Origin of the sequence: Kocuria sp. PD6, from assembly GCF_031844145.1 — a bacterium.
GTDB classification, from domain to species: domain Bacteria; phylum Actinomycetota; class Actinomycetes; order Actinomycetales; family Micrococcaceae; genus Kocuria; species Kocuria marina.
The window spans coordinates 1-56880 of the sequence record NZ_JAUZUS010000006.1; the positions used below are offsets into that span (position 1 = coordinate 1).

Genomic DNA, 56880 nt, shown 5'->3' on the forward strand with positions numbered 1-56880 from the left:
GTCGGAAGACACGAGAACCTCTCTATCGTCAGCTCCGTGTCACGGGATCCCCGGTGTCGGAGCGGTGTGTCAGGCGGCGGGTGCTCGGACAGGCCGATGCCGTCGTCCTTTCATCGTGTCACACGCGATGGCGTCACCGGCAGTGACCACACCGTTTCACGCGTCACACCGCCTGCGCCGGGCCGCCACGAGTGTGGAATGTGTCACAAGTCACCCGATTCGCCCCGCGGTTCGTGGTGTGGCTTGAACGCGGGGACAATCCAGTGTTGTCTTTATTACGCACCGTTGACATCCCCGTCGCGGTGAGGGTGAGGTCCGGCAGCGTCGTTGAGCCGACGGTCCGGCCCCGCGCGAGACAGCAGTGAAGGAGAGTTACGGTGAGCGAGGCGAAAGCCCCCGAGGAGAGCATTGCGGCGCAACTGAATCTGAAGGACGGCGACTACGTCCAGGAATTCGGTTACGACGACGATGTCGACGCGGATCTGCGCGAGCGGATCGAGGACGCGATCGGCTCGGAGCTCTTCGACGAGGACGCGCAAGAGGTCGTGGACGCCGTCGTGCTGTGGTGGCGTGACGGGGACGGCGATCTGGTTGACGAGCTCGTGGACGTCCAAACCACCCTCGACGACGGCGGTGTCGTGTGGTTGCTGACGCCCAAGGCCGGCCGCCAGGACCACGTCTCTCCCGCTGACATCCAGGAAGCGGCCTCGACCGCCGGTCTGCACGTCACGAGCGCGGCACGGGTCTCCCCGGACTGGTCCGTCTCCCGCCTGACCCCCAAACGAAACTTCTGAGCGCGCGCCGCGGCGCTCCCGCGCGGCAGGAAGGGCTCTCATGAGTGCCATCGGATCCACCGCGCCGGACTTCACCCTCCAGGACCGTCACGGCGAGTCCCGCTCCCTGGGCGACTACCGGGGTGCGCCGGTCGTGCTCGTGTTCTTCCCCTACGCGTTCTCGCCGATCTGCACGGACGAGCTGTGCCATCTGCAAGATCACGCGGACATGTTCGATGAGTTCGACGCCGTCGTGGTGTGCATTTCCACGGACAGCCACTTCGCATTGGACGCGTTCGCGCGGCAGGAGTCCTACGACTTCCAGATGCTCTCCGATCACTGGCCCCACGGGGACGTGGCCCGCCGCTACGGTGTCCTGGACGAGGACGCAGGGTGCGCCCAGCGCCACACCATCACCATCGACGCCCGCGGGATCATTCGTGACGTCAGCTCCGCCGACATCACCCAGGCCCGGGAATGGGATCGACTGCGGGGCGTCCTCGAGAACCTGCCCCGGTCCTGATGCCCCTGCGAGTACTGCGCGCCGGTTACGGCGCACCGGTGGACGAAAGCCTCTTCCCCGATCCCCATGCACTGAACGCCCGGGACGGTCTGCCGCGCGTTCTCGAGGTGCTGCGGGGCAAGCAGATCGCGGTGCTCACGGGCGCGGGGGTGAGCACCCCGTCCGGGATCCCCGACTACCGCGGCCCGGGCGCCAAACCTCGTTCCCCCATGACGTACCAGGAGTTCATGGGCAGTGTGGCGAGTCGCCGGCATTACTGGGCCCGTAACCAGTACGGCTGGCACTTCGTGGCCCGGGCACAACCGTCCGCCGCCCACGAGGCGCTGGCCCGGCTCGAGGCCGCCGGTCTGGTGGACGGGATCATCACCCAGAACATCGACCGGCTGCACCAGAAAGCCGGCTCCGTGGCCGTGGTGGACCTGCACGGCACCTACGCGTGGGTGTTGTGCACCTCGTGCTCGTCCCGGTTCCCCCGGGAACAGGTCTCGCGCTACCTGGACGAGTTGAACCCCGGGTTCTACGACGGCATGGCCTCGGCGGACGACATCGAATACGCCCCGGACGCGGACGCCACCGTGGAGCACACCGGCGGTTTCCGTGTGTGGGACTGCCCCGTGTGCCAGGGGGTGCTGAAACCGGATGTCGTGTTCTTCGGGGAGAACGCGCCGTCGCACCGCGTGGCCCTGGCGCGGCGCATGGTCGCGCGGTCCGAGGCGCTACTCGTGGCGGGATCGTCGTTGACCGTGAACTCCGGACGCCGGTTCGTGCGGCAAGCAGACCGAGAGGGGATCCCCGTGGTGATCGTCAACCACGGCGTCACCGGAGGGGACTCGATGGCCACCGTGAAAGTGGACGCTCCCGTGGGGGAATTCCTCACCGACCTGGGCGACCACCTGACGGCTTGATCCGAATGCGTTGAGTACTTAGACTCGCAATACGAGACCCCGAGGGTCCGCGGAGGGGAAGCCGCGGTCACCTTCGGGGTCTCACCCATTTCCGGGGCGGGTCGGTACCGTCCCGAGCGCGGAGGATCTCCACGGCCCGGGACGGGCGTCCGTCACTTCACGGGGTCGATGACCGGCTTGGCGGCCTGGGCGTCCCGGCACTGCTGGGCCCACAGCGCAGCACCCACGATGCCGGCGTTGTTGCGCAGCGCGGCGATCTCTACCGGTGTCCGCAGTTCGAGGTAGGGCAGGAACTTCTCCGAGTTCTTGGACACACCGCCCCCGATCACGAACAGGGACGGGGAGAACAGGAACTCCACGTGGGAGAAGTACCGCTGCAGCCGCTTCTTGGCCCACTTCTTCCAGGGCAGCTGCTCGCGTTCCCGGGCGGCGGCCGAGGCCTTGGTCTCGGCATCGAAGCCGTCGATCTCCAGGTGACCGAGCTCGGCGTTGGGGACCAGTTGGCCGTTGAGGATCATCGCGGAACCGATCCCTGTGCCCAGGGTGATCACCATGACCAGGCCTTCCTTGCCCTTGCCTGCGCCGTAGTGCGCTTCGGCGAGCCCGGCGCCGTCGGCGTCGTTGAGGGCCTCGACCTCACGGCCCAGCGTTTCGGTCATGAGGGCATCCACGTTCGTGTTGATCCACGACTTGTCCACGTTCGCCGCGGACAGCGCCACCCCGTTCTTGATGATGGCGGGGAAAACGATGCCCACGTGGCTGTCCGGGGCCGGAGCCTCGGGGCGGGACTGCAGTTCGTCCACGATCTGCTTGACGACGCCGGCCACGGCTTCCGGCGTGGCGGGCTGCGGCGTGGGGATGCGGAACCGTTCACCCACGAGTTGGCCGGTGGCGAGATCCACGATCCCACCCTTGGTGCCGGTACCACCAATGTCGATTCCGATGCCACACTGCGATACGACACCCTGCGGAGTACCTGAGCTCATGAACGGTCCCTTCGGTTCACGGTGGAAACTATGCGGAGGTGGACGCGACGCAGCCCGCCCCGTCGCTCGATCTTACGGGAGGGTGAGGATCTCCACGCCGTCATCAGTTACGACCATGGTGTGTTCGAACTGTGCAGTGCGCATCTTGTCATGGGTCGTGATGGTCCAGTCGTCGGACCACTGGTCCCACGTGATGGAGCCGAGGGTCAGCATGGGTTCGATCGTGAAGATCATTCCCGGGACCATCTCGGTGGCGTAGGACGGGGCGGCGTCGTAGTGCGGGACGATCAGACCCGTGTGGAACTCGCGCCCCACGCCGTGCCCGGTGAAGTCGCGCACGACCCCGTAGTCGAAACGCTTGGCGTACTTCTCGATGACGCGCCCGATCACGTTGATTTCACGCCCGGGACGCACGGCCTTGATCCCGCGGTTCATCGCCTCGTGCGTGCGTTCCACGAGCAGGCGGGAGTCCTCGTCCACGTCACCCACCAGGAACATGGCATTGGTGTCCCCGTGCATGCCGTTCTTGTATGCGGTGACGTCCAGGTTGATGATGTCCCCGTCCTCGAGCACGGTGGAATCGGGGATGCCGTGACAGATCACCTCGTTGAGTGACGTGCAGATGGACTTGGGGAACCCGCGATACTCGAGGCACGAGGGGTATGCCCCGTGATCACACATGTACTCGTGCGCGATCCGGTCCAGTTCATCCGTGGTCACGCCGGGCTTGGCCTCCGCGCCCGCGGCCTGCAGCGCACGGGCGGCGATCCGGCCGGCCTCGCGCACCAGCTCGATCTCTTCGGGGGTGTACACGTTGGAGGCGTGACCCTCGTTCGCGTCCCGGCGTCCCACGTACTCCGGCCGTTCGATCCCGCCCGGGACGTGGCGCCGCGGGGCGAGGCTCCCGGGGCGCAGCGCGCCGCGCGGTGCGGTGGATCCGGGTGCTGGTGCGAGATTGTGCGTGGTCACGATGGGTCATTGCCTCCTGCGGCGATCGCGGGCGTGTTCGTGCTGTGAGGCGTCAAGGCGCCCCGAACACCTGGTTCAGCAACTAGCCTAATCCTTGAGTCCCGGGCCCGTTCGGCCGGGAAGGTTCGCGACCCCGCCGCGGGGCGGGTGTACGGCACGGTGCCGCACAGGGAGGAAGATCATGGCCGAGTACTGGTACAACCTCTACACCAAGCAGGTCGAGGAAGGCCCCAAGGACGACTACCGCAAGCTCATGGGCCCCTACGCGACCCGCGAGGAGGCCTCGCGCGCCCTCGAGCGCGCCGCGGAGAACACCAAGCGCTGGGACGACGAGGACGCCGCGTTCAAGGGTGACTGACTCTGTAGGGCCGGGCGGCGACGTCGCCCGGTCCCATTCTCGTTCGGGGTGACCCGGGCGTCACCCCCGGTAGGAGTGCTCCTCGGCCGGGAACGCACCGGAGCGGACGTCGGCCACGTAGCCGCGCACGGCGTCGTCGGCGACCTGAGCGAGCTGCGCGTACTGCTTGACGAAACGCGGCATCTTCCCGGTGCGCAACCCCAGCATGTCCTGCCACACGAGCACCTGGCCGGTGGTCACATTCCCGGCGCCGATCCCCACCGTGGGGATCCGCAGCTCGTCCTCCACTCGTGCCGCGGCGTCCGCGGACACCATTTCCAGGACGACGGCGAAGCACCCGGCGTCCTGCACGGCACGGGCGTCGCGCAGTAGCTGCTCCCCGGCCTCGCCGCGGCCCTGGATCCGGAACCCGCCCAGCGCGTGCTCGGACTGCGGGGTGAATCCGACGTGACCCATGACAGGGATCCCAGCGCGCACCACGGCGGCCACGTGCTCCGCGAGCGCTTCCCCCGCCTCGATCTTCACGGCGTGCGCGCCGGACTCCTTCATGATCCGCACCGCGCTGCGCACGGCCTGATCCGGGGACTCCTCGTACGAGCCGAAGGGCAGGTCCACGACCACGAGGCTGCGCTGTACGCCGCGGACGACCGCCGCGGAGAACGTGATCATGTGCTCGAGCGTGACCGGCAGGGTGGACTCGTGTCCGAGCACCGTGTTGCCGAGCGAATCACCCACGAGCAGGACGTCCACGCCGGCTCGGTCGAAGATCCCCGCGGTGAGCGTGTCGTAGCTCGTGAGCATGGAGAACTTCTCCCCGGCGTCCTTGGCACGCTGCAGGTGCAGGGTCCGCACGCGGGCGATCTGGGCGAGGGATTTCTCGGCGGGGGAACCGGACGAAGGCTGCGTTTCGCTCATGGTGTCAGGGTACCGGCCGGTCGGGCCCAGGGGTTCCGGGCGGGGAGCGGCACTGGCTCGGCAACCCGATCGCCGTGCGGACCGGGGCGGGAACACGCGAGCGGACAGATGGGGGAGACGGGCGCGGGGAACGCTGCTGCGACCGATACAGTTGTGACGTGGCTCGTCCCGGGCATGGCCCCGGTACGTGAGCCCGCAGCCGCTGTGTCACACGCCCCAGGAATCCGAGGTGGACCCATGGACCGTCAGCAAGAATTCGTTCTGCGCACCATCGAGGACCGGGACGTCCGGTTCGTCCGGTTGTGGTTCACGGACGTCGTGGGGACCCTCAAGTCCATTGCGCTGGCACCCGCTGAGGTGGAGGCCGCGTTCGAGGAGGGCCTCGGGTTCGACGGCTCCTCGATCGAGGGGCTGTCGCGGATCTTCGAGTCCGACATGCTCCTGCAACCGGATCCCGCCACGTTTCAGTTGCTGCCGTGGCGCGGGGAGGACGAGCCGACCTCCCGGATGTTCTGCGACCTGAAGACCCCGGACGGTGAGCCTTCCGCGGCGGATCCCCGCGGGGTTCTGCGCCGCGTGCTCGCCAAGGCCTCGGACATGGGCTTCACGTGCTACACCGCTCCCGAGATCGAGTTCTACCTGTTGCGCTCGCCCGAGCTGGACCCGAGCACCGGCGAACCCGTACCGGTGGACTACGAGGGGTACTTCGATCACGTCCCGGGGGGAGTGGTCCAAGACTTCCGCCGCACCGCGGTGAACATGCTCGAATCGGTGGGCATCTCCGTGGAGTTCTCGCACCACGAGGCCGGACCGGGTCAGAACGAGATCGACCTGCGCTACGCGGACGCGCTGCAGACCGCGGACAACATCATGACGTTCCGCACCGTGGTGCGCGAGGTGGCCCTGTCCCAGGGGATCTACGCGACCTTCATGCCCAAGCCGTTCTCCCGTCACCCCGGCTCGGGGATGCACACGCACTTCTCCCTGTTCGAGGGGGACACCAACGCGTTCTACGAGGCCGGGGCCGAGTTCCGGCTCTCCGAGACCGGGCGGCACTTCATCGCCGGGCTGCTGCGCCACGCCCCCGAGTTCACGTCCGTGACCAATCAGTTCGTGAACTCCTACAAGCGACTGTGGGCCGGTGACGAAGCGCCGTCGTATATGTCATGGGGCCACAACAACCGCTCGGCGCTGGTGCGTGTGCCGCTCTACAAGCCGGACAAGGTGCAGTCCTCCCGGATCGAGTACCGGGGGATCGACTCCGCGACGAACCCGTACCTGTCCTACGCCGCGCTGCTGGGGGCGGGGCTCAAGGGGATCGAGAACGAGTACGAGCTGCCGCCCGTGGAGATGGACGACGTGTTCGCCATGAGCAGCGCCGAGCGCCGCGCCGTGGGCCACCAACCCCTGCCGGGCAGCCTCCACGACGCGATCCGGCTGACCGAGGAATCGGAGTTCATGGCGGAGCTTTTGGGCGAGCAGGTCTTCGAGTACTTCCTACGCAACAAGCGCCGCGACTGGGACCAGTACCGCCAGGAGGTCTCGCCCTACGAACTGCGGACCAACCTGGGCATCCTGTAGGGGCAGACCATGACTGACACCCCGGGCACCGCCAAGGAGCGCGCGGAGAAGATCTCGGCCAAGCAACTGATCTCGATCGGTTTCGCGGACGTCACGAATGCCCGGCGCTGGCTGGGGTTCCGGGAACTGGACGGCGTGGACCTGTCCGCGCTGCTCGCGGGACTGGCCCACGCGGCGTCGCCGGACGTGGCGCTGCAGCTCATCGTGCGGCTCATCGAGAACCACCCGGAGGTCGCGCGGCGAATCAACGGGGACCCCCGAGAGTCCGAGACCATGTTCCGCTTGCTGGGTGCGTCCGAGGCGCTGGGGGAGTTCCTGCTGCGCGCCCCCGAGAACCTGGACCTGCTGGACATCCCGCCCGTGGACGAGCCGAAGGCGGACCGCGCGGAGGTCTTCCGTGCGGCGCTGCTCGAATCGGTGGGCGCCGATCCGCAGGCGGACACCCCGGTGGCATCGCTCACGGGACAGGACGCGCACAAGGCGTTGCGCGTGGCCTATCGCCGCGGGCTCGCGCGCGTGGCCGTCCGGGACGTCGGGGCCGTGGACCCGGTGGCCTACATGCCCGCCGTCGGCCGGCAACTCGCGGACCTCGCCGGGGCCGCCCTCGAGGCCGGCCTGGCGGTGGCGCGCGCTCACGCCGCCGAGCGCTGGGAGCCCGCCCTCGTGGAGCAGGTACGGCTCGCGGTGATCGGCATGGGCAAGTGTGGCGCCCGAGAGCTGAACTACATCTCGGACGTGGACGTGGTCTACGTCGGGGAGACCCGGGCCTCCGACGCCGGGGACACCCCGGACGAGAGCACGAGCACGGAGATCGCCACCGAGATGGCCCACACCCTCGCGCAGGCCATGATGGCCGCCGGTCCCGAGCCGGCGTTGTGGGAAGTGGACGCGAACCTACGGCCCGAGGGCAAGGACGGGCCGCTCGTGCGGACACTGGACTCCCACGTGCGCTATTACAAGCGCTGGGCCAAGTCCTGGGAGTTCCAGGCGCTGCTCAAGGCCCGGTGCGTCGCGGGCGATCAGGACCTCGGGCGGCGCTACGAGGCGGCCATCGCGCCGTTCATCTGGTCATCCGCCGAGCGCGAGGGCTTCGTGGAATCCGTCCAGGCCATGCGCCGCAGGGTCACGGAGAACATCCCTGAGGCGGACCGGGACCGGCAGATCAAGCTCGGACCCGGGGGACTGCGGGATGTCGAGTTCACGGTGCAGTTGCTACAACTCGTACACGGACGCTCGGATGATACCGTCCGCACGCGTGCCACCACCGAATCCCTCGCGGCGCTGAGCGCGGGTGGCTACATTGGCCGCGCGGACGCCGAGGAGTTCGGACTCAACTACCGATGGCTGCGGTTGCTCGAGCACCGGATCCAGTTGTTCCGCATGCGGCGGACGCACCTGATGCCGCGCGACGAACGGGAACTGGCCGTCGTCGCCCGGTCCGTGGACGGCGCCGCCGAGCGCACGCACCCCACGGCCCAGAAACTCGTGAGCGACTGGAACGCGGCCAAGCGCTCCGTGCGCAGCATGCACGAGCGGATCTTCTACCGTCCCATGCTCGCGGCGCTCGCCAACGCGCCCGCGGACACCACCCTCACGACCGACGCCGCTCGGGACCGCCTCGCGGCACTCGGGTACCAGGACACCAAGGCCGCGATGCGACACATCGAGGCCCTCTCGCGCGGCGTGAGCCGGCGAGCCGAGATCCTGCGCACGCTGCTGCCGGTGCTGCTCGACTGGCTCGCTGAGGGCGTGGACCCGGACGCCGGTCTGCTCAACCTGCGCAGGGTGTGCGAGGCCCTGGGCAACACACCCTGGTTCCTGCGATTACTGCGGGATTCCAACGCCGCGGCCGAGCGGTTGTGTCACATCCTCTCGAGTTCTCGGTACGTCTCGGACCTGCTCGAAACCTCTCCCGAGGCGACGGCGTGGTTGGGCGACGACTCCCAGCTGGCCACCCGGTCCCTGGACGAGCTCGTGTCACAGATGCGCGCGCAGGTCGCTCGGCACCACGACCCGGGCGAGGCCATCCGGGCCGTGCGCCAGATCCGGCGCCGCGAACAGTTGCGCATCGCGCTCGCGGACACGAGCGGCGTCGCCAGCGTGGAGACCACCGTGACGGGTCTTTCGGACGTGGACCAGGCCACCGTGATGGCCGCGCTCTACCTTGCCCGCACCGAGTACGCGGCCGAGCACGACGGCGCTGTCCCCGCCGAGGTGCTCGTGATCGCCATGGGGCGCCAGGGCGGGCGCGAGATCGGTTTCGGCTCGGACGCGGACGTGATGTACGCGTACGCACCCGCCCCGGACGCAGACCCCGGGGAAGCGCGCAGTGCCGCGGAAACCGTGCTCAACCGCATGGTCAAGCTCCTGAAGCAACCGTGCACGCCGCCCGTGGTCGCCGAACGGGTCCTGGAGATCGACAACGACCTGCGTCCGGAAGGGCGCTCGGGCACCATGGTGCGGTCGGTGGCCTCGTACGCCGAGTACTACGAGCGCTGGGGTCAGACCTGGGAGTTCCAGGCCCTGACCCGCGCCCGGTACATGGCCGGTTCCGAGGACGTGGCCCAGGCGTTCTTCCGTGTGGTGGACCGTTTCCGGTACCCGGCCGAATTCACGGACCGTCAGCTCGTGGACATCCGGCGCATGAAGGCGCGCGTGGAGAGCGAGCGGATGCCCCGCGGGGCAGATCCCACCCGGCAGGTGAAGCTGGGCAGGGGCGGGCTCTCGGACGTGGAATGGCTCGTGCAGTTGCTGCAGCTGCAGCACGCGCACGAGGTCCCCGAGCTGCGCACCACCTCCACACTGCCCGCGCTGAACGCCGCGGTGGCTGCCGACCTCGTGGGCCCGGAGGACGCCGCCGTACTGGAGCACGCGTGGAAACTTGCCACGGACATCCGCAACGGCAACGTCCTGCGCTCCGGGCGGGCCTCCGATTCCGTGCCGTCACGCCGGGTGGACCTCGAGGCCGTGGCCCGGTGGATCGGCTACGAACCCGGTTCCGCCGCGCAGCTCGAGGAGGACTACCTGCGGATCACCCGGCAGTCCCGCTCGGTGTTCGAGCGGTTGTTCTACGGCCGCTAGTTCTGCGCCCGACCGTTCGTGCCGTCCTCGTAGGCCGCGTCCCGCGAGCCCACCTGACGCGCGACCGACAGGTGCCCGCCCAGGTAACCGCCCAGGCCGGCGGCGGACATGCCGCCCAGGGCGAGGACGCGCCCCAGCCCGTGGCGTCCGGTGCGGCGGGCCACCCACGAGGCGAGTTGCAGACCCGTGGCCAGGCCGTTGGACCCGGCGTGGATCACGGCCACACGTTTGTCCCGGTTCTGCAGCCCGTGGTACTCGGCCCATCCGGTCAGAGCCGATGGCACCGCCGAGAGGACACCCACGCCCGTGAGCACCCGCGCGGCACGGGCGGAGTCACGGCCACCCATGAGGTCGAGCACGAGCGCGCTCATCCACGTGCCCATGGGCACCTCGATGAGCAGCGGGTGCAGCGCGTGGCCCACCTGCTTGCCCTGCAGGAGGTCGCGAACGGTCGGATTCCCGGCCACGGCGGTGGCCACGGAATCGGCCGAGCCCACCAAGGGGTCCAGGGCACTGCTGCCCTCGACCGTTTTCATCAGGGGAGTCAGGGGGCTCTCGGCATTCGAGGCGAGGGATTGGGTGGACTCGTTCATAGTCGGTCCTCTCAGATGTGGGATGTCCCGCCATCCTCGCACCCCGCGGCGGGGAATGCACCCGCCCCTCGGGGTGTCCCGGTCCTGCGTGGAGTGGGCCAGTCAGCCCGGCGCTGCCTGTTATGGTAGACCCGCCCGCTTCAACTGAGCAAAAGTGACCAGGGGTGCCGCTGGGCTGCTTTTGCTCCACTGGATTTTCGGTGGAACGGGCTGGTGAGTGGTGCCCCAGGAGGGAGTCGAAAACACCACCCCGCCCAATTGCAGGGCGGAAACGTGCGGAACTTTGCGGAACGCGGCAATACGGGCACGGTCCATATCCCTGGTGCTGTTGAGGTAGTCAACACAGCCGACGCGACCCTGGGTCAGCCGTGCTGCAGGCTGCACCATTCCTTGGCGCTCGCGTGCTGGATCCGGTCGGCCAGCATCCGGGGGGGGGGTGACGCCGAGCTCTTGGACGAGGTTCCAGATCTCGAGCTGCGCGCCGCGACTGGCGTGCAGAGCCGCCCAGGGAACGAGCAGGCGCGCGGTCTCCTCGCGCACCGCGGCCTCGATGGCCGGCAGTTGGTGGCCGGTGTGTCCGCGGGTGATGTGCACAAGTTCGTGTGTGAGCGTGCAGCGTCGCTCGGTGGTCGTCAGATGGGTGTCGAGCCAGATCGCCGTGCCGTCTGTGCAGCCCGAGAGCCGCTCGAGGGGGATCGTGTGCACGTCGATGCCTGGCTCAATCACCGTAGCCCAGGGATCGACATGTATTCGAATCTACGGTGGGCGGGTGACAGGCACAAAGATGGCCCCGCACCATTACGGTGCGGGGCCATCGCTGCCGCTCTGGGGGGGCGGGTTGTTACTTCAGCTCGGCACTCGTCGCGGTGCACGAAGCGGAGGACATGTCGCCGCTGCTGTCATTCTTCACGACGACCTTGCCGTTGTAGATGATCTCGCAGGTCACTGCGTTGTCGCCGCCCATTGTGGCTGAGGTGACGGACAGGGTTGCAGCATCCACCCAGTCTTCGAGGGTGAGGTCCTTGGACCATTCACCGGAGAAGTTCTGGCTGCTCTGCGTCGAACTGTTACCGAAGGCCACCATCCCATCGCTGGACGACGTCGCGCGCAGCGTGACAGTCTTGCCGGCCTGCGTGGCCGCGGGATCCGTGGCCGCCGGGGTGCCCGCCTCGGCGGTGGGCTGGGCAACCGCGGGGCTCGGGTCATTCGTTGCCTCGTCGGCGGCGTTCAGTGCCCCGCCGATTAGGACCGCGCAGCCGCCGAACAACAGCAGCGCAAGCACCGCGAGGATGCCCACGACCCACGGCCACTTCTTACGCTTCTTCGGGGGCTGCTGCTGCGGGTAGCCCTGCTGGGGTGCGCCATTGACCGGGCCCTGGGGGTAACCGTCGGGACCGTTGGTGGGGGTGCTCATGGGGGTTCTCCAATGCCTGGATCCGCGCGCACTCGCGCAGTGAATGGGGGCAACCACAAGCCATGTGGTTGCATGTGCATACTAAATTACCTGGGAAAAGCCTGGGCCAACAGCCGCCGCGCCCCAGTGAGCCGCGACATTACAGGACGCCCTACAGGTCGCCCCAGTGCCCGTCGTCCTGGCCGGCCTCCCCAGCCTCATCCTGGGCAGACCGACGCTCACGCCCCTCGCTCAGGGCATCATCGGCCGCCAGTGCAGCCTCATCGGGTACAGGAGCCAGATGCCGGCCCGCGCTTGCGGGCTCTGCTGCCGAGCTCACCCCGGCGCGGGTAATGGGGGTCTGTTACGTCGACTGCGCGCCGCCCGCTTCCGTCCCCGGTTCCTGCTCGTGGTCCTCGGTGTCGCGTTCATGGCTGAGCCTCTCGGTCGCTTCTCGTAGTGCCACGACGAGCTTCTGCTCCCACCGCGCCTGACGAATCAACCCACGCGCCATGTCGATCAACATCTGCCGCTCTTCCGGACCCAACTCGTCCACACCCTCCGGCAGCTGCTCCGCCAGCCCGTTGCTCGGCGCTCGCATTCCTGCGATCCCGAGCACCTGTCGCTCGGGAAGTCGACCGCGACTTGGAGGAGCTGTTCGAGCAAAGCTCGACCAGTCGCACGCATCAAGTGACCAACGCTCTAGGGAGCACACATCAGAAGGGAACGGGGCATGAGCTCGAATCTGATGCAGTACGAGTATCTGGGACAAGGCGTCCGAATCCTCGAGGAGGACGGCGCAGCACTGTTCGTTGCTAGCGACGTGGCGCGGCTGCTCTGCCACCGCGACGCCGCCGCCATGGTGCGTGCGTTGGACGCGGACGAGAAGGGCACACGTCAGACGTGCACCCCTGGGGGAGACCAGGACGTCACGGTCATCACTGAGGCCGGTCTCTACCACGCGGTCCTGCTGCGCCAGACCGGACGCATGACCGACCAGGGTGCCAAGGACGCGGTCAAGGCATTCCAACGGTGGTCACCCTCGAGGTGCTCCCGCAGATCCGCATGACCGGGGGCCTGGTCAATGCAGCCGCAGATGCAGGTCCCGCAGTCCCTGCCTGAGGCCCTGCGTGCCTACGCCCGAGAGGTCGAGGCGCGCGAGGCAATGGAGGCCTACGCCAAGGAGCTCGAGCCCAAGGGTGAGGCCTACGACGCCTTCCTCTCCGGTCACGGCACCTACTCCATCGGCAACATCGCCAAGATGCACGGCCTGTCCCAGAACAAGCTGTTTGATCTGATGCGCGCCTCCGGGCTCATGATCGCCAAGGGCGCGATGCGCAACACCCCGTACCAGAAGTACATGCATCATTTCGCGGTCAAGGCCTACGACTTCACCCGCACCGACGACACGGTCGGAACGTCCTACACCACGCGCGTCCAGCCCTCCGGCGTGGACTTCCTCCGCCGCAAACTCTGCCTCACCCCGGCCACGAACTGGAGGTGTTGGCCTGAACCCCGATTTCTGTTGTAAAAGTTATTGCTACAGGGATGACAGTTGATGATCCATACCATTTTACCAATGGTCGATATATTGCCATAAGCACTAAAAAAGATCCGCCCAGTCCCTCTTACACAGGAGCCCTTTTTATGTGATGATTAAATTAATTTACAATTTCCTCCTTGCACTTGGTACCGGCTTTTTCGTATCATATGATATTATTATTTTGAGCACTACGGACTTGGACTAGCTATATTCGCATTGGTTTCGTCGATGTATGACTTACCTCTGCAATAAGTGACATTCCTTTATCAATATTATTTGATCGAGTGTCGCCACGATTTGTGTTACTCATTGGAAATGCAATGAGAATTATTGGGTTTTTGATTTTTTTCATTGATCCCACTAATATTGCTTTGGTTGCACTAGGCCAAATCCTGGCAGGAATCGGAGGAGCTTCAGAGAGCGGCGCAGTAGATGCGCTTGTAGTCAATGACCGTCTCTCAAAAGGTGAATCAGCTAGGTCTATCCTTGCGATTTTATTAGGGCTGAACGCGGTAGCTACAGTTGTTGGTGCTGGTCTTGGCTATTTTATAAACAGTTGGGATCCAAGATATATTTGGATTGCTGCCGCCATAACATACGTAATTTCAACGTTACTCTTGTTTATCATGAGCATCGATCCACCTCAGAAGATGGAGGCGTCTAATGGAGTATCAAATTTATGGTCGTCACTCATCACATCTGGTCGAATACTCGTGCGTCGTCAGAAAGCCTGGCTTATTCTTCTAGGAAAAGCGGCAGCTCTTGGAGCATTCTTTACTTGGCAATCTAAGTTTTTCAACATTAATGACTCACCCGATATGGTGTTTATTGCACTAATTGTTATGAAAATTGGCATCTTTATATTATTTTTCTTCATCGGGAAATTTGATTTAAAGGAGTATGGCCTTATTGGTGTTCTTATTTTCAATTGCACAGGCCTAGCTGCTCTCGCAACTTCGAATTCACCCTTATTACTTGTCGGGGGTTTTCTCACCCATGTCATCTGCCAATCAATACTTATTCAAGTTCTAGGCGCAGCTCTTCACGAGACGCTTCCAAATGATCTACGTGCAACTGCCTTTTCCGTTCTTGCTTGCTTTGATTCGGCCGCTGTTATAGTTGTCGCTCCATTGGTGGGTATAGCAGCTGAACATGTTAGCCTGAGATCAGGGATTGCAGTAAGCGGAATTCCGTATATTCCTATACTTCTGGTGCTTGTTTGGAGAATTCGTAACATGGATAGCCTGGACACCAGTAATCTCGTCAAAAGTGATTAAAAAATTCAACTACTGTTAGGAAATTATGAGTCAAGAATTAAGGCCCCTCAGGTCATTAATTGCGATGCTTCGACGCCCCCAAAATAGAGAAACAATTAGTCAGGTGTTATCCTCTACACAGCAGGGTGCGGACGATCCTTTAATTGTAGGTCTTATTAAGATTGGTTTTGCAGAGATCGGTAACAGTGAGGTCAGGTTTCGTGAGACTTTTCTGAGCGAATCTCTGCGAGCGATCGACGGGCATCTCGGATCACATGAGATTCTTTTGGGAAACAAAATTGACGTTAATGAACTTCAACATGAAAAAATCGATTCTACAGTCGCCGCGGTAATCCGACGAGTTATAGATGCTGACGAGAGAATTTCAGAGCCTATTCTCAATGAACGTCTACGAATGTTTGTTCTGGACATCGCATTTTTCCGTCGTCACGCCGTAGACACGGGCGTATTGGGGCGCACTCAAGACGGTGCCATGTACTGGCTGGCAGCCTCTTAGGAATCAGGGTCTTCATTACTAGCCGGATCAATTGAAAACACGTCTTCATATGGTCGAAAACTCCGGGGGGCTGCTGCACGAACAGGTGACAGTTGGGGTGTCAGGCCGCGAGGCTCACGGCCGGGTTCATGATGGTCTCGTAGTCGATGGGGGTCAATCGACCGAGGCGGGCCTGTCGGCGACGGCGGTGGTAGGTCCGCTCGATCCAGGTGATGATCGCGATTCGGAGGTCTTCTCGGGTCCGCCAGCGCTTGCGATCCAGGACCTTCTTCTGCAGCAGCGAGAAGAAGGACTCCATCGCGGCGTTGTCGCCGGCAGCGCCGACTTTCCCCATCGAGCCCACGAGGTGATGACGGTTCAGAGCGTGCACGAACTTTCGTGACCTGAACTGGGACCCTCTGTCCGAGTGGACGATGCAGCCAGCGGCGTCGCGACGTCGGGATATCGCGTTGTCCAGGGCGTTCACCGCGAGGTGGGCCTTCATCCTGTCGCTGATCGAGCAGCCGACGATCCGGCCGGAGAACACGTCCTTGATGGCGCAGAGGTAGGGCTTGTTATCTTCTGTCCAGTGCTCGGTGATATCGGTCAGCCAGAGTTCGTTGGTGTCGTCAGCGCAGAAGTCACGCTTCACGAGGTCATCGTGGACCGGCGGCCCGGGGCGCTTTCCGTTCTTGCTGCGCTTCTTGCCGAACACGGACCACCGCTGGTTGTCCCGGCAGATCCGCCACGCGGTCTGCTCGCACATGCGCTGGCCAGCGGCCTCCGCTTCGCCGACCAGGAACCGATACCCGAGCTCGGGATCATCGCGGTGGGCGTCGAACAACGCGTTCGCCCGGTAGGCCTCGACCAGCTCAGACTCCGTGACCTGTTATTTCCGCCATCGGTAGTAGGGCTGGCGGAAGAGCTTTGAGGACTCGCAGGGACACCGCGACGGGGATACCGTCGGCAGCGAGCTCGTTCACGAGCGGTGGGGGCACCTCCCGCTTGCGGGGGAAGAGGATTTTCCCGGCAGGTTCGCCTGCGAGAGATACCCAGCGGCGCGGCGCAAGACCTCGTTCTCCTGCTCCAGCAGCCGGATCCGCTTACGCGCATCACGCAGCTCGGAGGACTCCTCGCGCGACTTGCCGGGACGGTCGCCGTCGTCGATGTCGGCTTGGCGGATCCATTTATGCAGCGTCATCTTGTGGACGCCGAAGTCCTTCGCGATCTGCTCGATCGTGACGTCATCCTCACGGTTCCTCGCGACGCGCACGACATCGTCGCGGAACTCCTGAGGGTAGGGAGCAGGCATAGTGCACATCCTTCCAGGCCGCCCTACGGGCAAGCCAGATCAGATGTCACCTATCCGTGCAGCAGTCCCGTGTGCGGTTACCACGGTGGAGACGGTGGGTGAGGTGGAGCGCATCCGCCCCGCGGCTTGAGCTGCGAGGGCGAAGCTGTGCCCATTGGCCGTGAGGAAGCTCGCCAGCTCTTGGTCGTCCTGAAGCGTGGGCATTGTCCGACTGGTCTGCTTGCCGGTGTTGGCGTCACGCCAGAGCACCGCCCAGGTGGTTGTCCCGTCCTTGCGCACGCGCTCTCGGATGCTCGCGATGAACCTGATCGTAGAAGCCGTGTCAACGAAAAACGGTCGCGCGTCAACATCGGAGAATCTACCCGCCTATGGCAAGCAGGTTTGTGGTGCCCCAGGAGGGAGTCGAACCCCCGACCAAGAGATTAGAAGGCTCCTGCTCTATCCACTGAGCTACTGAGGCGGGTCGCCGAAGCGACGACTCAGTTTAGCAACGCCTCCGAGCCGCTCGCGCACGTGGGTTGCTCCACCACCCCGTGCGGTCCGGGCTGCACAGATGGCCGACGTCGCCCGGCCGGGCATCGGGCTCTCCACACCTCCTTGAACGGAGCGCCGACGCCGCGTCCCGCGCGTCACGCTGGGTTCACCCCGATGCGGGGTTCAGCCCTTACCCGCCGGCCTCCGGGCCGCGGGTGACCGAATGAAGGAGCACCCCATGAGCGAACACGTGACACTGCGCGGATTCGTGGGCAAGGACCCGCAGTCGCACCTCTTCGACGACGGCACGATGGCCGCGCGCTTCCGCCTGGCCACCACGTCCCGCCGTTTCGACGCCGCCACCCAGACGTGGCACGACTCCGGCACCAACTGGTACTCGATCCGGTGCTTCCGCGCCCTGGCCATGCACGTCATGGCGAGCGTGCACTGCGGTCAACCCGTGGTGGTCACCGGCAAGCTCAGCATCAACGAGTGGCAGTCGGATTCCGGCCCGCGCACGATCGTGCAGGTGGATGCGGCGGCCGTGGGTCATGACCTGAGCTTCGGCACGGCCAACTTTGCCCGCTCGGGCGGGCGGAATCCGGGCGCCGGTACGGCAAGTGCCGCGCCGGGTGCCGGACAGGGGTCTGACGATACCGGCATCGACGGCGCCGGGGAGGACTCGAACGAGAACGCAGGGACCGCCGGGCACGATCGGTACCGCTCCGCTCGGTCGATGGGACTGTCCGACGAGGGGTTCGTGGATCTCACTTCCGGGGCGGTGATCGCGGTGGGGGAGCAGGACCACACGTTCGACGGCCTGACCCCGGCCGCTCCCGACGCCAGTGCCGCGGTCGGGGACACCCTGGGTGTCACGGAGGGGATGGACGAGGACGCCGAAGACGAGTCCCGTGACGGCGCCGACCGGACGCGTGAAACCTCCGACCTGGAGGGGGCAACCACGGGTGGCTGACTAGTAGGGGGCAGGCGGTGTCGTCGTACCAGGGAGCGATTCCGGAACCGGGACCGCACGGCCGGGGGACCGCGGCGCGGCGACGCCGGGAGGTGAGGGAACGACCTCGCTCCGTGGCTCGCGCGAGTGCGGCGGCGCGGTAGCCTGGAGGGTATGGCGGAATTTATCTACACCATGAACAAAGCCCGCAAGAAAGTGGGCGACAAGGTCATCCTCGATGACGTCACCATGTCGTTCTTCCCCGGCGCCAAGATCGGCGTGGTGGGGCCGAACGGCGCAGGTAAGTCGACGATTCTGAAGATCATGGCGGGGCTGGACCAGCCCTCCAACGGCGAGGCGCGCCTGAGCCCCGGGTACTCCGTGGGCATCCTTTTGCAGGAACCCCCGTTGAACGAGGACAAGACCGTCCTGGGCAACGTGGAGGAGGGCGTCGGCGAGATCAAGGCCAAGCTCGACCGCTTCAACGAGATCTCCGCCGAGATGGCCGAGCCGGACGCCGACTTCGACGCCCTGATGGAAGAGATGGGCAAGCTGCAGGAAGAGATCGACGCCGCCAACGCGTGGGATCTCGACTCCCAGCTCGAGCAGGCCATGGACGCGCTGCGGTGCCCGCCGCCGGACGCGGATGTGAAGGTGCTCTCCGGTGGTGAGCGCCGTCGTGTGGCGCTGTGCAAGCTGCTGCTCGAGAAGCCGGACCTGCTGCTGCTCGACGAACCCACCAACCACCTGGACGCCGAGTCCGTGCTGTGGCTCGAGCAGCACCTGGCCTCCTACCCCGGTGCGGTACTGGCCGTGACCCACGACCGGTACTTCCTGGACCACGTGGCCGAATGGATTTGCGAGGTGGACCGCGGCCGCCTCTACCCCTACGAGGGCAACTACTCCACCTACCTGGACACCAAGGCCAAGCGCATGGAGATCCAGGGCAAGAAGGACGCCAAGCAGGCCAAGCGTCTCAAGGACGAACTCGAATGGGTCCGTTCCAACGCCAAGGGCCGCCAGACCAAGTCCAAGTCCCGTCTGGCGCGTTACGAGGAGATGGCGGCCGAGGCCGAAAAGACCCGGAAGCTGGACTTCGAGGAGATCCAGATCCCGCCGGGGCCCCGCCTGGGCAACCAGGTCATCGAGGCCAGCAACCTCAAGAAGGGCTTCGGGGACCGCTCCTTGATCGACGGGCTCTCGTTCTCGCTGCCGCGCAACGGCATCGTGGGCGTGATCGGTCCCAACGGCGTGGGCAAGTCCACCCTGTTCAAGACCATCGTGGGTCTCGAACCGCTCGACGGCGGCGAGCTGAAGATCGGCGATTCCGTGCAGATCTCCTACGTGGACCAGAACCGCGAGAACCTGGACCCGGAGAAGACCCTGTGGGAGGTCGTCTCGGACGGGCTGGACTACATCAACGTGGGCAAGGTCGAGATGCCCTCGCGCGCGTACGTGTCCGCGTTCGGCTTCAAGGGCCCGGATCAGCAGAAGAAGGCCGGCGTGCTCTCCGGTGGTGAGCGCAACCGCCTGAACCTGGCGCTGACGCTGAAGCAGGGCGGCAACCTGCTGCTGCTGGACGAGCCCACCAACGACCTCGACGTGGAGACGCTGGGCTCCTTGGAGAACGCACTTCTCGAGTTCCCGGGCTGCGCCGTGGTCGTCTCCCACGACCGGTGGTTCCTGGACCGCGTGGCCACCCACATCCTCGCGTGGGAGGGCACCGAGGAGAACCCCGACCGCTGGTACTGGTTCGAGGGCAACTTCGACGCGTACGAGGAGAACAAGGTGGAGCGACTCGGCGCCGACGCCGCTCGGCCCAAGCGCCTCACGCACCGTCGTCTCACGCGCGACTGACATTCGCGCCACCGCGGGTCCTGTGCCCGCACCGGCCCGGCGCCCCGGCCACCGCACGCGCGGTGACCGGGGGCGGCGTCGGTTCGGGAGCGGGCCGGACCGCGGTGTCCGTGGACCGCTCTGCCCCGGGTGAAACCCATGAAGCCAGGCTCGTGCGACCGCCCGGTCAGCCCACAAGGATGCGGCGGCTCGCAACGTCAGCCCCGAATCGACCGCCGGTCGTGCTCAGCGGGACTCGGTGAGCCCGTCAACGCGAAGGAACGCCAACTGCCCGGTCTTCCCCGGTAACCGGATGGTCGGGCCGAGCTCGAAACCCGTGGCGATGAGTCGGGCCACGGCCCGGTCGTTGGACACGTCCGGTTCCGCCACGATTCGTCGGGTGCCGCAGCGTGCGAGCTGCGCGATGATGAGGCGCCCGAGTGCCGCGGTGAGTCCCGGGCGGCGGGTGCGCACGGGCGCCAGCAGGACATGCACCCCCAGGTCCCCGGGTTCCACCCGATACGTCGCGCCCACCGGATCGGCGTGGGGTTCGTAGCTCTGGAAGATACCCATGGGGGTGCCGTCGAGTTCCAGAAGCCACGCATGATGCGTGGGCGAGGCATCCAGGTACTCGTACACCTCGCGCACCCGCTCGCGGGCCCACCCCGTCATGCCCCAGAAGCGGGCTCGCGGCGCACGGACCCATTCGTGGATCACGGCCGCGTCCCGCCCCGCATCCACGGGCCTCAGCGTCACGCGCGGGCCCGGCGCGGACTGATCCGGTAGCGGTGGCAGTGCGCCCAGGTCGATGGATCCACCGGACGAGCTGGCCGAGCCGGCCGGACCGGCCGGACCCATCGCGCCGGACCTCCCCACGGAACCAGCCGGAACCCACGGCAGAGCGTGATCCATCTCCCCGCGCGACCACCGGTGCAGCGGCGGTTCCGTGCACTCGCCCCGGGCCACGGGGTCGGGTGTGATCCACCATGACGCCGCGGGGTCGGCCAGATCCCACAGCACCCGCGCAGCGGGGACACGCACGCACGCGGGTCCCGTGCCCGGTAGTGTCCCCGCCGCGAGCAGGCAGTCCGCGTCCCCGCCCACGGGAACGGGGTCCGCCGCGGTCAGGGCCGGGTCACTGCGCCACGGGGTGTACACATGCAGTGCGCCCCACGGCGGGAGCGCCGTACCCGGGTGCTCGTGGGCGACCCGTTCGAGGGCCGTCCTGGCGCACCAGCGGACGTCCACTCCCAGGTCAGGGCCGTGACGCACGATGTTCTCCACCGCGAGTCCCACTCGTCCGGGCCCGTGCAGGAACGGGTCCCACACGGTCGGCATGCCTGTGGGTCCCGAGAGCACCGATAGCGGGGTGGTCCGCATGAGCTCGTGAACGAACGCGTCCCGCCACACGGCGAACAACGACGCTGTCCAGGACCCCGCCGCCATCGACCCGTCCCAGTCGAGCAGCGCCGCACGGACGGAGTCGGCCGCCTCCGCCGATGCATTCGTCGTTCGGGACTCCCCCTTCGGTTGCGATGCCGCACCGGCCGCCGACGGCTCATTCGCAGGTCTCGCCGGCGCCCCCAAGGGTCCCGACGCCACGTCCGGCTCAGGCGCCGTCCGCACCGGCCCCGTGGAACCCACCCGCGCCACGGTGGCGACCGGGTCCGACACGGCAGTCGGAGACGCGTCCGCGAACAGCTCCCTCAACAGCGGGGGCCAGTGCGGAGCGGCTGTGTCCAGCTGGGCCGCCAACAGGTCCTCATGACGCACGGCACCGTGTTCGGCCACGGCGGCGTCGAGCAGGTGCGTTGCCCGCCGGGCCCGGTGCGGGGGCGCGCACGCGAGCCGCGCGGCCGAAGCGCAGGGGTCCGAGGGGCGCTGATTGGCGCGCACGGTGATCCCGTGCAGCGGTCGGGGCGGTTCGGCGGCCCCCAGGAACGACCCCGTGACCGTGTGCCGGCATGAGCCGTCGCGGTCCGCGGCCACCACGTCGTTGCACGGCACGGCCCACCCGGACACCGCCTCCATGACGTTGCCCGCTGTGCGCGCCGAGAGCAGCTCACGACATGCCGAGAACGCCCGCGCAGGGTCCGCCGTGGGCGCGGGGAACACCACGGTGACGGTGGTCGCGGTGCCGGGCACGGCGGCGTCGAGCACTGCTTCCGCCGCGGGAGTGCCCGGCAGCACGAACCCCGCCGCGCACGAGCGGAGCAAACAGGCCCGTTCGACACTGCCGCGCGCCCGCAGCACCACCGAGCGGTGCTCGAGCCGTTCACCCGTGGTCGCGACGTACCACGCGCCGTCACGGTTCTCGACAGCTAGGTCCGCGATGTGTTCCGTTGTCGTCATGGCGGCCGTAATGGCCCACGCGGCGCTTTCGGTGCGCCCGAAGTGCGGGACCCCTGGCAACCCCACGAGCGCGAGACCCCGCACCCGGACGTCCGGCGTGGAGAGGCACACGGGCTGATAGGGCCCCGATTCCTCCGCGACGCGGTGCGGGTCCGCCGCGAGCAGCGGTGCGCCGCTCGCGGACAGCTCGCCCGGAACGAGCCACGCATTGGATCCGGCCGCCGCGGGGGATTCGGCATCGAGCACGGGGACCCAGGCGTCGCCGAGTTCGCGCCGCACGCGGCGTCGCCACAGCTGCTCGGGGAGACTCCCCGTGAGCAGGTGCGCATCGAGGTGCACGGCCATCGGGGTCCAGGGGTCCCACGGCCGCACGGTCCGCTCGGCGAGACCGAGCTCGCGCACCTCGGGGGTCCCTGACCAGGTCTCGGCCAGTGCCTCGCTGATCCCGCGCGCGTACGCGGCGAAGAACTCCCGGTCCCGCGCCGACGCCGCGTCCCACCACCGTCTGGCCGTGCCGGGGACGTCCGCGGCCAGGGTGAGGTGATCGCCGTCGAGCCCGTCCGGTCCCACGAGCTCCGCCGAGCGCCCCTCGGCGCGGTGACGCAGCACCTCCACGTGCCAGGCCCTGTCCACACCGGTCACGTAGCCGTGGCCGTGTGCCAGCGCGGTGAGATCGTCCGCCTGCACGTGGGGCACACCGAAGGGATCGCGCCACAACCGCCAGCCGGGGCCGGACCGTTCAGGACCGGCCCGCCCGGCATCAGACTGCTCAGAACCGGTCCGCGCGGGGGCAGAGAGCATGACACTCCGTGACCCGCGAGAGGCACGCCCCGGCCCAGCACCGTCGGTGCGCGCTCCCGCGGATCCGCCGCCGGAACACCGTGCGCTCACGACGCGGGGCCCGCATCAGGGGAGCGGAACGCGGCCAGCGGATTGGTCAACCGACCGGCGTAGGTCAGGGACGCCGACTGGTCGGCCAGATCCACCATGCGCTGCGGGTTGCGCAGTTGCAGCCGGTTCAGGCACGAGTGGGCGAAGGTCTCCCGGAACAGGTCCAGCTCGCGCCAGTGTTCGGGGAAGCGCTCGCGGTGCTCGTCCAGGACCTTGGCCCCGAGCGCCCAGAACTCCTGTTCGGGGAGCACACCGGAGGTGTGCAGGAGCACCGCGAGGTGCCGCAGGACGCCGTCGACCACGTCCGTGTGGATGGACAGCTCCCGCTGCTCCGGCTCCACCACGGAACGGATGCGTTCGATCCCCTCGGGCAGGGGCCGGTCGCTGAGCACCGCGACTTCCTCCCCGATGTCCTTCCAGAACGCACCGACCGGGAACCCGTCGCGCAGGCGCAGGATCACGTTTTCGCTGTGGGGCATGAGCGCGATGTCCTGGGACAGCAAGAGGTGCGCGACCGGGACCAGGTACACGTCGAGCAGGGCGCGCACCCAGTCCCTCGCGGTGACTCCCGAGCGCTCGATCCACGCTTCCGCGAGGGGCCGCCCGGCGCAGTCCCGGTGCAACACCCCGGCCAGGCTGGCGGCGTGCTCCCCGGGCTCGAGCATCGGCACCGGGGACTCACGCCACAGCGCAGCCAACTGTTTGGTGTGGTCGGAGGCCACACCGCTGCGGTGGTGGGCGTCCCCTGTGTAACCCACCGCGGCGTGCTCGCGCAGCACCCGGATCCCGCGTGAGCGCAGGAACGGATCCTCCCGGGTGATCCCGTGCAGCCAGTCGCTCACGGCGGGCATCGTGCGCATGTAGGCGGGTGAGAGCCCGCGCAGGAACCCCATGCTGTGCACCCCGAGCGCGGTCTTGGCGTAATCCCGCGCCGGGTCGCTCACGTCCAGGAACGTGCGCACGGACTGTTGTGCGCGCCACTCGTGCTCACTGCGGCCCACCAGGATCAGGTGGCGCCGCAGCACGTCCGGGAGCATCCCGGGCAGGATGCGGTGCTCCCACTGCCACGGGTGCACCGGGAGGAACGTGTACTCGTCCGGGTCCTCGCCGGCCTCGGTCACCGCCGCGCGGAAACGGTCGCGCTCACCGGCGGTGAGGTGCCGGTCCTCATGGTCACGTTCGTTCACGTGCTGCCCCAGGGACACGGTGCACAGACTGCGGCGCGCGGCGAGCCACGTCAACCGGGCGGGGTATGCCGCCTCGGGAGCCCATGACGTCTGTTCGGACGCACCCATGCCCACCCGGCCCGAGCTTGCGACGAATCCGGGATGTCCCCGGTCCAGGAAACGTTCCACCTCGGCGAGGTCCGCGGTCGCCAGTTCCGCGGCGGTCGGTGCGGGTACGGCACGACGACGCGCCATCGAGTACATGGTTGCGGACAGGTCCTCGAGGTACAGCGGGAGCATCTCGTCGGTGAGTCCCAGGACGTCCTTGAGGTCCAGCACGGCCTGCTGGGCGTCCGGTTCCTCGCCGGCGTCCCCGGGGATGATGCGCCGCACCGAAGCGGGGTCCACCTCCCAGTGCTCGAGCGGGTGCCGGGTGGCCTCGAAGTACCAACTCGGGCGCCCGGCGGCGTCGGCCACGGTCCAACCGTCGCCGTGCGGGGCGGGATGCAGCAGCCGTTCGTGACTGAACTCGGAGAACATCTTGGCGAGCACGTCCTGCTGCAGTCGCCGTGCGGCCCGGCGGTCCAGCCGGGGCTCGGGCGTCGGGGCGACGTCCCGCTGTTCATCGGGGATGCGGGTTTCGACGACGGCGCTCATCGGGTCACCCCCGCGCGCTCGGCCACGGAGGCTTCCGTGTCCGCGGTCCGTACGTGGTCCTGCGGTCCGTCCCCGCGGACGACGACGCTCACGGACGCGGTCTTCTCCGCCAGGTGGCACTCGCCCACCTCACGGAACCCGGCCCAGCGGTTGATCGCGCGGATCCGCTCGTTGCGGACGTCGGGTTCCACGAGAACGCGCTGCACCGCGGGGTCCGACCACAGCAGGTTCAGCGCCGCCGCCATCACGGCTCGCGTGGTCCCCGGAACCGGACGGGACGTGGGGGCCACGAACAGGTGCAGACCGGCGTCGCCGTCGCGGACCGGCCACACCGCGGCCAGGGGGCTGCGGGCGGGGTCGTACGTCTCGAGCAGCGCGAGCGGGCGGTCGTGTTCGCTGACGATCCAGGCGTCCTCTCCGTCCGCCGCGGTCATCCTGTGGTACTCCCGGGAAATCGTCTGCTCGTCCGCGCCCACGAGTCCCCACGCGTGCGCACGCGGGGAACTCAACCACGCGTGCAACAGCGCCGCGTCCCCGTCCGGATCCACCGGCCGCAGCGTGAACGCGCGCCCGAGAGCGCGGGTCTCGAACGCGCCGTCGGGCCCCACGGCGGGGGCGACATGACGCTGGGGGACGTGACCGAAACTCTGGAACGTCGTGTGGTCCTCGGTGATGTACGGTGTGCGGCCCGTGACGTGCGCGAGCACGTGCGCGTTGCGCAGCGGTCCCATCCCCAGGTCGGGTGCCGTGAGCGCATGCGTGTGCTCGCCGTGGTTGAGTACGTGCACGGTCCCGTCCGGGCTGGCCCGGTGGTACCGGTCGGGGCTGAGCCGCCCTGAGGTGTCTAGCGAGAGCTGGTCCCGGACCGGTGCGAGCCAGTCCGGGGCCGCGGACAGGTAGCCCGTGGCCGCGACGACGGCATCGGTCACGGTCTCGCGCACGTGGTGGTTCTCCGAATTGCGCCAGCGCAGGACGGTGCGCCCGGCCTCGTGCCACGCGTCCACGAGTTCGGTGGCCGCGACGAGGCGCACGGGCGGCGCGTCCGGGTCGTTGCGGCGCACGTACAGGGCCTCGTGGATCGCGTCGATCGTCGCGTCCGAGATGCCGCGGTGCAACTGGGGTTGGGACGCGTTGAGCCGGTCCCGCTCGGCCTCCGGGAGGGACCGGAAGTGGTCGAGGTAGTCGGGCGACGTCAGTTCGAGGCTGAGCTTGGAGTACTCCATGGGGTAGAACCGTGGTGAACGGGTGAACCAGTCCACGGCCGGCCCGCCCGGGGTGTGCAGCAGGTCCAGGAACACCTCCGCGGCCGACTGGCCTGAGCCGATCACGGTCACGTGCTCCTCACTCACCAGAGTCTCCCGGCGGGACAGGTACTCACTCGCGTGCACCGTGGTGTCCGGGACGCCGGACAGTTCGCCCGGCGTGCGGGGGACCGTCCCCGTGCCCACGACCAGGTGGCGCGCCCACCACGAGTGCTCGACGCCGCGGGCGCGGGCCGTGACGCGCCACGGACCCTCACCCGTCGGGCGGGTGACCTGGGTGACCCGGTGTCCCCAGCGCACCCCGCGGACTCGCTGCGCGGCCCACCGGCAGTAGGCGTTGTAGTCCCGCCGCAGCGGGAAGAAGGACTCACGGACGTAGAACGGGTACAACTCGCCGGTCTCCTTGAGCCACTGCAGGAACGAGAACCGCGAGGTGGGATCCGCCATGGTCACGAGGTCCGCGAGGAACGGGACCTGCAGCGTGGCGTCGTCGAACATCAACCCGGGATGCCAGTTGAAACCGGGGGCCGCGTCCAGGAAGGCGGCGCGGACGTCCGGCAGAGGGTCGGTGAGGCATGCGAGTCCGAGTCCGAACGGGCCCACCCCCACGCACAGCAGGTCCAGGGGGGCGTCCGGGGTGCCACGCTGAACGGTGCCCGGGGCGTCAGTGGGAGTCGACGTGGCGTCCGACGGCGTCGATCCCTGGTCCGCGGGCCTGGAGTCGTCGTGTGCCGGTTCGGTTCCGTGCCGACGGTCGGGGTGGGACGCGGTCGTGCGGGGGGTCATGCGCGGGCCTTTCCGGTGCGATCGTGGGCGGTGAGGGACAGGGCGGTCTCGTGGATGAGGTCCAGGACCTCCCGGACGTCGGCGAGGGTCGTCTGCGGGTTGAGCAGGGTGAATTTCAGGCAGGGACGCCCGGCCACCTCGGTCTCCGCCACGGTGGCGCGGCCGGTGTCCCACACAGCGCGGCGGATCGGGCGCACCCAGCGGTCCGCGGTCTCATCGACCGCGTCCGGGCCGTTCCCCGTGGTGGAGGAGGCGTGCGCGGCAAGCGGGGCCCCCGCGGCGTCGTCGTTCCCCGCATCCGGAGGTGTCCAGCGGAACAGCACGGTGCTCAGGGACGGGTCGCACACGAGCTCGAAGCGCGGGTCCGAGCGCAGCTCGTGGGCCACACGCGCCGCGAGGTCGATGACGGCGTCGAACATCGCGCCGATCGCGTCCGGGCCCATCGTGCGCAGCGTGACCCACAGCTTGAGCGCCTCGAAGCGGCGCGTGGTCTGCAGGGAGCGGTCCACCTGATTGGGTTCGGGGGTGTCCGCCGGGTTGAGGTACGCGGCGTGATGCGCGCAGTGGCGCAGCGTGTGGCCGTCCCGCACGATCACGGCGGAGCACCCGATGGGCTGGAACCACGCCTTGTGGAAGTCCACGGTTACGGAGTCAGCGCGGTCGATCCCGGCGAGCCGGTCGCGGCGCGTGGGGGAGACCAGCAGCGCGCCGCCGTAGGCCGCGTCCACGTGGAACCAGACCCCGTGCTGCGCACACACCTGCGCGACGTCCTCGAGCGGGTCGATCGTGCCGCGGTCCGTGGTGCCCGCGGTGGCCACCACGGCCATGGGGGTCAGCGACTGGGTCGCGAGGTCCGCCAGCACTCGACGCAGCGTCGGCACGGACAGTGCCCCCGCGGCGTCGACCGGGACCGGGACCACGCAGTCGTCGTCGAGTCCCAGGATCCGGGCGGCCGTGCTGACCGAGAAGTGGCTCTCCGCGCTCGCGAGGATGCGCAACGACGCCGCTCGCACCGGCCGCGGGGCCGCGTGCGGGGTGCGCGCGGAGCGTTCGAGGCATTCGTCGCGGGCGAGCATGAGCGCCTGCAGGTTGGAGGTCGTCCCGCCCGGGGTGAACATGCCGTCCGCGGCGGCGGGGAAGCCGATGCGCCGCGCCGTCCACGTCAGCAGCGAACGTTCCATCACGGTCGCCGCCTTGGACTGGTCCCACGTGTCCATCGAGACGTTGACGGTGGCGGCCAGGGTCTCCGCGGCGACCGCGGGCACCGCCACCGGGCAATTGAGGTGCGCGAGCGTCCGGGGGTGATGGAACCACACCGCGTGGCGCAACCACGTACGGTCGAGCTCGTCCACCGCAGCGCCGAAGTCGTGCAGCGGGGTGTCCAGGTCGATCCGCGACAGTGCCCGGTCGATCTCGTCGTGGCTCGCGGGTTCGTGGGGTTGTCGCGCGCCGGCCAGGCGCGCCGCACCGGCGGCCGCGGCTGCGGTGACATCGCGCATGAGGTCCGTGACGGTGTCCGCGTGGAGCAGGGATGAACTCATGGAACGGTTCGGCTTTCGTTCGGGGGCACTCGGATGCAATAAGCTACACGGTGGTAACTAATTACTGATAGGTTAGGCTAACCTAACATTCAGCAATTGTGCACCGCCCGATCCACCCCGGAACACGCGGAACTGCCTCGCGACCTGCCGGTTCCTTCCGGGCTGGTGTTCCGTGACCCGCCCGCCGAACGAGGAGAACGCCCGTGCCCCACTGGGAACGTCTGGCCGTCCGAGCCCTCGGGGCTTCCGAGACCGTGCTCACGGTGGTGAGTCGCCGCGACGTCGGCCCCGCCTACACGCGCATCACCGTGCGGCACGAGGGGTTCCTCGCGCGCCACACGCCGTTCCCGACCATGTGGTTGCGGTTGTGGTTCACGTCCCGCGGCAAGGACCACCAGCGGGCGTTCACGGTGGTCGACCCACGCCCGGACGAGGGCGTCTTCGACATGGAGTTCGCCCTGCACGACGGCGCCTCCTCCGACTGGGCTCGCACGTGCGCACCCGGCGACACCATCCGGGCGTCGCTGCTCGGCAGCGCCCCGCCCTGGCCGCCGCGCAGGACACCGCGCCGCGGTCACGGGTCCGAACCCGCTCCGGGGCTCGATGCCGATTTCCCGGGACGCACGGTGCTCGTGGGCGACCCCGCGAGCTTGCCCGCCCTGAACTCCATGCTCCCGCTGTTGGGAACCCGCGACGTCGAGGTGTGGTTCGAGTACCGCGACCCGCGCGACGCCGACCTGCCCCTGGCCGCAGCGAAGCGCCACCAGGTGCACACGGTGCACCACATCGGCGCGGGGGAGGACGTGGCCGCGGCCGTGCTCGCGCACTGGGAGACGCATCCGCCCGCACCGGGGGACCGGTACTGGATCGCTGTGGAGGCGCAGCAGAACCGCCTGCTGACCTCGGCCCTGCGCACCCGCTACGGCGTGCCCCGCACACACATCGACGCCACCGCCTACTGGAGGAACGTATGAGCACCATGACCCTGTCCGCGCCCGCGGGGATCCGCACGAACCGTGGGTTCTGGGGGCTGCTGTGGGCGCTATACACCACGCAGTTCATCGGGGCGGCGTTCCTGTCCACCGGCCTGGTGGGCATCCTGCGCGACGGCGGCACGGACCTGGGGACCCTGGGCGCCCTGCAGCTGCTCGCCCTCGTGTGGCCCGTGAAGTTCCTGTGGGCACCCCTGATCGATCGGTGGGCGCCGGGCCGGGCGCGCGGGCACTACAGGTCGTGGTTGCTCGTGCTGCAACCCCTCATGGTGCTCGCCCTGCTGGCCATGGCGGTGTTCACCGACCCGCAGGACGGTCTGAGGGTCCTCGTGATCCTGGCCGCGGCGTTCGTGCTCTTCTCCGCGACGCAGGACATCGCGGCGGACGCGCTGTCCGTAAGGGCTCTCGATCGCTCCCAGCACGATCTCGGTGCGGGGGTCCAGGTGGGGGCGAGCTACATCGGGACCGTGATCGGCGGCGGATTGGCCTTGCTGATCTACGACGCATGGGGATGGCGGGCCGCGGTGATCGCGCTCGCACTGTGCACCGCGGCCGCGATGGTCCCCGTGCTGCGGCATCGGGAACCGGAGCGCGCGGCGTCGAACGCGCAACCCCGCGGGCTCTCCGGGATGTTCGGCATGCTGGCCGTACCGGGGGCCAAAGCCTGGGCGCTCGGTGGTGTCCCCCTGGTGACGTTCGGCTCCGCAGCCGTGTGGTCCCTCGTGACCCCGGCACTCGTGGACGCGGGGTGGTCACTGGCCTTCATCGGCGCGGTCACCTCCATGATCGCGGCGGCGCCCGCCCTGGCCGCGGCACTCCTGGGCGGCCGGTTGTGCCGACGGCGCGGGCGCGGCGTCACGCTGTTGCTCGGCGCCGGGATCCAATTGCTCGGTGGGGTGTGTCTGGCCTCCGTCGTGTGGCCCGGTGCGGGCGTGGACCAGTGGCTGCAGGTGCCGCTGGGCGTGGTGGGAGCCTGCGGCGTGCTCGCGGGCTACACCGTGATGAACACGGGCATCTACGCGGTGAACCTGGACCTTGCGCGTCCCGGGTGCGCCGGCGCCGACTTCACGCTCCTGAGCTCCATCGGCATGCTCGGCGGGAGCGTCGGTGCGTGGGCGGCCCTGTTCCTGGCCGGCATGGCCGGCTACGGCGCGTCACTCGTGTTCGGACTCGCGGTGTCCGTGGCGGGCGTGATCGTGTGCCGGTCGCACCCGCTACTGGCACGCCGCGCGTGAGGGCCCCGCTCAGTGGAACTCGGGCAGGCGCATCATGCCCTCCTGCACCGTGGTGGCGATCATCGTGCCGTCCCGCGTGAACATCTTGCCGATGGCCAGACCCCGGGCCGAGGATGCGTTGGGGGAGGTCTGGGTGTAGAGGATCCACTCGTCCGCGCGGGCGTAGCGGTGCCACCACATCGCGTGGTCCAGGGAGGCCACGTTCATGCCGCGCTCGCCCCAGGACCGGCCGTGACGGCGCAGGATGGGCTCCATCATCGTGTAGTCGGAGACGTACGCGAGGGCCGCGCGGTGGATCGCAGGGTCGTCCGGCAGCGGTGCGAGCGCCTTGACCCACACCGCGTTGTAGGAGTCGTGCGGGCCCTGCCACGGCAGGAACAGCGGCTCGGTGATGTAGCGCATGTCGAACGGGCGCTCGAAGGCCTGAGCACGCGCCTCGGGGATGTTCAGGGCGCCGAAGGTCTCCCGCAGGGAGGGCAGGGACTCGGGGTCCGGCACGTCCTGTGGCATCTCATCCTGGTGCTCGAGCCCCTGGGCGGGCTCCTGGAAGGACGCGATCATCGACAGGATGGTCTTGCCCTCCTGGTAGGCGTGGATCCGGCGCGCGGAGAAGGACCGGCCGTCGCGCACGCGCTCCACCCCGAACGTGATGGGCAGCTCGATGTCCCCGCCGCGCAGGAAGTAGGCGTGCAGCGAGTGGATCGCGCGGTCCGGGTCCACGGTGCGCATCGCGGCCATCGAGGCCTGCGCGAGCACCTGCCCGCCGTAGACGCGGGCGCGGGGGGTGGTGATGGTGCGGCCCACGAAGATGTCCTCCGTGGTGCGTGCGCCGCCGCCGTCGGCCAGATCGAGCATCCGGATGAGGGCGCCCACAGGGTCTTGCGTCGGGTCCATAGTCATGGATCCACTCTAAACCGGCGGGTGGATGTGGTGTGATGGAACCATGACTTCTCTTAACGTCCCCGTGCAGATGCGATTCTTCGACCAGGACCAGTACGGGCACATCAACAACGTGACCATGCTGCGCTACTTCGAGGACGCCCGTGTGCGGCTCACCGCATCGCCCGTCACAAAGGACCCGGACCACGGTATCCCGGAGGACACCACGTTCCGCGAGTCCGTGGGGGAGCTGCGCACCGTGGTGGCCCACCAGAGCGTGGACTACAAAGAGCAGCTGTTCTTCCGCATGGATCCGGTGTTCGTGCGCACGTGGATCTCGCGCATCGGGGGGTCTTCGTTCACCATCTCCTACCGGCTGCAGGAGGAGGACGGCTCCCACGTGTACGCGGAGGGCGAATCCGTGATCGTGGTGATGGACCCGGGGACCGGCCGCAGCGTGAAGCTCTCCGAGGACCACCGCGCCGTGCTGGGTTCCCTGGAGGACGACGTCGAGTATTCCCACGCGCAGTGAGCGCCCCCCGAGAGCCCGGCGTCGCGGGCTTCACCCTGCTCGACCGCCAGGACGCCGCTGACCTGGCCACCTACGTGAGCCGCGCCCGTTCCGTGGACCCCCAGGCCGCGGTGCGGCTGCAGGGTCTGGACCGCGTGCTCGCCGCGTGGGTCTCCGTGATCCACCCCGCGGGCCTGCTGGATACCGCCCCCGTGGTGCTGGGGCTGCGCACCATGGGGCTCGCGCAGTCCTGCGACCTGGACGTCACCGTGGCCGCGGCCGCCATCACGGACCGGCTCGCGCGCGAGACGGGCGCTCGCGGGTCCGACGACGACGCCCCGGTGTGGATCAGCGCCCCGCCGCAAGAGGTCTCGGCCTCCTGGGCGGGGATCGTGGCCCCCCGTACGGGGTGGCGCTCCCTGGGGTCCGTGCCCGCCCACCGCGTTCGCGACGTGGCGCACCGCGGTATCCGGACCGTGTCCGATTCCGTGCCCACCAACTCCGGCGCCGCCGTGGTCCAGAAGGTCCGCGCGCGGGTGTGGGGTGCCGGGTCCGGTTGGGGTCCCCTGGAGGGCCCGGAGATCCCCGACGGCGCCGCGTTCGCCCTGGACGTCCTGGGGTTCATCCCGGCGTCTGAATCGGACGTGCACGTCGCGGCCGAGGCCTCAGGCCAGTGGGTGCGCCTGAGCACGGGTGCGGGTCACGTGCTCGTCAAGGTCTCCCGCTGAGACCCGGCCCCGCCCGGTAAGGCGGTGCCGGGACCGGGCCCCGGCACGCGAGGAGAACGCCTCAGCCGGGGCGGTTGACCATCGCGTGGGCAGCGCGGTCGAAGTAGTCCCACATGATGCCGTCGTGTAGCGGGGACAGCTCCAGGGTGTCCATGGCCGCGCGCATGTGCGTCAGCCACGTCTCGCGCGCCCACGTGTCCACGGGGAACGGGGCGTGGCGCATCCGCAGTCTGGGGTGGCCGCGCTGTTCGGAGTACGTGGTGGGTCCGCCCCAGTACTGCTCCAGGAACATCCGCAGCCGCTCCTCCGCGGGTCCCAGGTCCTCCTCGGGGTACAGCGCCTTGAAATCGGGGTCCTGCGCCACGCGCGCGTAGAACTCCCGGGTGAGCTTGGCGAACGTCTCGTGCCCGCCCACCTGGGCGTAGAACGAGTCCGACGACGCCGCTTCGGCCACGCCCCGCGCGTCCCCCACCTGTTGCGGGGGCTGGGTCACCGAGCCGGCGGCCGACCGGGAACCCACCGCACCCAGCGTGAAGGTGCGCCGCCCCGCCGGAGCAGCGGCCTGCGGGTCGAGTGGCTGGGAAGAGTCCTGCGTCCCACTCATCGGTCGGCCTCCGGGGTGTGGGCCGTGGTGTCCTGCACCGCCGCGGCGTCCACGGCCTGGGCGCGCACTGCGCGGCGCGCGGCGTCCTGGCGTTCCAACACGATCCGCCGCAACCCGGACAGGGTCGGGTCCAGCCGGTCGAGGAACGCCTGGGCGGCGTCGACCGTGTCCTGCCTGACGGCGCGGGGAAACAGTCCCACGGCGATCTGCTGCGCGAGTTCGTGCGTACGCTCGGTCCACACACCCGTGACGGCGTCGAAGTAGCGAGAGGAGTACGGGGTGACTAGGGCGTCGTCGTGCACGCGGAAGAACCCGGCGATGGCCGCTTGCTGCTGGGAGTTGGGCAGCGCGCCCTCGGTCACGACGAGCCGCCACGCCTCGGCCTTGGCCTCCGGGGTGGGGATCGCGGCGCGCGCGGTGGCCGCGGCGATCGCACCGGTCTCGGTGTTGTCCTCGGCCAGCGCACGGTCGACGTCCTCGGCGCCCTTGCGGCCGGCCGCGACGAGCGCGATCAGCACGGCCCAGCGGGTGTCCGTGTCCAGTTCGATCCCCTCGGGGACGCCCCCGTCGAAGAAACCCTCGATGCGATCGAAATGCGCCTCGGTGCACGCCCGGCGCAGGAAGGCCCGGAAGAACTGCCACTGGTGGTCGGAGCCCGCCTCCGCGGCGGCTGTGAGATCCCACAGGGTGTCCGCGGCCCGGGCCCGGACCTCGTCCGCGTGCTCGGGGGCGAGGTAGCGGTCCAGGGCCACGTCCAGCTGGCGCAGCTGCACCTGCACGGCCGTGGAGTCGGTCTCGTGGCCCACGTTGGAGAGCACGAGGTCCACGTAGTCGCGCGCCGGGCTCACGCCGTCGTGCACGGAGTCCCACGCCGCGGCCCACACGAGCGAGCGGGGCAACGACTCCTCGAAGTCTCCGAGGTGGGTGGTGGCCGTGGCCAGGGAGCACTCGTCCAGGCGGATCTTGGCGTAGGCGAGGTCGTCGTCGTTGAGCAGCACCAGGTCCGGGAGTTCGCGACCCACGAGCTGCGGGACGTCGGTGAACTCGCCGTCCACGTCCAGCTCCACACGGAACGTGCGGCTCAGCAGTCCGGTGTCCTCACGGTGGTCGTAGAAGCCCACGGCCACGCGGTGGGGCCGCAGGGTGGGATGGCCGTCCTGGCCCAGCTGCTCGATCCGGAAGGACGTGATGACGCCATCGTCATCGGCCTCGACCTGCGGCACCAGGGTGTTCACGCCCGCGGTCTCGAGCCAGCGCGCGGACCAGTCGGTCAGGTCGCGCCCGCTGGCCGCCTCGAGCTCGACCATGAGGTCCGAGAGCTCCGTGTTGGACCACGCGTGCTTGCCGAAGTAGCGGTTGAGCCCCGCCATGAACTCCTCCTGGCCCACCCAGGCCACGAGCTGCTTGAGCACCGAGGCACCCTTGGCGTAGGTGATGCCGTCGAAGTTCACGAGCACCGCCTCGAGGTCCGGGATCTCGGCCTTGATGGGGTGGGTGGTGGGCAGCTGGTCCTGTTCGTAGCCCCAGGACTTCTCCCCGGCCGCGAACGTGGTCCACGCGTTGGTGTACCGGGTGTTCTGCGCGCACGCGAGCGTGGACATGTACTCGGCGAAGGACTCATTCAGCCACAGGTCGTTCCACCAGCGCATGGTCACGAGGTCCCCGAACCACATGTGCGCGAGCTCGTGCAGCACGGTGATCGCGCGGCGCTCCACGCGGGCCTGCGCCGGCTTGGAGCGGAAGACGTAGGACTCCACGAAGGTCACCGCGCCCGCGTTCTCCATGGCGCCGGCGTTGAACTGCGGCACGAAGAGCTGGTCGTACTTCTCGAAGGGGTAGGACACCCCGAACTGGGACTCGAAGAACTCGAAGCCCTGCTTGGTGACCTCGAACATCTCCTCGGCGTCCACGTACTCGAACAGGGAGCGGCGCGCGAACAGGCCCAGCTCGATGGTGCGTCCGTCCGAGGAGACCAGGCTGTCCGTGGTCTTGACGTAGGGGCCCGCGATCAACGCGGTGATGTAGCACGAGATCACGGGGGTGGGGGAGAACTCCCACCGGGCCACGCCGTCCGCCACTGGGAAGGGTTCCGGGGTGGGCTGGTTGGACACCACGTCCCAGTCGGCGGGTGCGGTGACCGCAAACTGGAACGTGGCCTTGAGATCGGGCTGTTCGAAGACCGGGAACATCCGGCGGGTGTCCGCGACCTCGAACTGGGTGTAGAGGTACACCTGATCGTCCACGGGATCCACGAACCGGTGCAGGCCCTCACCCGTGTTCATGTAGTACATCCGGGAGTCCACCACGAGCTCGTTGTGCTCGGCGAGATCGGGCAGGTCGATGCGCTCGCCGTTGCTGACCTTCGCGGGGTCCAGGAAAGTGCCGTTGAGGGTCACGGAATCCACGGACGCGGTGATCGCGTCGATGAATGTGTGCGCTCCCGCTTCGGCATCGAACGTCACCGTGGTGCGCGCCCGGAAGGTCTCGGGGTCCCCCGTGAGGTCCAGATCCACGTGGTAGGACTCGACCGAGATGATCCGCGCGCGCTCGGCGGCCTCCGCTCGGGTCAGGTTCGTTCCGGGCACAGCGGCGTTCCTCTCCTCGACGACAATTCGATGCCCGCGCGGGGCATCTTGCCATTATGGCAGCCGTCGCAAGTCCCGCCGCGGGCCCCACGCCGCCGACTCGGGCCCGCGTTCTTCCTCGCACGCATACCGCGACGGCACGGCCCCTCCGCCGGTCCGATTGTTGCCCGGGCTCGAGCCGGGGGAGCGCCCGCGCCGGTGGGATCGGCGGCTAAGGTGGAGGCGACCCTTTCCCGTCGCGGAGCAGACGTGCCGGTTGCCCCGCGACCACCCCGTCCAGGAGTTGCTGACGTCCCATGCGCGTGCACATTGCCACCGACCACGCTGGCCTCGAGCTGTCCCACTTCCTCATGCAGCGGCTGAGCGAGGACGGTTACGAGATGATCGACCACGGCCCCGCGGTCTACGACGCCGCGGACGACTACCCCGCGTTCTGCATCAGTGCTGCCCAGGGGGTCCGCGAGGACCGCGAGAACGGTCTGGACTCGCTCGGCATCGTGCTGGGTGGTTCCGGTAACGGCGAGCAGATGGCGGCCAACCTGGTCCGGGGGATCCGCGCGGCCCTCGTGTGGAACGAGGACACCGCCCGGTTGGCCCGGCAGCACAACGACGCCCAGGTGATCGCGATCGGCGGGCGCCAGCACGGCAACGACGAGGCCCTGGAGCTCGTGCGGATCTTCCTCGCCGAGCCGTTCTCGGGGGAATCCCGGCACGTGCGCCGAATCGAGCAGCTCGCCGAGTTCGAGCGCACCGGGGACATCGTGGGCCACCTCTCCGAGGTCCCGGTCCGCCCGTACACGCAGGACTGAGCGGGGGCGTCGGACGTGCCCGAGGGCCATTCGATCCACCGCCTCGGGCGTCAGCTCGGGGACCTGTTCGTGGGCCAGCGGTTGCGCGTCACGAGTCCCCAGGGCCGCTTCGCCGCGGGTGCCGCCGTGCTGGACGGGCGCGTCCTGACGTGCGCCCGCGCCCACGGCAAGCACCTCTACCTGGACTTCGCGGCGCCCTGTGACCCCGACGACGTCGTGGTCATGCGTTCGCACCTCGGCATCTACGGCGCGTGGAGTTTCGCGGGGGACGAGCAGTTCGCGGCGGCGTCCTCGATCGGCGCCCCGCGCCGCGTGGGGGAGCGCGAGTCCGGCTCCGCGGAGGAATCGGCAGTGGCGTACGACGACGCCGGACGGGTCGTTCCCGAGCCCCCGGTCGGTGCCGTGCGGGCCCGGTTGGCCGGCGAGCACGGGTGGGCGGATCTACGCGGGCCGGCCCTGTGCACGGTGGAGACACCGGAGGAAGCGCGGGCCGCGGAGGCCAAGCTGGGACCGGACCCCCTGGACCCGCAGGCCGATCCGGAACCGTTCCTGCGTGCCGCGGCCAAGAGCAAGCGGGCGATCGGCGTGCTGCTCATGGAGCAGAACGTGGTGTCGGGGATCGGCAACATCTTCCGGGCGGAGTCCCTGTTCCGCCGGGGTGTGAACCCCATGACGCCCGGAGCCTCGCTGACCCGCGAGGACCTGCTCGGGCTGTGGGAGGAGAACGTGACGCTCATGGCCGTGGGGGTGCGCGTGGGCCGGATCATCACCACGGATCCGGCGGACCGCCCCGACATCCCGGACACCGAGGCATGGCCCGAGCACGCGAACTACGTCTACCACCGCCACGGGCAGCCGTGCCTGCGGTGCGGGACCACCGTGCTCAAGCGCGACCTCAACGGGCGGGGGCTCTACTGGTGCCCGAGCTGCCAGGCGTGATGCGGCCTCGCACCCACCGTGTGCCCGGTCCGGTTCGACGCGGCGTCGTACTGCGAGAGTCTTCCGGGGGGTGTCGGGAGAAGGGTCGCGGGAACGACGAAACCCCGCGGCGCACACGGGCACGGCGGGGTTTCGGGGATCGCTGAGGGGATGACGGGAATCGAACCCGCGTAGCCAGTTTGGAAGACTGGGGCTCTACCATTGAGCTACATCCCCGGGGACGTTGAAAGAGTACACGAGCCCCAGAAACCGTGCCAATCACCGGGTTCTACCACCCGGTTGCCGGGTGCGGGGCCGCGACACGATAGACTGTCGTGATGTCGGCTCACCCGCGGGCGAGCCGTCGACCTCGTTCCGCCCACGGGCGGAGACGAAACGGAGCGCGTGTCGGGCACGTGATCACGGGGTGTAGCGCAGTGGCTAGCGCGCCTGCTTTGGGAGCAGGAGATCGCAGGTTCGAGTCCTGTCACCCCGACGTCTGAGCGTTGCAGCGCGTCGCGTTGCGGCGCTCGTTGACCGACCGGACCGACCCCGGTCCGTTGTAGCAAGTACCCATCGACCCCAGGAGTGACAGCGGAAGTGAAGAGCGCCGTCGAGAAACTCAACCCCACCGAGGCGAAGATCACCATTGACATCGCTTACGCGGATCTGAAGCCGTTCGTCCAGAAGACCTACAAGGAACTGGCCGAGCAGATTCAGATCCCCGGCTTCCGCAAGGGCAAGGTGCCCTCCAAGCTCATCGACCAGCGCGTGGGCTTCGACTTCGTGGTGGAGAACGCCCTGAACGAGGGGCTCAACGACTTCTATCAGCAGGCCCTCGCCGAGCACGAGCTGACCCCGCTGTCGCAGCCCCAGGTCGAGGTGCTGTCCAAGCCGGAGGGTGACGACCGCGAGGCCGACAGCCAGGTGGAGATCTCCGTGGCCATCCGTCCCGAGATCGAGCTGCCCGACTACAAGGGTCTGAAGATCGAGGTGGACGCCCGTGAGGCCTCCGCCGAGGACGAGCAGAAGGCCCTGGACGAGCTGCGCGGTCGCTTCGGCACCCTCAAGACCGTGGATCGCCCCGCGGCCGAGGGTGACCACGTGACCCTCGACCTGCAGGCGCTCGTGGACGGCGAGGAAGTGGACGCCGCCAACGACCTGTCCTACGAGGTGGGCTCCGGCACCATGCTCGAGGGCATCGACGAGGCCGTGACCGGCCTGTCCGCCGGTGAGGACGCCACGTTCGAGACCACGCTCGCCGGTGGCGAGCACTCCGGTGCCGAGGCCACGGTCAAGGTCAAGGTCACGGCCGTGAAGGAACGCGAACTGCCCGAGGTGGACGACGAGTTCGCCCAGCTGGCCTCCGAGTTCGACACCGTCGATGAGCTCAAGGAGGACCTGAAGAAGCAGGCCGCCGAGTCCGTCGCCGTCGAGCAGGGCATCGAGGCCCGTGACAAGGTGCTCGAGAAGCTCGTGGAGCTCATCGAGGTCCCGGTCCCCGAGAACGTCATCGAGGAGCAGGTCACCCAGCACTTCGACTCGCCGCAGGCCCAGGCCTCCGCCGAACCCGGTCACGACACCGAGGAGCACCGTGCCGAGGTCCGTGAGAACGCCGCGACCGCGTTCCGCAACGAGATCATCCTGGACGCCGTGGCCGAGGCCGAAGAGGTCGGCGTGGAGCAGTCCGAGCTGATCGACTACATCGTTAACATGTCCCAGCAGTACGGCATGGACCCCAACCAGTTCGCACAGATGCTGGACGGCTCCGGCCAGGCCGGGATGATGGTCGGTGAGGTGCGCCGCCGCAAGGCCCTGGCCAAGGTCCTCGAGTACGCCACCGTCACCGACTCCAACGGCAAAGCCGTGGACCTGTCCAAGTTCGTGGGCTCCGCGGACGACGCCGCCGCCGAGCCGGGTGCCGAGGCCGACTCCGCTCCGGCCGCCTCCGAGGAGACCGCCGCGGACGAAGCTGCCACCGACGAGGCCGCCGAGACCAAGTGAGTCACCCGTTGGCACCCGGGTGAACCGGGTGCCAACGGCCTCCGCGCAACGCCACGACGAGCCCCCCACCGAGGGGACGTCGTGGCGTTTCGCTGTCCGCGTGCCACCATGCGCCAGAAGCGAACACCGCGGAACACCGGGCGTGCACGGGGAGACGGCGCACTACGCTGCTGAGACAGAACGTGTTCATGGGTTCGGTTCGGCGGCGCTCGTTCGACCCGGACCCGTCCAGCAGAAAGAGGGCATTCATGACCTCCACTCCCATTCAGCCGTACGGTGCCGCACCGGCCACTCCGCGTATGGAGGACATGGCACCGGGTGGTCAGGACGACTACGTCTACAACCGACTGCTCAAGGAACGCATCATTTGGTTGGGTTCCGAGGTGCGGGACACCAACGCCAACCTCATCTGCTCGCAGATGCTGTTGCTCTCCGCCGAGGACCCCGAGGCGGACATCTACCTCTACATCAACTCCCCGGGCGGTTCCGTCACGGCGGGCATGGCGATCTACGACACCATGCAGTTGATCCCCAACGACGTCGTCACGGTCGCCACGGGCCTCGCCGCGTCCATGGGCCAGTTCCTGTTGTCCTCCGGGACCAAGGGCAAGCGCTATGCGACCCCCAACGCGCGCATCCTCATGCACCAGCCCTCGGGCGGCATGGGCGGCACCGCGTCCGACATCCGCGTGCAGGCCGAGCTGATCCTGTCCATGAAGCAGCGGCTCGCGGAACTGACCGCGGAGCAGACCGGTCAGACGCTCGAGACCATCCTGCGCGACAACGACCGTGACAACTGGTTCGACGCTCAGCGCGCCCTGGAGTACGGATTCTTCGACCAGATCGCCCAGTCTGCCGGCAACGTGACCGGTGGCGGCGGAACCATGAAGGACTCCCAGTAAGCAGCGCGCGAGCTGCCGGAACCACCCATAGACTTTCAGGACGGACCAATGAACTTGCCTCACGCCACTGCACCGCAGTTGCCCACCAGCCGCTACGTGATCCCGGACTTCGAGGAACGCACCCCGTACGGCTACCGCCGCCAGAACCCGTACACCAAGCTGTTCGAGGACCGGATCATCTTCCTGGGCGTCCAGGTGGATGACACCTCCGCGGACGACATCATGGCGCAGCTGCTCGTGCTCGAGTCCCAGGACCCGGACCGGGACATCACCATGTACATCAACTCCCCGGGCGGTTCGTTCACGGCCATGACGGCCATCTACGACACCATGCAGTACATCCGCCCCGAGATCCAGACCGTGTGCCTGGGCCAGGCGGCCTCCGCGGCGTCCGTGCTGCTCGCGGGCGGTACTCCCGGTAAGCGCCTCGCGCTGCCCAACGCGCGCGTGCTGATCCACCAGCCCGCCATGGAGGGCCAGGGCGGCGGTCAGGCCTCGGACATCGAGATCCAGGCCAACGAGATCATGCGCATGCGCACGTGGTTGGAGGAGACCATGGCGCTGCACACCAACAGGGCTGCGGAGGAGATCAACCGCGACATCGAACGCGACAAGATCCTCACGGCCAAGGAGGCCCAGGAGTACGGCATCATCGACCAGGTGCTGGACTCCCGCAAGATCAACAAGCCCTCCACGGTCACGCAGGCCTGAGCGGCGACCCGGAGGCGCAGCTTCCGGGGGTGACGAGGGGACCGACGGCCACGGTGCACGGATATGCGGCGTGGCCGTCACGCGCCTCGGCATGATTGGGCGGGCCGTGAGAAGCTCGCTTAGAGTGGACCCAGCATCCGTCAAGACGAACTGTGAGGCTGATACATGGCGCGCATCGGGGAGAGCGTTGACCTGCTCAAATGCTCCTTCTGCGGCAAAAGCCAGAAGCAGGTGCGCAAGCTCATCGCGGGCCCGCGGGTCTACATTTGTGACGAGTGCATCGAGCTGTGCAACGAGATCATCGAGGAGGAGCTCACCGAGGTCACGGAGACGGACCAGACGGAGCTGCCCCGCCCGCAGCAGATCTACGATCACCTGCGGGAGTACGTGATCGGCCAGGAGCCCGCCAAGCGTGCGCTGGCCGTGGCCGTGTACAACCACTACAAGCGCATCCGCGCGGGCGTCTCCGGGCACACGCTCACCATTGCGGGCTCCGAGGGGGACGAGGAGGCCATCGAGGTGGCCAAGTCCAACATCCTGTTGGTGGGACCCACGGGGTCCGGGAAGACCTACCTCGCGCAATCCCTCGCCAAGAAACTGGACGTGCCGTTCGCGGTCGCGGACGCCACCTCCCTGACCGAAGCCGGATACGTGGGGGAAGACGTTGAGAACATTCTTCTCAAGCTCATCCAAGCCGCTGATTTCGATATCAAGAAAGCGGAGCAGGGGATTATTTACATTGACGAGATCGACAAGATTTCTCGTAAATCTGAGAACCCCTCGATCACGCGGGACGTATCGGGCGAAGGGGTCCAGCAAGCGCTCCTGAAGATCCTCGAGGGCACGGTGGCCTCCGTGCCGCCCCAGGGTGGCCGCAAGCACCCGCAGCAGGAGTTCCTGCACCTGGACACCACCAACGTGTTGTTCATCGTGGCGGGAGCGTTCGCGGGTCTCGAGGAGATCGTGCAGCAGCGCACGGGCAAGAAGGGCATCGGTTTCGGTGCGCCCATCCGGGACACCGCGGACGTGGATCTCACGGGTCAGGTCCAGCCCGAGGACCTGCTCAAGTTCGGACTGATCCCCGAGTTCATCGGGCGGCTGCCCGTGGTGGCCACGCTGTCCAAACTGTCCGTCGCGGACATGGTGCGCATCCTCACCGAACCCAAGAACGCGCTGGTCAAGCAGTACCGCAAACTCTTCCAGCTCGACGGTGTAGAACTCACCTTCGACCCGCAGGCCCTCGAGGCCATCGCGGAACTGGCCATCGAACGCGGCACCGGCGCGCGCGGTCTGCGCGCGATCCTCGAGGACATTCTCATGCCGGTCATGTTCGAACTGCCGGGCCGCGACGACGTCGCCGCAGTGCTCGTCACCAAGGACGCCGTGGCCAAACTGGCCGACCCCGAGATTTTCACGCACGAGATGATCGACGCCGAGCGGCGTCGCCACAAGTCGGCGTGAGCGAAAGAACCGAACACGCGAAAGGACACCTCATGGCCGAGAAGCAACACGTCGATTTCTGGTTCGATCCCCTGTGCCCGTGGGCCTGGATGACCTCCCGCTGGATGGAGGAGGTCGTGCGCATCCGGGACGTGGACGTGGACTGGAAGATCATCTCGCTGGGCATCCTCAACGAGGACAACCCCGAGAACCACCACCACGGCCACGACGAGTCCATGTGGCTCGTGCGCGTGATCCAGGCCGCGGCCGAGCAGCACGGCGGCGAGTACTACAAGAAGCTCTACGACGCCATGGGCTCCCGTCGTCACCCCGGTGGCATGCAGGACCTCGAGGCGATCATCACCGAGTCCCTCGCAGAGGTCGGTCTGCCGGCAGACCTCGCTGCGGCCAAGAACTCCACCGAGTACGACGACGCCATCCGAGCGTCCACGGACGAGGCCCGTGCCGTGGCGGGTCAGGACATCGGCACCCCGTGCATCGCCGTGAACGGCGTGGGCTTCTTCGGTCCCGTGTTCACCCCGGCGCCCAAGGGCGAGGAGGCCGGCAAGGTCTGGGACGGCGCCCTGGCGCTGGCGTCCTACCCCGGCTTTTACGAGCTCAAGCGCGGGCGCGAGAAGGGCCCCGACTTCAGCTGACGTCCCGCGGCGGCGCGTGCGCCGGACCGTGCGCCCGACCGCTGCAGGCATGAACGAACCCCGTCACGCACGTGGCGGGGTTCGTTCATGCGCTGGGTGCAGCGCGGAGGGCCCGGTGTGCCGGTGCCGTCCATCGGACCGGGCAAGGACGGCTCCGCGGGGGCGACGGCGTTCGTGATGTGCCGAGGGGCCCGATCCCGCACGACGCAGGACGGGCCCCTCCATGTCGACTCAGGCCTGTGGTGCTTCCTCGAGCTGGACGTCACTCACGGCCAGCTCACCCTCGGCGCCGGTGAGCGTGAGGTCTGCGGCGTTACCGGCGGCCCGGAGGTCCTCCAGCCCGGCGCGCAACTGCTCAAGCTGAGCGGCCGGGCCCGAGATCACCGCGGAGGTGACCGCGGTGCGCTGCTTGACCTTGGCCTCGGACTTGGCCTTGCGCAGCCCGGACAGCGCCTCGCCCACCACGGTGAGCACCTCGGGATCACCCGCGTGAGCGGGCTCGGCGAACCCGTCGGTCACGGGCCAGGCCGCGCGGTGCACCGAACCGGAGCGCCACCACGACCACACCTCTTCCGTGGCGAATGGGATGAACGGGGCGAACAAGCGCAGCAGGGTGTCGAGCGTCGTCGCGAGGGCCGCGTGCACCGAGGCCTGCGCGGCCTCCCCGCGGGAACCGTATGCGCGGTCCTTCACGAGCTCCACGTAGTCGTCCGTGAAGGTCCAGAAGAAGGACTCGATCAACTGCAGGGCGCGCGCGTACTCGTACTCCTGGAACGCGGTGCTCGCGCGCTCCACGACGTCCGCGAGCTGGGCCAACAGGGAGCGGTCCAGACCGTTGGTCACCACGGAACCGTCCGTCCCGGAGCCCAGCACGGAGGCCTCGGTCACGCCCTGGGCCAGCACGAACTTGGATGCGTTGAGCAGTTTGATCGCCAGGCGACGGCCGATCTTCATCTGGCCCTCGTCGTAGGCGGTGTCCGCGCCCAGGCGGGCCGACGCCGCCCAGTAGCGCACCGCGTCCGAGCCGTACTTCTCGAGCACCTCGGTGGGGATCACCACGTTGCCCTTGGACTTGGACATCTTCTTGCGGTCCGGGTCCAGGATCCACCCGGACAGTGCCGTGTGCTTCCACGGCACGGTCTGCGCCAGCGTCTCGGCGCGCACCACGGTCGAGAACAGCCACGTGCGGATGATGTCGTGACCCTGCGGGCGCAGGTCCATGGGGAACGTGTTGGCGTGCAAGGTCTCGTCCACGGCCCAGCCGGTTGCGATCTGCGGGGTCAGGGAAGAGGTTGCCCAGGTGTCCAGGACGTCCGGGTCCGCCATGAACCCACCAGGCTGATCGCGCTGGTCCTCGGTGTAGCCGGGGGCCACGTCCGTGGTGGGATCCACGGGCAACTGGTCTTGGGCGGGGAGCACGGGGTGGTCGTAATCCGGTTCACCGGACTCGTCCAGCGGGTACCACACCGGGAACGGCACGCCGAAGAAGCGCTGACGGGAGATCAGCCAATCCCCGTTGAGACCCTCGATCCAGTTCTCGTAGCGCGCGCGCATGAACGAGGGGTGCCACGAGATCTCACGGCCCCGGTCGATCAGGGCGTCGCGGCGCTCGGCGTCCCGACCGCCGTTGCGGATGTACCACTGGCGGGAGGTGACCACCTCGAGGGGCTTGTCGCCCTTCTCGTAGAAGTTCACGGGGTGGGTGATCTTCTTGGGCTCGCCTTCCATGTCACCGGAGGCGGCGAGCAGTTCGACCACGGTCTTCTGCGCGGAGAACACGGTCTTGCCGGCGAGCTGCGCGTAGTTCTCGGCCGGGGCGCCGTCGGCGATCCATGCGGGCTGCTCCGAGGCGAAGCGGCCGTCGCGGCCGATCAGGGCGCGCGTGGGCAGATCGAGCTCGCGCCACCACGTGACGTCGGTGAGGTCACCGAACGTACAGATCATGGCGATACCCGAGCCCTTGTCCGGCTTGGCGAGCGGGTGGGCCTTGACCTCGACCTCGACGTCGAACAGCGGGGAACGCACGGTGGTGCCGAACAGCGCCTGGTAGCGCTCGTCGTCCGGGTGGGCCACCAGCGCCACGCACGCGGGCAGCAGCTCGGGGCGGGTGGTCTCGATGAAGACCTTCTCGCCGTCCGGTCGGTGGAACGCCACGCGGTGGTAGGCACCTTCTCGTTCGCGGTCCTCGAGCTCGGCCTGGGCCACGGCGGTGCGGAACGTGACGTCCCACATGGTGGGGGCCTCGGCCATGTACGCGTTACCGGCCTCGTAGTCCTTGAGGAATGCGAGCTGGGAGACCTTGCGCGAGTGCGCGTCGATCGTGCGGTACGTGCGGGTCCAGTCCACGGACAGACCCAGGGTGGAGAACAGGTGCTCGAAGACCTTCTCGTCCTCGACCGCGAGTTCCTCGCACAGCTCGATGAAGTTCTGGCGGGACACCACGTCCCAGTCGCGCTGGTTCTTGGCCGGCTTCTCCGGAGGCTGGTAGCCCTCGATGTACGGCTTGCCGGGCTCGCAGCGCACGCCGTAGTAGTTCTGCACGCGGCGCTCGGTGGGCAGGCCGTTGTCGTCCCAGCCCAGCGGGTAGAACACGTTCTTGCCGGACATCCGCTGATAGCGGGCGATCACGTCCGTCTGCGTGTAGGAGAACATGTGTCCCACGTGCAGGGAGCCGGAGGCCGTGGGCGGGGGAGTGTCGATCGAGTAGACGTCCTCGCGCGTGGTGTCCTCGCGGAACGCGTACGTGCCGTTCTCGCGCCACTGCGCGGAGTACTTCTCCTCCAGGCCCTCCATGGCCGGCTTGTCGGGGACGTTCACCGCGGTGGTGGACGCAGCGCTGTCGATGATTTCGGGCGTGTCTGTACCCTCGAGGTTCTGTGCCATGTGCTCCAGTCTCTCATGCACGCGGGCACGGACCGTCGTAGCGTGGGGGCATGGCACGTTTGCACATCCACCGCATTCGCGAGGACGCCGCGCGAGACGACGGCGCTCGGATCCTGGTCGATCGCTTGTGGCCGCGCGGGGTCAGAAAGGACCATGCAGCCCTGGACCACTGGTTCAAGGGGGTCGCCCCGAGCGACGAGTTGCGCAAGTGGTTCGGTCACGACCCCGAGAAGTTCGATAGCTTCGCGCAGCGCTACCGCGAGGAACTCGACGAGGACGCCTCCGGGGAGGTCGCGCAGCTCAGGAGCGTGCTGCGGGACGTAGACTCCGCGACCCTGCTTTATGACGCGAAGGACGAGGAGCACAACAACGCCGTTGTGCTCCTGGGCTGGTTGCGCGATCACCGCAGTGGTTTCTGAAACGTCCTAATCGAGCCGATCCGGATTGTTCTAAGTCATAATTCCGCGCGCTACGGTGGAAACATGACTCAGAACACACATCCCACCTACAAGGATCCCAAGCCGCTCGGCAACGGCAAGGTGGCCGTGGTCACCGGTGCCTCCACGGGCATCGGCGAGGCCACGGTGCGCCGCCTGCGCGAGAGCGGGTGGACGGTGTACGCCGTCGCCCGTCGCGCGGAGCGTCTCGAGGAATTGGCCCGGGAGACCGGCGCGAGTGCCGCGCCCACCGACATCACCGACCAGGCGCAGGTGGATGCGCTGCGCGATCGGGTGCTCGGCGAGCAGGGCACCGTGGACGCGATCCTCAACATCTCCGGCGGAGCACGCGGCACGGACACGGTGGCCGACGCCAAGGACGAGGACTGGCAGTGGATGTACGACGTCAACGTCATGGGCACCCTGCGGGTGGTCCGCGCGTTCCTGCCCACGTTGCGGGCCAACGGTGAGGGCACGGTGCTGAACCTGACCTCGATCGCCGCCCAGCGCGCCTACGAGGGCGGAGCGGGCTACAACGCCGCCAAGTACGCCGAACGCGCCATGACCGAGGCGCTGCGCCTCGAGGAGGCCGAGCACAACGTGCGCGTGGTGGAGGTGGCGCCCGGTCTGGTGCACACTCCCGAGTTCTCGCTCATGCGCCTGGGTGGTGACCAGGCGGCCGCGGACAAGATCTACGCGGGCGTGGAGAAACCGCTCTCGGGCCAGGACGTGGCCGAGGTCTGCGCCTTCGCCGTGGAACTGCCGCATCACGTGGACCTGGACACGATCACGGTCAAGCCCGTGGCCCAGGCTGCGCCGCACAAGATGATCCGCACGAACAACTGACAGCGTGCGTTGCGGTGACCGGCCGCCGGTGCCTCGGAGCACCGGCGGCCGGTTGCCCTTGGTGGGCCGGTCCTGCCCATCCGCCCGGCGCCCCATGACCGGTCAGCGGAACGCCCTGGCTCTGCTCGGTCCGGCCGCACCCGCGAGAGCGCGCACGGAGCGGTTGCGGCCGAACGGGAGCATGAATTAGGTTAGGCTTGCCTTATCAAATTCAGTGACCCAGGAGTGTCCATGTCCCCTCACCGGTCCGGGAACGCGTCCCGGCAGTTCAACCGTCGCACCCTGCTGGGCTCCGGCCTGGCCGTGGCCTCCCTCATGGGGCTCGCGGCGTGTTCCACGGGCGCGCGGGACGGGGACGGGCAGGCGCAGACCCCCGGTGCCACGGCGTCGTCGAGCCCCACGGACACGTTCCCCGTGGAGGTGACACACGCCCTGGGCACCACGAAGGTCGAGGCCGCGCCGCAGCGGGTCGTGTGCGTGGGCGCGAGCAACACGCAGGACTTCGTGGCCGCGCTCGGCGTGGTGCCGGTGGGCATGACCAAGGTGGCCTGGGGCGGCAACGCGAACGGGTCCACCGACTGGTTCGACGCCAAGGTCTCAGAACTGGGTGGGCAGACGCCCAAGGCCATGGACGAGTCGGACGGTGTGAACTTCACGGACATCGCCGAGTTGAGCCCGGACCTGATCGTCGCGGTGAACTCCGGGGTCACCCGGGAGGAGTACGACCGCCTCACAAAGATCGCCCCGGTGGTCGCGTACCCCACGGGCCCGTGGGTCAACTCGTGGCAGGACATGCAGCGTGTCACGGCCAAGGCCCTGGGCCGTTCCGCGGCCGGTGACGAACTCGTGAGCCGCACCGAAGAACTCGTCTCCCGGCGCTCAGATGAACTCGGCGCGGCCAAGGGCAAGACCTTCATCTACGGTGACGTCTCCCAGAGCTTGGGGTTCTACGGCCCCGCGGACGGACGCCCCCGCTTCTTCACCGAGCTGGGCATGAATCTCGCGGACGCGGTCAAGAACAACATCACGGAGGATCAGTTCTGGCGCGAATGGCCCCGCGAACGCGCCGACGAGCTCACGAGCGACCTGTTCGTGGCGGCCGCGGAGGACGACGCCCAGGCCGAGAAGTTCCGCACGGACCCGATCCTCAAGACCATCCCCGCGATCGCGAACGGGCGGGGGATGTTCCTCACGGACAAGCAGGACGTGCTCTCCGGGTACTCGTCCTCCCCGCTGTCCATGCCCCACGCGCTCGACGCCCACATCCCGGCGATCAAGACCACGCTGGGGGCCTGACCCTTCGTGCCCGGCAGTTCCACGTTCGCCCGTCCCGACGCCGCGCCGTCCGCCCCGCGCGGGCGCACGCGGGGTCGGGGTATGTCCTGGCTCGCCATGGCGGCACTGCTGCTCGTGGCCGTGTTCCTCTCGATCTCGTACGGGTCCCGGCCCATCGGGCTGGGTGTCACGTGGCACGTGGTCCCGCACGTGTTCTCGGGTGACCCGGGGGCCGTCCCCGGGGTTCCCGCGCTCGATGGCGCCGTGGTCGAATCCCGCGTGTGGCGCACCGGGGCGGGCCTGCTCACCGGGGCCGCGCTCGCCGTGGCCGGGGCGTTGCTACAGGGTGCCACGCGCAACCCCCTGGGCGATCCGGGCATCCTGGGGCTGACGGCCGGGGCCGCGTTCGCGGTCGTGGCAGGCGGCGCGTTCCTGGGTCTGACCGGCGTCACGCACCAGTTGTGGCTCGCAGCGCTGGGCTCCGCCGTGGCCGTGGCCGCCGTGTACGCGCTGGCCTCCGCGGCCCGGGGCGGGGCGCGTCCGGTGACCCTGGCCCTCACGGGGGCGGCGGTCTCCGCGGGTCTCACGGCGCTGACGAGCGCGGTGCTGTTGAGCAACCAGGCCACGTTCGACACTTTCCGGCGCTGGCAGGTCGGTGAACTGACCCGGCCGGACGGCACGTTCCTGGTGCTCGCGAGCCCCGTGATTCTCGTGGCCCTGCTGCTCGGGTGGGCGCTGGCCCGTTCCCTGGACACCCTGACCCTGGGCGACGCTCTGGGTCGCGGACTCGGGGTGAACCCGGCGCTCGTGCGCGGCCTCGCGGGCCTGGCCGTGGTGCTGCTCTCGGGTACCTCCACCGCACTCGTGGGCCCGCTCGTGTTCTGCGGACTGCTCGTACCCCACGCGGTGCGTTCGCTGGTGGGCATCTCCTACCGCAGGGTCGTCCCGGCGTGCCTGCTCGCGGGCCCGTTCATCGTCCTGCTCGCGGACGTCGTGGCGCGCGTGCTCGTCCCGGACCGGGAGATCCAGGTGGGGATCGCGCTCGTGGTGATCGGCGCCCCCGCGCTCGTGGTCGTGATCCGACGCAGGGGAGTGGTGGCCGCGTGAGTCCCGCCGTTTCCCCTTTTCCCAGGACGACGTCGCTGCCCGCCCCCGCGACCGTGGCCACCGTGCGCGCGGGACGCTCCCGCTCCCGACGCCGCACCCGCCGGGTCACGGCGCTGCTCGTGCTCGTGCTGGCCCTCGCCTCCTTCGCGCGGATCGCACTGGGCAAGTATGTCGTGGCCGTGCCCGACCTGGTCGCCGTGCTCACGCACGACTACTCCGGCCCCGCCGCGTACATCGTGTGGGACATCACCCTGCCGCGCACGGTGCTCGGGATCCTCACGGGGATCGCCTTCGGGATCGCCGGTCACCTGTTCCAGCGCGTGCTGCGCAACCCCCTGGCCTCCCCGGACATCATGGGTGTCTCCTCCGGGGCCGGGCTCGGCGCGGTCGCGGCCATCACGCTGGGCGGGCTCTCCGGTGCCGCGGTGACACTCAGTTCCCTCGCGGGTGGTTTCGGCCTGATGCTCGCGGTGGTCCTGGCCGCCGGGGGTACGCGGGCCAACATCGGCAAACTCGTGCTGACCGGCGTCGCGGCGGGAGCACTGACCGCCGCGGCGATCAACGCGGTGCTGACCCGCGCGGACATCTACGCCGCCCAGGACGCGATGCAGTGGCTCACGGGTTCACTTAACGCTGCCCGGTGGGTGGACATCGCGCAGGTGGGGATCTGCCTCGCGATCCTGCTGCCCGTGTGCGCGGTTTTGGCGCCCGCGGTGGACACGCTCGGCGCGGGGGATCCCCTGGCCGCCGGGCTCGGGGTGCACGTGCGGGCCACGCGGCTCGCGGCCCTCGGGCTCGCCGTGGTGCTCGTGGCCGTGGCGGCCTCCGCCGTGGGGCCCGTGGCGTTCGTGTCCTTCATGGCCGCACCCATTGCGAGGGGGCTGGGTGGCGGTGCGGGTCACGCCCGGCACGCCGCGCTCGTGGGCGCGGTGCTCATGGTGGTCTCAGACTACGTGGCCGCGGAGACGATCCCCGGGCTGGCCCTGCCCGTGGGCGTGGTCACCGCGGCGGCCGGCGCGCCCGTACTGCTGTGGTTGTTGATCGGGCGAGGAAAGGCGGAAACATGACGTCCATGACCGATCCGAACCGGGCCGGGGGGACCGAGCAAGGCGATGACGCGGCGTCGTCGTCCGAGCTCGCGGTGCGGGGGCTGACCGTGGGCTACGGCGAGACGCCGGTGCTGCGGGACGTGAACGTGAAGTTCCCCGCGGGGGCCGTGACCGCGCTCGTGGGGGCCAACGGTTGCGGGAAGTCCACGCTGCTCAAGGCGTGCGCGCGCCAGCTCACCCCGTCCGCCGGAGAGATCCTCGTGGGCGGGGCGGACGTGAGTCGGTGGCACCGCACCCGGTTCGCGCGCACCGTGGGTTTCCTCCCACAGGACCCCGTGGCACCCGAGGGCGTGACCGTGCAGGAGCTCGTGGCGCGCGGACGGCACCCGTACCGTGGCGCCTTCGGACGGTGGCGTGCCCAGGACGACGACGCCGTGGCGGAAGCGGTCGAACTCACCGGGTTGGGGGAGCTGCTCGAACGCCGCGTGGGGGATTTGTCCGGCGGTCAACGCCAACGCGTGTGGATCGCCCTCGCGCTCGCGCAGCACACGGACGTACTGTTGCTCGACGAACCCACGACGTATCTGGACATCGCGCGCCAGGCCGAGATCCTGGACATCCTCACCGCACTGCAGCGCTCCCGAGGGATCACCCTGGTCATGGTGCTGCATGAACTCTCGCTCGCCGCGCGGTACGCGGACGTGCTCGTGGCACTCAAGGACGGGGCGGTCACCGCGACCGGTTCGGCCGAGCAGGTCATGACCGATGAGGTGGTCAGCGACGTCTTCGACATGTCCGCGCGGGTGCTCCACGACGCCCCCACGGACGCCCGGCTCGTGATCCCGTGGACGGGACCGGCGAACACCCCGCCGAGCACTCCAAGTTCACCCGAGGAGGTACTGCCATGACGGAACTCGCATGTGTGACGGCCACCGTCACGGGACGCACGAAGCTCAGCGAACACCTCGTGCGCGTACGTGTGGCGGGGCAGGAATTGCGGATCATGCCGTGGGGTGACCAGGGACCGGGCCCCCGCACGGACGCCTACCTCAAGGTACTGATCCCACCCACCCCCGGGGCCACCGTGGCGGTGGACGTGAGCGACATGACCCGGTGGCGACGCGAGTTCATGGCCGCCCCGCCCGAACGCCGGGGTTGGCTGCGCACGTACACGGTGCGCGATGCGGCCGAGGTGGAGCTGGCCGGGCACACGGTCCCGGAGCTGGCCATCGACGTGGTGCTCCACGACGACCCCGAGCATGGGATGGGCCCCGGGGCCGCGTGGGGTGACACCGTGCGCGAGGGTGAGCACGTGCAGCTGCTCGTGCCCTCGGGCGGGTCCCCCTGGTGGGCCGCGTGGGACGAACGGCGTGCGGCGGACCAGGACGTCGTGCTCGCTGGGGACGAGACTGCCCTGCCTGCGCTCGCCGCGATCATCGACGGCATCGAGCGGGGGGTGCACGTGGGTGCGCCTGCCCCTTCCGCCCCGCCCCGCAGCGTGACGATCGCGGTGGAGGTTCCTTCCGAGGACGACGCCGTGGCCGCGGCCGGCCCGCGCGCCCTCGCCCGGGCGACGTCGTCCGACGGGCACACCCTGACCGTGACGCTGCGCGGCGGCACCGAACTGCACTGGACGTGGCTGCCCCGGCGGGGACGCCCTCGCGGACTAGACCTGGAGCTATGGCTGTGGCACCGGTTGTCCGAGCGCGCCCGCCGCTACTGGGAGGTCGGTCATGGCGAGCCCGAGGCCGCCCCGTCGGAGGAGGCGGACTTCGTATGGGACGTCGCCCGCCCGGAGGGCCGCGGTACCTACTGGTTCTTCGCGGCGGAATCCGCCACGGTCAAGTCGCTGCGCCGGATGTGCGTGAGCGGGGGAGTGCCCAAGACGGACATCTCGTTCATGGGCTACTGGAAACAGGGAGCGGCCACGGAGTGACCCCGCGGATGTGACGTCCGAGGTCAGTAGAGGCGGCCCGCGGCGTAGCATGGCGATGATCCGCCCGCACCCGAGGAGAGCTCCCGATCATGACCTACCCCCTGGGGCTGAACCTCGCCGGACGCGCCGTGCTGGTGGTCGGTGGGGGACCGGACGCCGCGCGTCACACGCGGTCCCTGCTCGCCGAGCGCGCTCTCGTGGACCTCGTGGCACCGGATCTGCATGACACGTTGCGGGACCTCACGAGCTCACCCGGTCTCACGTGGCACGAGCGCGCGTTCCGCCCCGACGACCTCGACGGCGCGTGGCTCGTCTTCCTCCACGTCTCGGACTCCGGGGAACGGGAGCGGGTGGCGCTCGCGGCGGAAGAGCGTCGGGTCCTGTGCGTCGCGGACGACGCCGCGCCCGGGCCCGATCGCGCAGCCGACACTCGGGCACCGGTCACTCAGGTGCCGGTTACCGAAACACGGGTTGCTCAGGATCGGGTCTTTCAGGCCCCGGTCACTCAGGAACCCGGGACAGTGGCGCTGGTGGGCGGAGGACCCGGCGACCCCGGACTGCTCACGGTGCGCGGACGGCAACTGTTGGCGGACGCGGACGTGATCGTCGCGGACCGGCTCGGCCCCACGGACCTCCTACCAGAGCTCGCCCGGCACGCCCGCATCATCGACGTGGGCAAGCGCGCCGGGTACCACAAGTACACGCAGGACCGGATCAACGAGACCCTCGTGGAGCAGGCGAAACTCGGACTGCGGGTCGTGCGGCTCAAGGGTGGGGACCCGTACGTGTTCGGCCGCGGTGGCGAGGAAGTCGAGTTCTGCCGGGCCCACGGTGTGGCCACCCAGGTGGTGCCGGGTGTGACCTCGGCGATCTCCGTCCCCGCCGCGGCGGGGATCCCCGTGACCCACCGGGACATGACCCACGGGTTCACCGTCATCACCGCGCACCAGCAATTGCGTCACGTGCCGTACCGGGACGGGCACACCCTGATCCTCATGATGGGCGTGCGGGGTCTCGAACATAACGCCGAGCTGCTCATGGCCGCGGGCTACCCCGCAGACACCCCGGTCGCGGTCGTGGAGCGGGGCTGGACCCCAACCCAGCGCACGACCGTGGCGCAGCTGGACACAATCGCCCGCGCGGCCCGCGAGCGCGAGGTCACTGCTCCCGCGGTGATCGTGGTGGGCCGGGTCGCGGCGCTCGCGCAGAAGTCATGCGCGACCCCCGGCCCCCAGGAGTCGGCTCAGGAGGGCTGACCCACCGGGATCTTCGCCCCGGACACCAACGCCTTGTGCTCCTCACCGACCTCGGACCGGGCGATCCCCTCGGGGGTGGCCGGGCGGATCTGTTCGCGTTCGAGCACGTACATGCGCGCGTCCACGTCCTCCGGCGCACTCGCGGCTGCAGCCCGAGACCCCGGACTTGAACTTGTGGGGTGAGCGCAGCCCGCGGTAGCGGTTCTCCAGGTCCACGGCGAGCGCCACCGAGTCCTGCACCCCGAAGCGGCACCACGAACTGCCGATGCACGACTTCACATTGCGCAGCGCCTTGCCGTACGCGGAACCGGACTCGAATCCGGCGTCCACGAGTTTCTTCCAGATCGTCGGCAGCTGCTCCAGGCGGGCCCCGTAGAGCGAGCGGTGTTCCGCACCAATGACGACCTCGTGTTCGCGACCGACCACAGGGACCCCCGCTCCCGGGCGCTCGTGATGGCCCGGGGGATCGTCGGGCGCACGGGGCAGTACCACACGGTCGCCTTACCCCTGTACAAGGAGACCTACGACCTCGCGACCGGGCGGTGCGTGTCCGGCGCGGAGTACACGCTGCCCGTCCACCCGGTGCGCGTGCAGGACGGCCGGGTCCTGGTGGTGGTGTCCGGGGGAGACGAACAGGGCGGCGGCGAGCAGGGCGAGTAGTCCCTCCCGTCGGGGTATTATGGCGGGGTGCGCCCTGCGCGCACGGGTGTCGATCCGGCCATCACCGGGGAGCCCTTCCGGAAGAACAGGCACCGCGCCCCAGTAGAACCGGACGACTCGGGCCCGTGACAGCCCCCAACGAGCGACTCGCGACGTCGTCGGCTGTGCCGATGCCACCGCGGGTAAGCGAGGTGGTACCGCGCCACCGGCGCCCCGCGCGCCCGAGCGTCCTCGCATCCTGAACCGCACACCCCTCAGGATGGAGCACCGTGACCGAATCCTTCGTGTATCCCAAGGCGAGCACCGACCCCAGCGCACACGGGGTGCCCTCCGCGCCGCGTTTCCCCGCGGTCGAGGAGCGCGTCTTGGATTACTGGAAACAGGACCACACCTTCCAGGCGAGCATCGACCAGCGCGACCGCGGGGACCACGGGTCCAACGAGTTCGTGTTCTACGACGGCCCGCCCTTCGCCAACGGCCTGCCCCACTACGGCCACCTGCTGACCGGCTACGTCAAGGACCTCGTGGCCCGCTACCAGACGCAGCAGGGCCGGCGCGTGGAGCGCCGCTTCGGGTGGGACACCCACGGACTGCCGGCCGAACTCGAGGCCATGAAGCAGCTCGGGATGACCGACAAGCAGGACATCGAGGCCATGGGCATCGACAAGTTCAACGACGCCTGCCGCGCCTCCGTGTTGAAGTACGCGTCCGAGTGGCAGGACTACGTGACCCGCCAGGCCCGCTGGGTGGACTTCGACAACGACTACAAGACCCTGAACGTGGACTACATGGAGTCCGTGATCGGCGCGTTCAAGGCCCTGGATGACAAGGGCCTGGTCTACTCCGGCTACCGCGTGCTGCCGTACTGCTGGAAGGACGAGACGCCCCTGTCCAACCACGAGTTGCGCATGGACGACGACGTCTACAAGAACCGCCAGGACCCCTCCGTGACCGTGGCGTTCACGCTCTCCGAGGACACCTCGTGGGCCACCGATCCCGCCGTGGCCGCCGAACTCGCCGGCGCGGAGGCCATCGCCTGGACCACGACCCCCTGGACCCTGCCCACCAACGAGGCGCTCGCGGTCGGTCCGCACATCGACTACGTCCTGGTCCCCGGTGCCGGCGACCTGGCCGGGCGCCGCTTCCTCGTGGCCGCGGAGCTCGCGGGCGGGTACGCCAAGGAGTTCGGGTACGACGACGCCGCGGCCGTCGCGGACGCCGTCACCGCCCACTACAAGGGCGAGCAGCTGGGCGGAATCCGGTATCGGCCGCTGTGGGACTACTTCACGGACGCCGAGCGCTTCGGGACGCAGAACGCGTGGCAGATCCTCGTGGCCGAGTACGTGTCTACCACGGACGGCACGGGCATCGTGCACCAGGCCCCCGCGTACGGCGAGGACGATCAGATGGTGTGCGCCGCCCACGACATCCCCGTGGTGCTCTCCGTGGACGAGAGCGGACGGTTCTACGATTTCTTCACGGACGAGTCCCTCGCGCAGGGCGCGCCGCTCGGGGAACTCGCCGGGCACAACGTGTTCGACAAGGACGTGGCACGCACCGTGGTCCGGGACCTCCGAGCCCGCGGCGCGCTGCTGCGGGAGGCCTCCTACGAGCACTCGTACCCGCACTGCTGGCGCTGCCGTAACCCCCTGATCTACCGCGCGGTGTCCTCGTGGTTCGTGAGCGTGACCGCGTTCAAGGACCGGATGGTCGAGCTGAACCAGCAGATCAACTGGATCCCCGAGAACGTCAAGGACGGCCAGTTCGGCAAGTGGCTCGAGAACGCCCGTGACTGGTCCATCTCCCGCAATCGCTACTGGGGTTCACCCATCCCGGTGTGGGAATCGAGCGACCCC

General features: G+C 68.5%; 49 protein-coding genes, 3 tRNA genes and 2 pseudogenes (1 of these 54 only partly in view). 34 read left to right on the forward strand and 20 right to left on the reverse strand.

Translation table 11 applies throughout. The features are described 5' to 3' along the window. Positions 1-377: 377 nt before the first annotated feature. The 3 genes from Q9R22_RS06840 to Q9R22_RS06850 are packed head-to-tail and all read left to right on the forward strand — an operon-like array spanning position 378 to position 2201. Positions 378-794, forward strand: a complete 417-nt coding sequence (locus Q9R22_RS06840) for a DUF3052 domain-containing protein (RefSeq protein ID WP_035962250.1) — start codon at positions 378-380, stop codon at positions 792-794. Positions 795-834: 40 nt separating this feature from the next. Continuing rightward, positions 835-1296, forward strand: coding sequence for a redoxin domain-containing protein (locus Q9R22_RS06845; RefSeq protein ID WP_098054971.1), 462 nt, complete (start codon positions 835-837; stop codon positions 1294-1296). Then, positions 1296-2201: a Sir2 family NAD-dependent protein deacetylase gene (locus Q9R22_RS06850; protein ID WP_098054972.1), complete on the forward strand. Its 906-nt coding sequence runs from the start codon at positions 1296-1298 to the stop codon at positions 2199-2201. Before Q9R22_RS06845 ends, Q9R22_RS06850 begins: the two co-directional genes overlap by 1 nt. 152 nt (positions 2202-2353) lie before the next feature. On the opposite strand, the gene ppgK is transcribed toward Q9R22_RS06850, so the two are convergent. Both ppgK and map read right to left on the reverse strand, forming a co-directional pair. Continuing rightward, positions 2354-3187 (reverse strand): polyphosphate--glucose phosphotransferase, encoded by an 834-nt coding sequence (gene ppgK / locus Q9R22_RS06855; RefSeq protein WP_064847240.1) that lies wholly within the window; start codon positions 3185-3187, stop codon positions 2354-2356. 72 nt (positions 3188-3259) lie between these two features. Continuing rightward, positions 3260-4156, reverse strand: a complete 897-nt coding sequence (gene map / locus Q9R22_RS06860) for a type I methionyl aminopeptidase (RefSeq protein WP_131332738.1) — start codon at positions 4154-4156, stop codon at positions 3260-3262. 181 nt (positions 4157-4337) lie between these two features. Between map and Q9R22_RS06865 the strand changes: the two genes are divergently transcribed. Further along, a complete protein-coding gene (locus tag Q9R22_RS06865) occupies positions 4338-4514 on the forward strand; it encodes an SPOR domain-containing protein (protein WP_121544375.1) in 177 nt (58 codons plus the stop codon). A gap of 60 nt (positions 4515-4574) precedes the next feature. Here the strand turns inward: Q9R22_RS06865 and panB are convergent, their stop codons facing one another. Next, positions 4575-5429 carry a 3-methyl-2-oxobutanoate hydroxymethyltransferase gene (gene panB, locus Q9R22_RS06870; protein WP_085108670.1) on the reverse strand — a complete coding sequence of 285 codons (855 nt, stop codon included), beginning with the start codon at positions 5427-5429 and terminating at the stop codon, positions 4575-4577. 237 nt (positions 5430-5666) lie between these two features. On the opposite strand from panB, the gene Q9R22_RS06875 reads away from it, so the two are divergent. Both Q9R22_RS06875 and Q9R22_RS06880 read left to right on the forward strand, forming a co-directional pair. Continuing rightward, entirely contained in the window at positions 5667-7010 is a 1344-nt protein-coding gene (locus tag Q9R22_RS06875; protein ID WP_131332740.1) for a glutamine synthetase family protein, read from the forward strand. A 9-nt stretch (positions 7011-7019) separates the two neighbouring features. Continuing rightward, the gene (locus tag Q9R22_RS06880) at positions 7020-10091 is read left to right on the forward strand and encodes a bifunctional [glutamine synthetase] adenylyltransferase/[glutamine synthetase]-adenylyl-L-tyrosine phosphorylase (protein ID WP_131332741.1); all 3072 of its coding nucleotides are present in this window, start codon (positions 7020-7022) and stop codon (positions 10089-10091) included. Here the strand turns inward: Q9R22_RS06880 and Q9R22_RS06885 are convergent. The 4 genes from Q9R22_RS06885 to Q9R22_RS06900 all read right to left on the reverse strand — a co-directional run bounded on the left by Q9R22_RS06885 (position 10088) and on the right by Q9R22_RS06900 (position 12678). Then, entirely contained in the window at positions 10088-10684 is a 597-nt protein-coding gene (locus Q9R22_RS06885; protein WP_131332743.1) for a DUF2231 domain-containing protein, read from the reverse strand. The two genes, Q9R22_RS06880 and Q9R22_RS06885, sit on opposite strands and share 4 nt — an antisense overlap. Positions 10685-10804: 120 nt before the next feature. Further along, positions 10805-11389, reverse strand: a complete 585-nt coding sequence (locus Q9R22_RS06890; RefSeq protein WP_311254130.1) for an ImmA/IrrE family metallo-endopeptidase — start codon at positions 11387-11389, stop codon at positions 10805-10807. Between the two features lie 136 nt (positions 11390-11525). After that, complete coding sequence (locus Q9R22_RS06895) at positions 11526-12098, reverse strand: hypothetical protein (protein ID WP_131332745.1); 573 nt, start codon at positions 12096-12098, stop codon at positions 11526-11528. 343 nt (positions 12099-12441) lie between these two features. Continuing rightward, positions 12442-12678, reverse strand: coding sequence for a hypothetical protein (locus tag Q9R22_RS06900; RefSeq protein WP_131332747.1), 237 nt, complete (start codon positions 12676-12678; stop codon positions 12442-12444). A gap of 132 nt (positions 12679-12810) precedes the next feature. Here Q9R22_RS06900 and Q9R22_RS06905 point away from each other — a divergent pair, with 132 nt between their 5' ends. The 4 genes from Q9R22_RS06905 (at position 12811) to Q9R22_RS06920 (ending at position 15393) form a co-directional block, all read left to right on the forward strand. Continuing rightward, entirely contained in the window at positions 12811-13146 is a 336-nt protein-coding gene (locus Q9R22_RS06905; RefSeq protein WP_131332749.1) for a Bro-N domain-containing protein, read from the forward strand. Positions 13147-13161: 15 nt separating this feature from the next. After that, a complete protein-coding gene (locus Q9R22_RS06910) occupies positions 13162-13608 on the forward strand; it encodes a phage antirepressor KilAC domain-containing protein (RefSeq protein ID WP_131332751.1) in 447 nt (148 codons plus the stop codon). 260 nt (positions 13609-13868) lie between these two features. After that, a complete protein-coding gene (locus Q9R22_RS06915) occupies positions 13869-14897 on the forward strand; it encodes an MFS transporter (protein WP_131332753.1) in 1029 nt (342 codons plus the stop codon). Positions 14898-15000: 103 nt separating this feature from the next. Beyond that, the gene (locus Q9R22_RS06920; protein ID WP_165489781.1) at positions 15001-15393 is read left to right on the forward strand and encodes a DUF2087 domain-containing protein; all 393 of its coding nucleotides are present in this window, start codon (positions 15001-15003) and stop codon (positions 15391-15393) included. 100 nt (positions 15394-15493) lie between these two features. Here Q9R22_RS06920 and Q9R22_RS06925 read toward each other — a convergent pair. After that, a pseudogene (locus tag Q9R22_RS06925) lies at positions 15494-16684 on the reverse strand (IS3 family transposase). 384 nt (positions 16685-17068) lie between these two features. Continuing rightward, positions 17069-17144 (reverse strand) — tRNA-Arg (locus Q9R22_RS06930). A gap of 252 nt (positions 17145-17396) precedes the next feature. Here Q9R22_RS06930 and Q9R22_RS06935 point away from each other — a divergent pair. Both Q9R22_RS06935 and ettA read left to right on the forward strand, forming a co-directional pair. Beyond that, the gene (locus tag Q9R22_RS06935; RefSeq protein WP_131332757.1) at positions 17397-18131 is read left to right on the forward strand and encodes a single-stranded DNA-binding protein; all 735 of its coding nucleotides are present in this window, start codon (positions 17397-17399) and stop codon (positions 18129-18131) included. A gap of 153 nt (positions 18132-18284) precedes the next feature. Continuing rightward, positions 18285-19967: an energy-dependent translational throttle protein EttA gene (ettA, locus tag Q9R22_RS06940; RefSeq protein ID WP_035962235.1), complete on the forward strand. Its 1683-nt coding sequence runs from the start codon at positions 18285-18287 to the stop codon at positions 19965-19967. Between the two features lie 225 nt (positions 19968-20192). Here the strand turns inward: ettA and Q9R22_RS06945 are convergent, their stop codons facing one another. The 4 genes from Q9R22_RS06945 to Q9R22_RS06960 form a co-directional block, all read right to left on the reverse strand. Next, a complete protein-coding gene (locus Q9R22_RS06945) occupies positions 20193-23099 on the reverse strand; it encodes a GNAT family N-acetyltransferase (RefSeq protein WP_131332759.1) in 2907 nt (968 codons plus the stop codon). An 86-nt stretch (positions 23100-23185) separates the two neighbouring features. Then, a complete protein-coding gene (locus tag Q9R22_RS06950; protein WP_131332761.1) occupies positions 23186-25012 on the reverse strand; it encodes an IucA/IucC family siderophore biosynthesis protein in 1827 nt (608 codons plus the stop codon). Next, positions 25009-27060: a GNAT family N-acetyltransferase gene (locus Q9R22_RS06955; protein ID WP_131332762.1), complete on the reverse strand. Its 2052-nt coding sequence runs from the start codon at positions 27058-27060 to the stop codon at positions 25009-25011. Before Q9R22_RS06955 ends, Q9R22_RS06950 begins: the two co-directional genes overlap by 4 nt. Continuing rightward, entirely contained in the window at positions 27057-28601 is a 1545-nt protein-coding gene (locus Q9R22_RS06960) for a pyridoxal-dependent decarboxylase (RefSeq protein WP_131332764.1), read from the reverse strand. Before Q9R22_RS06960 ends, Q9R22_RS06955 begins: the two co-directional genes overlap by 4 nt. Before the next feature lie 203 nt (positions 28602-28804). Between Q9R22_RS06960 and Q9R22_RS06965 the strand changes: the two genes are divergently transcribed. After that, positions 28805-29575: a siderophore-interacting protein gene (locus Q9R22_RS06965; RefSeq protein WP_207387890.1), complete on the forward strand. Its 771-nt coding sequence runs from the start codon at positions 28805-28807 to the stop codon at positions 29573-29575. Beyond that, the gene (locus Q9R22_RS06970) at positions 29572-30828 is read left to right on the forward strand and encodes an MFS transporter (protein ID WP_131332766.1); all 1257 of its coding nucleotides are present in this window, start codon (positions 29572-29574) and stop codon (positions 30826-30828) included. Before Q9R22_RS06965 ends, Q9R22_RS06970 begins: the two co-directional genes overlap by 4 nt. A gap of 9 nt (positions 30829-30837) precedes the next feature. On the opposite strand, the gene Q9R22_RS06975 is transcribed toward Q9R22_RS06970, so the two are convergent. Beyond that, the gene (locus Q9R22_RS06975; RefSeq protein WP_131332768.1) at positions 30838-31728 is read right to left on the reverse strand and encodes an acyl-CoA thioesterase II; all 891 of its coding nucleotides are present in this window, start codon (positions 31726-31728) and stop codon (positions 30838-30840) included. Between the two features lie 43 nt (positions 31729-31771). Between Q9R22_RS06975 and Q9R22_RS06980 the strand changes: the two genes are divergently transcribed. Next, positions 31772-32239: a thioesterase family protein gene (locus Q9R22_RS06980; protein ID WP_131332770.1), complete on the forward strand. Its 468-nt coding sequence runs from the start codon at positions 31772-31774 to the stop codon at positions 32237-32239. Next, positions 32236-32946 (forward strand): hypothetical protein, encoded by a 711-nt coding sequence (locus Q9R22_RS06985; protein WP_131332772.1) that lies wholly within the window; start codon positions 32236-32238, stop codon positions 32944-32946. The genes Q9R22_RS06980 and Q9R22_RS06985 overlap by 4 nt, the downstream gene beginning before the upstream one ends. A gap of 61 nt (positions 32947-33007) precedes the next feature. Here Q9R22_RS06985 and Q9R22_RS06990 read toward each other — a convergent pair whose 3' ends face one another. Together Q9R22_RS06990 and pepN are read right to left on the reverse strand one after the other, a co-directional pair. Further along, positions 33008-33400 (reverse strand): globin, encoded by a 393-nt coding sequence (locus Q9R22_RS06990; protein WP_035962646.1) that lies wholly within the window; start codon positions 33398-33400, stop codon positions 33008-33010. Positions 33401-33546: 146 nt separating this feature from the next. After that, positions 33547-36135, reverse strand: coding sequence for an aminopeptidase N (gene pepN / locus Q9R22_RS06995; protein ID WP_131332774.1), 2589 nt, complete (start codon positions 36133-36135; stop codon positions 33547-33549). 296 nt (positions 36136-36431) lie between these two features. On the opposite strand from pepN, the gene Q9R22_RS07000 reads away from it, so the two are divergent. Continuing rightward, positions 36432-36944, forward strand: coding sequence for a ribose-5-phosphate isomerase (locus Q9R22_RS07000; protein WP_085107757.1), 513 nt, complete (start codon positions 36432-36434; stop codon positions 36942-36944). A 15-nt stretch (positions 36945-36959) separates the two neighbouring features. Then, entirely contained in the window at positions 36960-37883 is a 924-nt protein-coding gene (locus Q9R22_RS07005) for an Fpg/Nei family DNA glycosylase (protein WP_131332776.1), read from the forward strand. A gap of 145 nt (positions 37884-38028) precedes the next feature. Here the strand turns inward: Q9R22_RS07005 and Q9R22_RS07010 are convergent. Continuing rightward, positions 38029-38099: transfer RNA gene (locus Q9R22_RS07010), tRNA-Gly, on the reverse strand. A 186-nt stretch (positions 38100-38285) separates the two neighbouring features. Between Q9R22_RS07010 and Q9R22_RS07015 the strand changes: the two genes are divergently transcribed. The 6 genes from Q9R22_RS07015 to Q9R22_RS07040 all read left to right on the forward strand — a co-directional run bounded on the left by Q9R22_RS07015 (position 38286) and on the right by Q9R22_RS07040 (position 43575). Continuing rightward, a tRNA-Pro gene (locus Q9R22_RS07015) sits at positions 38286-38358 on the forward strand. 104 nt (positions 38359-38462) lie between these two features. Further along, positions 38463-39866 carry a trigger factor gene (gene tig / locus Q9R22_RS07020; RefSeq protein ID WP_131332778.1) on the forward strand — a complete coding sequence of 468 codons (1404 nt, stop codon included), beginning with the start codon at positions 38463-38465 and terminating at the stop codon, positions 39864-39866. A gap of 299 nt (positions 39867-40165) precedes the next feature. Next, a complete protein-coding gene (locus Q9R22_RS07025; RefSeq protein WP_035962642.1) occupies positions 40166-40768 on the forward strand; it encodes an ATP-dependent Clp protease proteolytic subunit in 603 nt (200 codons plus the stop codon). 48 nt (positions 40769-40816) lie between these two features. After that, positions 40817-41479 (forward strand): ATP-dependent Clp protease proteolytic subunit, encoded by a 663-nt coding sequence (locus tag Q9R22_RS07030; RefSeq protein WP_035962208.1) that lies wholly within the window; start codon positions 40817-40819, stop codon positions 41477-41479. A gap of 165 nt (positions 41480-41644) precedes the next feature. Continuing rightward, on the forward strand, positions 41645-42940 hold the full coding sequence (clpX, locus tag Q9R22_RS07035; RefSeq protein ID WP_131332780.1) for an ATP-dependent Clp protease ATP-binding subunit ClpX: 1296 nt from the start codon (positions 41645-41647) through the stop codon (positions 42938-42940). Between the two features lie 32 nt (positions 42941-42972). Beyond that, on the forward strand, positions 42973-43575 hold the full coding sequence (locus Q9R22_RS07040; protein ID WP_131332782.1) for a DsbA family protein: 603 nt from the start codon (positions 42973-42975) through the stop codon (positions 43573-43575). A 231-nt stretch (positions 43576-43806) separates the two neighbouring features. Here the strand turns inward: Q9R22_RS07040 and valS are convergent, their stop codons facing one another. Continuing rightward, complete coding sequence (gene valS, locus Q9R22_RS07045; protein ID WP_131332784.1) at positions 43807-46458, reverse strand: valine--tRNA ligase; 2652 nt, start codon at positions 46456-46458, stop codon at positions 43807-43809. A gap of 50 nt (positions 46459-46508) precedes the next feature. Here valS and Q9R22_RS07050 point away from each other — a divergent pair, with 50 nt between their 5' ends. The 8 genes from Q9R22_RS07050 (at position 46509) to cobA (ending at position 54364) form a co-directional block, all read left to right on the forward strand. Next, positions 46509-46877 (forward strand): DUF488 domain-containing protein, encoded by a 369-nt coding sequence (locus tag Q9R22_RS07050; RefSeq protein ID WP_131332786.1) that lies wholly within the window; start codon positions 46509-46511, stop codon positions 46875-46877. A gap of 63 nt (positions 46878-46940) precedes the next feature. Beyond that, positions 46941-47741 (forward strand): SDR family oxidoreductase, encoded by an 801-nt coding sequence (locus Q9R22_RS07055; protein ID WP_064846142.1) that lies wholly within the window; start codon positions 46941-46943, stop codon positions 47739-47741. A 231-nt stretch (positions 47742-47972) separates the two neighbouring features. Next, entirely contained in the window at positions 47973-49037 is a 1065-nt protein-coding gene (locus Q9R22_RS07060; protein ID WP_131332790.1) for an ABC transporter substrate-binding protein, read from the forward strand. A gap of 81 nt (positions 49038-49118) precedes the next feature. Beyond that, positions 49119-50123, forward strand: coding sequence for an iron ABC transporter permease (locus tag Q9R22_RS07065; RefSeq protein WP_131333912.1), 1005 nt, complete (start codon positions 49119-49121; stop codon positions 50121-50123). Continuing rightward, a complete protein-coding gene (locus tag Q9R22_RS07070; RefSeq protein WP_242670663.1) occupies positions 50120-51190 on the forward strand; it encodes an iron chelate uptake ABC transporter family permease subunit in 1071 nt (356 codons plus the stop codon). The genes Q9R22_RS07065 and Q9R22_RS07070 overlap by 4 nt, the downstream gene beginning before the upstream one ends. Positions 51191-51195: 5 nt before the next feature. Continuing rightward, entirely contained in the window at positions 51196-52080 is an 885-nt protein-coding gene (locus Q9R22_RS07075) for an ABC transporter ATP-binding protein (protein ID WP_165489782.1), read from the forward strand. Continuing rightward, positions 52077-53108: a siderophore-interacting protein gene (locus Q9R22_RS07080; RefSeq protein WP_131332794.1), complete on the forward strand. Its 1032-nt coding sequence runs from the start codon at positions 52077-52079 to the stop codon at positions 53106-53108. Before Q9R22_RS07075 ends, Q9R22_RS07080 begins: the two co-directional genes overlap by 4 nt. Positions 53109-53197: 89 nt before the next feature. Beyond that, complete coding sequence (gene cobA / locus Q9R22_RS07085) at positions 53198-54364, forward strand: uroporphyrinogen-III C-methyltransferase (protein ID WP_131332795.1); 1167 nt, start codon at positions 53198-53200, stop codon at positions 54362-54364. On the opposite strand, the gene Q9R22_RS07090 is transcribed toward cobA, so the two are convergent. Both Q9R22_RS07090 and Q9R22_RS07095 read right to left on the reverse strand, forming a co-directional pair. Continuing rightward, the gene (locus Q9R22_RS07090; RefSeq protein ID WP_242670711.1) at positions 54352-54489 is read right to left on the reverse strand and encodes a hypothetical protein; all 138 of its coding nucleotides are present in this window, start codon (positions 54487-54489) and stop codon (positions 54352-54354) included. The two genes, cobA and Q9R22_RS07090, sit on opposite strands and share 13 nt — an antisense overlap. Continuing rightward, positions 54482-54739, reverse strand: a pseudogene (locus tag Q9R22_RS07095) (nitrite reductase (NAD(P)H)); the annotation flags it as partial. The gene Q9R22_RS07090 and the pseudogene Q9R22_RS07095, both read right to left, overlap by 8 nt. A gap of 9 nt (positions 54740-54748) precedes the next feature. Between Q9R22_RS07095 and Q9R22_RS07100 the strand changes: the two are divergent. Both Q9R22_RS07100 and ileS read left to right on the forward strand, forming a co-directional pair. Then, complete coding sequence (locus tag Q9R22_RS07100; protein WP_131332799.1) at positions 54749-55024, forward strand: nitrite reductase (NAD(P)H) small subunit; 276 nt, start codon at positions 54749-54751, stop codon at positions 55022-55024. Positions 55025-55293: 269 nt separating this feature from the next. After that, a protein-coding gene (ileS, locus tag Q9R22_RS07105) for an isoleucine--tRNA ligase (protein WP_131332801.1) crosses the window boundary here: on the forward strand, positions 55294-56880 show its start. The gene runs 1713 nt beyond the window's last position; only the first 1587 of its 3300 coding nucleotides appear in the window; the start codon lies at positions 55294-55296; its stop codon lies beyond the right edge, outside the window.

What these genes read in the sequence shown, in the direction of transcription:
- Q9R22_RS06845 (WP_098054971.1), top strand. Translation starts at nt 835, where the DNA reads ATGAGTGCCATCGGATCCACCGCGCCGGACTTCACCCTCCAGGACCGT.
- Q9R22_RS06850 (WP_098054972.1), top strand. Translation starts at nt 1,296, where the DNA reads ATGCCCCTGCGAGTACTGCGCGCCGGTTACGGCGCACCGGTGGACGAA.
- ppgK (WP_064847240.1), bottom strand. Translation starts at nt 3,187, where the DNA reads ATGAGCTCAGGTACTCCGCAGGGTGTCGTATCGCAGTGTGGCATCGGA.
- Q9R22_RS06865 (WP_121544375.1), top strand. Translation starts at nt 4,338, where the DNA reads ATGGCCGAGTACTGGTACAACCTCTACACCAAGCAGGTCGAGGAAGGC.
- panB (WP_085108670.1), bottom strand. Translation starts at nt 5,429, where the DNA reads ATGAGCGAAACGCAGCCTTCGTCCGGTTCCCCCGCCGAGAAATCCCTC.
- Q9R22_RS06875 (WP_131332740.1), top strand. Translation starts at nt 5,667, where the DNA reads ATGGACCGTCAGCAAGAATTCGTTCTGCGCACCATCGAGGACCGGGAC.
- Q9R22_RS06880 (WP_131332741.1), top strand. Translation starts at nt 7,020, where the DNA reads ATGACTGACACCCCGGGCACCGCCAAGGAGCGCGCGGAGAAGATCTCG.
- Q9R22_RS06885 (WP_131332743.1), bottom strand. Translation starts at nt 10,684, where the DNA reads ATGAACGAGTCCACCCAATCCCTCGCCTCGAATGCCGAGAGCCCCCTG.
- Q9R22_RS06895 (WP_131332745.1), bottom strand. Translation starts at nt 12,098, where the DNA reads ATGAGCACCCCCACCAACGGTCCCGACGGTTACCCCCAGGGCCCGGTC.
- Q9R22_RS06900 (WP_131332747.1), bottom strand. Translation starts at nt 12,678, where the DNA reads ATGCGAGCGCCGAGCAACGGGCTGGCGGAGCAGCTGCCGGAGGGTGTG.
- Q9R22_RS06905 (WP_131332749.1), top strand. Translation starts at nt 12,811, where the DNA reads ATGAGCTCGAATCTGATGCAGTACGAGTATCTGGGACAAGGCGTCCGA.
- Q9R22_RS06910 (WP_131332751.1), top strand. Translation starts at nt 13,162, where the DNA reads ATGCAGCCGCAGATGCAGGTCCCGCAGTCCCTGCCTGAGGCCCTGCGT.
- Q9R22_RS06935 (WP_131332757.1), top strand. Translation starts at nt 17,397, where the DNA reads ATGAGCGAACACGTGACACTGCGCGGATTCGTGGGCAAGGACCCGCAG.
- ettA (WP_035962235.1), top strand. Translation starts at nt 18,285, where the DNA reads ATGGCGGAATTTATCTACACCATGAACAAAGCCCGCAAGAAAGTGGGC.
- Q9R22_RS06945 (WP_131332759.1), bottom strand. Translation starts at nt 23,099, where the DNA reads ATGCTCTCTGCCCCCGCGCGGACCGGTTCTGAGCAGTCTGATGCCGGG.
- Q9R22_RS06950 (WP_131332761.1), bottom strand. Translation starts at nt 25,012, where the DNA reads ATGAGCGCCGTCGTCGAAACCCGCATCCCCGATGAACAGCGGGACGTC.
- Q9R22_RS06955 (WP_131332762.1), bottom strand. Translation starts at nt 27,060, where the DNA reads ATGACCCCCCGCACGACCGCGTCCCACCCCGACCGTCGGCACGGAACC.
- Q9R22_RS06960 (WP_131332764.1), bottom strand. Translation starts at nt 28,601, where the DNA reads ATGAGTTCATCCCTGCTCCACGCGGACACCGTCACGGACCTCATGCGC.
- Q9R22_RS06970 (WP_131332766.1), top strand. Translation starts at nt 29,572, where the DNA reads ATGAGCACCATGACCCTGTCCGCGCCCGCGGGGATCCGCACGAACCGT.
- Q9R22_RS06975 (WP_131332768.1), bottom strand. Translation starts at nt 31,728, where the DNA reads ATGACTATGGACCCGACGCAAGACCCTGTGGGCGCCCTCATCCGGATG.
- Q9R22_RS06980 (WP_131332770.1), top strand. Translation starts at nt 31,772, where the DNA reads ATGACTTCTCTTAACGTCCCCGTGCAGATGCGATTCTTCGACCAGGAC.
- Q9R22_RS07000 (WP_085107757.1), top strand. Translation starts at nt 36,432, where the DNA reads ATGCGCGTGCACATTGCCACCGACCACGCTGGCCTCGAGCTGTCCCAC.
- Q9R22_RS07025 (WP_035962642.1), top strand. Translation starts at nt 40,166, where the DNA reads ATGGAGGACATGGCACCGGGTGGTCAGGACGACTACGTCTACAACCGA.
- Q9R22_RS07030 (WP_035962208.1), top strand. Translation starts at nt 40,817, where the DNA reads ATGAACTTGCCTCACGCCACTGCACCGCAGTTGCCCACCAGCCGCTAC.
- clpX (WP_131332780.1), top strand. Translation starts at nt 41,645, where the DNA reads ATGGCGCGCATCGGGGAGAGCGTTGACCTGCTCAAATGCTCCTTCTGC.
- Q9R22_RS07040 (WP_131332782.1), top strand. Translation starts at nt 42,973, where the DNA reads ATGGCCGAGAAGCAACACGTCGATTTCTGGTTCGATCCCCTGTGCCCG.
- valS (WP_131332784.1), bottom strand. Translation starts at nt 46,458, where the DNA reads ATGGCACAGAACCTCGAGGGTACAGACACGCCCGAAATCATCGACAGC.
- Q9R22_RS07050 (WP_131332786.1), top strand. Translation starts at nt 46,509, where the DNA reads ATGGCACGTTTGCACATCCACCGCATTCGCGAGGACGCCGCGCGAGAC.
- Q9R22_RS07055 (WP_064846142.1), top strand. Translation starts at nt 46,941, where the DNA reads ATGACTCAGAACACACATCCCACCTACAAGGATCCCAAGCCGCTCGGC.
- Q9R22_RS07060 (WP_131332790.1), top strand. Translation starts at nt 47,973, where the DNA reads ATGTCCCCTCACCGGTCCGGGAACGCGTCCCGGCAGTTCAACCGTCGC.
- Q9R22_RS07065 (WP_131333912.1), top strand. Translation starts at nt 49,119, where the DNA reads ATGTCCTGGCTCGCCATGGCGGCACTGCTGCTCGTGGCCGTGTTCCTC.
- Q9R22_RS07075 (WP_165489782.1), top strand. Translation starts at nt 51,196, where the DNA reads ATGACCGATCCGAACCGGGCCGGGGGGACCGAGCAAGGCGATGACGCG.
- Q9R22_RS07080 (WP_131332794.1), top strand. Translation starts at nt 52,077, where the DNA reads ATGACGGAACTCGCATGTGTGACGGCCACCGTCACGGGACGCACGAAG.
- cobA (WP_131332795.1), top strand. Translation starts at nt 53,198, where the DNA reads ATGACCTACCCCCTGGGGCTGAACCTCGCCGGACGCGCCGTGCTGGTG.